Origin of the sequence: Paeniglutamicibacter sp. MACA_103, from assembly GCF_045798555.1 — a bacterium.
Taxonomy (GTDB): domain Bacteria; phylum Actinomycetota; class Actinomycetes; order Actinomycetales; family Micrococcaceae; genus Paeniglutamicibacter.
This window is the reverse complement of the sequence record NZ_JBIXLN010000033.1, coordinates 1-55,531: the sequence shown is the minus strand read 5'-3', so window position 1 is coordinate 55,531 and position 55,531 is coordinate 1. Positions and strand designations below refer to the sequence as shown.

Genomic DNA, 55,531 nt, shown 5'->3' with positions numbered 1-55,531 from the left:
AGTCCTGGCCCGAATCACTCTTCCCGCAGCCGCGCAACGACGCGCAGGAAGGCCTATTCCAGCACCTGATCCGGTCGCACACGCTGATCGAGGACGTGGGCGCGGTTGCCCAGGAGGCCGGAGTTGGAACTCTGGTGCTCTCGCACTTGGTTCCCGGAAATCGTCCGGACGAAGTCTGGGCGCGGTGCGGGGAAGGCTTTGACGGGCGCCTGGTGATTGGCCACGACCTTGACGTCATCGGGGTGGGCCAGCCGACATAACCTGCGGCCGGCGCCGCACAGCGGCGGGGCGGAACCGATGACCGGTTCCGTCCCGCTTCCGTGTTTCCGGATTCATGCAAGAAGAGGTGTGGGCTCCCTGCAGGAATTGAACGGTGTTCAATGTTTAGGGTAGGTTGGGATCCGCTATTGAACAGCGTTCAATTGATCGTTGCGCGATTCTCGAACCGCGTCGACATCGGAACCGCGCGCTGCGCCCCCACCGGAAGGCCCCGACATGACAGCCACCCGTACGATCTCCGATCCGCACCAAGCCGCCAACGAGGCCGGGTTCGCGGAACTCGCGGCCCGGGTGTCCGCCGGGCACCGGATCACCGCGGCCGAGGCCATGTCCATCCTGGACACGCCCGACGAAATGACCCTGGAGCTGGTCGCGGCCGCGGGGACCCTGCGCCGCAAGCATTTCGGCAACACCGTCAAGGTCAACTACCTGGTGAACCTCAAGTCCGGGTTGTGCCCCGAGGACTGCACCTACTGCTCCCAGCGGCTGGGTTCCAAGGCCGAGATCCTGAAGTACACCTGGCTCAAGCCCGATGAGGCCGTCCACCAGGCCGGGCTGGGCATCGCCGGCGGAGCCTCGCGCGTGTGCATGGTCGCCTCCGGGAAGGGTCCCACCGACCGGGACGTGGACCGGGTGGCCACCATGGTCGAACAGCTCAAGGGCGAACACCCGCACATCGAGGTCTGCGCCTGCCTGGGAATCCTGAAGGCCGGCCAGGCCGAACGGCTCGCCGCCGCCGGGGCGGATGCCTACAACCACAACCTGAACACCGCCGAATCCCTGTACCCGGAAATCTGTTCGACCCACACGTTCGCCGAACGCGTGGACACCGTGGGGCAGGCCAAGGACGCTGGCCTGTCCCCGTGCTCCGGACTGATCGTGGGCATGGGCGAAAGCCCCGGGCAGCTCGTCGAGGCGGTCTTCGCACTGCGCGACCTGGACGCCGACTCGATCCCGGTGAACTTCCTGATGCCCTTCGACGGAACCCCGCTGGCCGGGACCTGGCACTTGACCCCGCTGGCCTGCCTGCGCATCCTCGCCCTGGTGCGACTGGCCTGCCCGGCGACCGAGCTGCGCATGGCCGGCGGGCGTGAAATGCACCTGCGTTCACTGCAGTCGACCGCGCTGGCGGTGGCCAACTCGTTGTTCCTCGGCGACTACCTCACGTCCGAGGGGCAGGACGCACAAACGGACCTCGCCATGATCGCGGACGCCGGATACGTGGTGCTGGGCCAGGAGGACCTTGATCCCGCGGAACTGGCCGCGCGGCTGCGGCACCGGGCCGACGTCGCCCCCGTGAAGCCCGAGGCCCCCGGCTGCGGCACCACCTGCGGCAGCGGCTGCGGGAGCGCTTCGCAGGGCTGCGGCCCGATGGGCGGCGCGGAACCGGTGCTGCGCCGCCGCGGCGCCGGAACCCCCGAAACCCCCAACGCATGAGATCGGCAGCCCCAAGCCTGCTCGCCCGGGACTCCGGGCTGCTCTGGCACCCCTACGCAACCCTGGACGCCGGGGCGCACTACGCCGTGGCGGCGGCCCAGGGCGTTCGGCTCTCACTGGTCGATGAAGCCGGCAGCCACGAGGTCATCGATGGAATGTCCTCCTGGTGGTCGATGGTGCACGGGTACCGCCACCCGGTGCTGGATGCCGCCGCCCACGCCCAGATCGACAATTTCAGCCATGTCATGTTCGGCGGGCTGACCCATTCCCCGGCCGTGGAACTGGCCGAACGGCTCGTGGCCATGGCCCCCGGGCAGCTGCGCCACGTGTTCCTGGCCGATTCCGGATCCATCTCAGTGGAGGTCGCACTCAAGCTCGCCCTGCAATACCAGCACGCCCGCGGCCACGGAACGCGCCGGCGCTTCCTGGCCCTGCGCGGAGGCTACCACGGGGACACCTTCGCGGCGATGGGCGTCTGCGATCCGGTGGACGGCATGCACGCGGCATTTGCGCCGCTGGGCCGCGAACAGCTCTTCCTGCCGCGCCCGCCGGCGGCCCGGCTCACGGCCGAAGGGCTATGGGAATCCGACGCCGCGGAACTGGCCGCATGGGAATCGGCGGCACGCTCCATCGCCGCCGCCCACGCGCCGGAACTGGCGGGCATCATCTGCGAGCCGGTCCTGCAGGGTGCCGGCGGCATGTACGTCTATGCGCCGCGCGCGCTGCGGATCCTGCGCGAGATCGCCGACGAGCACGGCCTGCTGCTGATCGTTGACGAGATCGCCACCGGCTTCGGGCGCACCGGTGCGCTCTTCGCCAGTGAATGGGCGCAGGTCGACCCCGACGTGATGTGCGTGGGCAAGGCGCTGACCGGCGGCTACCTTTCCCTGGCGGCGATGCTGTGCACCCCCGAGGTGGCACAGGTACTGGGCGATGCCGGCGAGGCGCTGCTGCACGGGCCCACGTTCATGGGCAACCCGCTGGCCTGTGCCGTGGCCAACGCCTCGCTGGATCTGCTCACCGGGTCCGGCGACCCGCGCTCCGCAACCGCTCCCTGGCGCGTGCAGGTGGCGGCGCTGGAGGCCGGGCTGCGCCAGGCCCTGGCCCCGGCCCGGGACCTGGCATGCGTCAAGGAGGTCCGGGTGCTGGGCGGCGTCGGTGTCATCCAGCTGTCCGGGCCCGTCCGCGTGGCCGAGTTGACCGAAGCCGCGGTGCGCCACGGGGCCTGGGTACGGCCCTTCCGCGACCTGGTCTACGTCATGCCGCCCTACATCGCCGACGCCGGGGAGCTGTCGGTCCTGGGTGCCGCCCTGGTCGCTGCGGTGGGTCAAGTCCATGGAGACTAGCCTCGAACCCGCCGTGGAACGCGCACCCGCGGCACCCGCGGCACCCGCGGCACCCGCGGCACCGTGGGAACGGTGGCTGGAGGATCGGGCGCGGGTGCGCGCCACCCGCGGGCTGCACCGCGTGGAAAGCTCCCGCGAGCTGCTGATGGACCTGGCCTCCAACGACTACCTGGGCCTCAGCGGCCACCCGGAGGTCAGGGCCGCGGCCGCGGACGCCGTGCACCGCCACGGGGCCGGAGCAGCCGCCAGCCGCGTGGCCACCGGCACCCTGCCGGTCCACAACGAGCTGGAAGAGGCCCTGTGCCGGTACACCCACCGGTCCCAGGCCCTGGTCTATTCCAGCGGGTACACCGCGAACCTCGGCTTGCTGCAGGCGCTCGGCGGACCGGGAAGCCTGTTCATCCTCGATGCCCATGCCCACGCCAGCCTGATCGATGGCGCCCGCCTCTCCGGGGCCAGGGTCACCACCGCCGCGCACAACGACCTGGCGGAAGTCCAACGGTTGCTGGAAGTCAACCGCGATTGCGCCAACCCGGTCCCGCGCGTGGCAGTGGTCCTCGAATCGGTCTATTCGGTCCTGGGGGATGCGGCACCATTGGTCGCCGCGGCCGAGCTCTGCGCCCGGCACCGGGCCCTGTTGGTCATCGACGAGGCCCACTCGCTGGCCGCCACGCACCAGGGCTCGGCGGTGCGCGCGGCCGGCCTTGCCGACTGCTCCCACGTGCTGGCCACCGCCACGCTTTCCAAGGCCCTGGGTGCCCAGGGCGGTGCGGTGCTGTTGGGCGGCGGGCAGGCCGGTGCGCTGCGCGAGCACCTGGTCAACACCTCGCGCACCTTCCTCTACGACACCGCGCTGGCCCCCGCGGCGGCCGGGGCCGCGATTGCCGCGCTGGGTCTTGCCGACGCCGCTCGCCTGGACCGCCTGGGACGCAACGCGAGGCTTGTCCACGACACCCTGGCCGCCGATCCGCGGTTGGCCCACCGCATCGAAAAGGGCGCGGGCGCCGTGCACTCGGTGATGATGCGCGATGCCGCCAGCGCGGTGCGGGCCGCCGCCTCGCTGCGCGCCCGCGGCATCGCCGTGGCCTGCTTCCGGCCCCCGAGCGTCCCCGACGGGGTCTCTCGGCTGCGCATCACCGCGCACGCCGACCACGACCCCGACGCACTGCTCACCGCCCTGCACACCATCGCCCGGATCATCCTGGAGGAAGAATCATGAGCTGTCCCTTTGCCTCCCCGTCCGCCACGCTCGCCGAGCTTGCGCCGCTGGCCGGGCCGCTGCCCGATGCCTACCCGGAAGAGATCAACCGCCGCTACCGCTCCATCGAGGATCCCGCGTTGGTGCGCCGGATCCTGCTGCGGCCAGAGGACTTCACCCCGGCCAACGCCCTGGACACCGCGATAGACCTGGAACCGGCGGCCCTGCGCATCCTGGCCGCCCAGCGGTTCTCCCTGCCGCCGGTCCTGGCCAGCGCCGGCGGCAAGGAGCACCTGGCGGTGCGCCGGGTGGTGGCGCGGTTCTTCAGCCCCGCGAAGGTCGCGGCGCAGGCCGGTCCCATTGCCGAGCGCGTGGCGGGGATTTGTGCGGGGCTTGCCGAGGACTACCGGGGAGGCGCCCAAGTCGACCTGGCACAGCGCCTGGCCGACGTGATCCCGCCCGAAGTCATGGCCCGGCTCACCGGGGTCCCGATACCGCCCGCCGCGGAGCTGAAGCGCTGGAGCCAGGACTCGCTGGAGCTCTTCTGGGGCTGGCCCGACGCACGGCGCCAGGTGGAACTGGCGGCCAGCGCCGCGCAATTCCATGCATGGCTCGACACCTCCGTGGCCGAGGCCGTGGCCCGCGACGATGCAAACCTTTACGCGGCGCTGCACCACGCCGGGGTCGACCCGGCACGGATCCGCTCGCTGGGATACTTCCTGACCATTGCCGGGCAGGAAACCACCGCCATGCTCATCGCCACCGCGCTGCGCACCGCCCTGCACGAGGGCCGCTGGGAGCAGTGCGCCCAATCGGAGCAAGCCACGGCGGAGCTGGTGGGCCAGGTGCTGGCCCAGGCCTCCTCGGTGCCGACCTGGCGCAGACGCGTCGCGGCCGACGTGGAGCTGGACGGGGAACAATTTGCCGCCGGCGAACAGCTGGTGCTCAAGCTCTCCGGCGGGGTGCTGGGGGAGGAAGGGGACGACTCGCTGGCCTTCGGGTTCGGGATCCACCGCTGCCTGGGCGCGGGGCTGGCGCGGATGGAAACCGAAGTGGTGCTGGCGTCCGCGGCCCGCGCCTTGCCGGGCCTCAAGCCGGCCGGGGCGGAACCGGACTGGATGCACCTGCTGTCGTTCCAGGCACCCCAAACGGTATGGAGCACCCAACCGGCCGCGGAGATGGCAGCATGATCCTCGTGGTCACCGGGACCGACACCGACGTGGGCAAGACCGTCGTCACCGGTGCCCTGGCCGCCGGGGCCCTGGCAGCGCACCCACGGGTCGCGGTCTACAAGCCGACCCAAACCGGTGTGGAACACGGGCAGGGCGGGGACGTGCACTCGATCGGCGACTGGCTCGGGAACCCGCCGGGGCTGACCCTGGAAGAGGGCATCCGGCTGGCGGACCCCATGGCGCCGCTGGACGCTGCCCTGCACGCCGGCGGGATCGCCGCCGCCCGGGCGCTGCCCACCCTGGCGGACCATGTCCGGCGCGTCCGGGAGCTGGCGCTGGAACACGAGGTCGTCATCGTCGAGGGTGCCGGCGGGCTGCTGGTGTCCTTGACCCTGGCCGGGGAAACCATCGCCGAGATGGCCAGCACGCTTGACGCGCGGCTGGTGGTGGTCACCCGGCCGGACCTGGGCACGCTGAACCACACGGCGCTGACCCTTGAAGCCGCGGTTGCCCGCGGCCTTGCCGATGGCGTGCTGCTGCTCGGAAGCTTCCCTGCGGCCCCCACCGCCCTTCACGAGCGGAACCGGACGAATCTGAGGGCGCTGGCCGAATCCCACGGATGGACCTGGGTGCCCGGTCCTCCGGCGGCGGCCGTCGCGGCGGAGGATACGGAAACGACGAAGCGGATCCTGTCCGCGGCGGGCAGGAATATGGCCCCGGTTTTCGAGGCCCGGCAGCCGGCCCTGCCACAAATAGCGTCCGGCGTCTGCGCAGCGGGTTAGCGCAAGCACGCACGAGCGCGAAAGCGCGGCACAAGAAAAACAGGCGCCGTCCCGGCGCCCGGAGATCCGGGTGCGGGGACGGCGCCTGTCCGCGTTGTCTCTCGGCGCTGCGAACCTACACGGCCAAGGGCGGGGTCGAGGCCTGCGCCTGGGCCGTGCGCGGTTCGGCGGCACTGCCCATGGAATCCAGGATGGCCTGCAGCGTGGCCGGCCCGTGCTGGTGCAGGCAGGCGCCGGCGACGAAGCGGTCGGGGCGCAGGAAGATCATCGGCGTCGGACGCTCGTTGAACCACTTCTTGAGCGCACCGGTGTGATCTCCCAGCACCAGGACGTCCGCGTCCATGTGCTGCTGGGCCCATTCACGCTGGGTTTCGGGCACGAGCGCGACGAGCTTGGCGCCGATCGCCTCGAGCGCCTTGACGGAGTGGGCGGGGAGCACGTCCTTGGGGTCGTTGCCCCACACCAGCACGGTCCACCAGTTGCCGATGACGTCATCGAGCAGCAGGTTCTCGCCGAGTTGCGAGTTCACGCGCGGCTGCGGGAACTGCACCCCGACGGGGGAGACCTTGTTGTTGGCGGTGAGCACCGGGATCAACTTGCTGGTCAGCTTCGCGGCGGCGTTGCCGGAGGCCTGGGTGGTGGGATCAGCCAGCACGCCGGCGGTGTAGCGGGGCATGGGCTTGAAGCGCATGTCGGAGAAGTAGCTCTTGGCGGACGGGAAGAGGTTGAGCACCGAGGAGGCGGCGTCGCGGGCGGCGACCGCCAACGGGTTGGTGAGCTTGATGACCGAGCCCAGGGTCATGGACAGATCGACCATCGCCTTGGCGTGGTCCTTGCGCTCGGAGGTGTAGGTGTCCAGGATGCCCTCGCCGGCGGTGCCGGTGAGCACGCTGGTGAGCTTCCAGCCCAGGTTGGTGGCGTCTCGCATCCCCGAGTTCCAGCCCTGGCCCATCCAGACCGGCATCAGGTGCGCGGCGTCCCCGGCGATCAGCTGGCGACCCTTGCGGAAGGAACCGGCAACGCGGCCGTGGTGGGTGAAGACGCGGCGGCGGATGTAGGAAAGGTTGTGCGGGTCCGGGACGTGGTCCTTGAGCATCTCGGCCACCCACTCTTCGGAGGTGACCACCGATTCGTCCTCGTCATCGTGGAGCATGAACTCCCAGCGGCGCACCGCGTGGGGCAGGCCGATGGAGACGTAAGGGCGCTTGGGGTCCGCGCCCAGGAACACGTTCGGGGTGCCCAGCGGGTCGTTGTCGACATCGACGACCAGCCAGCGGGTGGAGGGGGAGTCGCCCTCGAAGCTCACGCCCATGCGCTTGCGGGTCGGGGACTTGCCGCCCTCGCAGCCCACCAGGTACTGCGCGGAAAAGCGGCGCTCGGTTTCGGTGCCGTCGGCTCCGGTGACGCGGGCGATGGCCGTGACGGAATCGGCGTCCTCGATAACGTCCTCGACCAGGTGGCCGAAGTGCACGTTGATGTTGGGGTACTGGGCCAGGCCCTCGTACAGGGCCTTGTCGACCTCGGGCTGGATGAAGGCGTGCTTGCGGTCCCAGCCGAATTCCTGGGTCTGCGGGTTGTTGATCATGATGGTCTTGCCGGAGCCGTTGACCAATCGCATGATGTGCTGCGGTGCGGTGTGCGGCAGCACGGTGTCCACCAGCCCAACGGTCTGGATGGTGCGCAGGGATTCGTCGTCGAGGCCCACGCCGCGCGGGTAGTCGATGAGTTCGTCGCGGGCTTCGAGTACCGTGACACTGCGACCGTACATCCCCAGGATGTTGGCGAGCATGAGGCCGGCGGGACCGGCTCCGATGATCAGGACTTCGCTGCTGGGGATGCTGTTCATGGCCACATCAAACTTTCCGTGTGTAAATAGTGCACAACTTATTCGGTATCTGCACAACTGCTGAGGTCTAGTTCACCAGTCCTTGTGATGCACGTCAAAGTCGGTGTGCCATCTGTTGGCACGCTCTGCACTCGATGGGCGCCCGGCGCCAAGTGCGCGAGGTGGGGCCTACGCCAGCGAGGCCTCAAGCGCGCGGGCGGCCTGCTGCAGCACCGCGATGGCTGAAGTCGCTTGCTCCTCGCGCACGGTGATCAGGTTCAGGCAGGCGGGGACGCCGCTGACGCTGCGCTCAAGCGGCACGGCCAGGCCGTGCATGCCGGGCTCCACCTCGCCGAAGGTCTGTGCGTATCCGGCGGCGCGGGCGGCGGTGACGCGGGGATCCTCCCCGGCGCGCGCCGCCTCGCTGGCCAGTATCGCGTGTCCTGCGGCGCCGAGGTCCAACGGATGCCGCGAGGCCTCGGCGAATGACACGTGGTAGGTGCCGGAGGTCGGCGCGGTGACGCGCAGGGCGATGGCCTCGTCGCCCTCGCGCACGATCAAGGCCAGGGTGGCTCCGAGCTCGTCGGCATAGCGGCGCAGCACGGGTTCGGCGGCCGCGAGCAGCGAGTGGTAGGCCGAGGCCGACAGGGAGAGCAACCCGGCGGCGCCGCGATAGCGGGCATCGGCCCCGCGGTGCAGCAGCTGGGCGTCGCACAGCGTGTTCAGCAGCCGGTAGGCACCGGTGCGGTGGATGCCGGCGTGTTCGGCGACCTCGTTGACGACCATTCCCGCTGGCGTGGCCGCCACCAGGCGCAGCACCTCGAGCCCGCGGGCCAGGGTCTGGGATCCGGCGGTGCGGGAGGCGGCGGGAGCGGGGGCGGTTGTTGGCTCGTTCACGTGACTGATCATGGCACAGTCATCGGCTCGGAGCGTTTCGGTGACGGGGCGCGCGGCCCATGGCGGTGTCAGGGAGCTCGGGTCGATCCGCCGAGGAACGCGCTGTCCGGTTTTGTTGGGCCACGATGGGGCGGTGGAGCGTGCGAAGTCTTCCCGCGGCTTAGAAGACGCTGAATTTCTCCCGTCCGAACGCCATCAGTTCGTCGATTTTTCGGGTGGGGCCTAGTCCCGCCGGGTAGGCCAGGCCGAAGGCGTTCTCCGGCACGGGCTCGACAATGTCCTTGAGCACCAGGGGAAGGCCTTCCTGGCTGAGCGGTCCGGGCCAAATGCTCAGCAGGACCGAGTAGGCCAAGCCCCGACCGACCATGGAGCGGATGGTTTCCGTGCTCGAGGAACGCCATCGCACATCCGGCTCGAAACCCATGGAGCGGATCATCGCCTCGACCAGCGTTCCGGCGGGCTTGACGTCGGAGAGCACGGCGGGCAACCCGGCGAGATCCTTGAAGGACACCTTCCGTTTGGATGCCAACGGATGATTAGCGGAGATCAGGACCTTGGGAACAACGGTGGCGATCGGTTCGAACGAACTGTGTGACAGGACGTGACCGCGGAGAATGAAGCAGGCGTCCAGGACGCCGTCCACCATCTTTGCCTGCAGTTCCGTGGAGGAACCCTCGTCGAAGGCCAGATCCACGTTTGGATGATTCTGTGCAAAATACTGGATCATCTCCGGAATGATGCGCGATGAGTAGGCGCGGTAGCAGCCCACGCGCAGGGTGCCGCTCAGCTCACCCTGGAGCTCGCCCACAACACTTCCGAGCTCGGAAGTCTCGCGCAAGATCCTGCGGGCCCGGGCCGCCACGGTCTGCCCGGCGGGTGTGAGAACCGAGCCCTTGGACTTGCGCCGGATCGCCAACGGGGCGCCGAGCGCCGCTTCGAGTTGGGTCAGTGCCAGCGATACTGCGGTCTGTGAAACGAACAGCTGTTCCGCCGCTGCCGCGAGCGATCCGGTTTCGGCTACTACGACCAGATACCGCAATTGCTTGAGGGTCACTTCAATCACAAGTTTTCCTTAGGTAGTTTGCACGAAACATGTGTTTTACAAAGGATATGGTCTGGAGCACAGTTGGGGGAAGCAAGTGAGCAGCATCACGAATGATTCTTTCCAAAGGACGACAAGACATGAGCAAGCATTCCGGCCCCTACGTGGTGGCTCTTGGCACGGCGGGTGGCCCCCGCTGGTGGACCGGTGAAGGTGCCGGCGAGCGCCAGGGCATTGCCACCGCCGTCGTGGTCAACGGTTCCGCCTACCTGGTCGATTGTGGCCACGGAGTGGGCCGCCAGCTAATGCTTGCCGGCATCGAGCTCAATTCCCTCAAGGGCATTTTCATCACCCATATGCACTCCGACCACACCGTCGACCTTGCATCAATGACAGTATTCGGGACGTTGGCCCTGGCTGCGCAGGGTGCGGAGCCGGTCAAGATCTTCGGCCCGGGCGACCGCGGCATGCTCCCACCGGTCTCCACCCACGTTTCGGGCCGAAACCCCGAAGCGGTGGGCGGGAGCGACCCAACGCCCGGGGTGGAGGGCATGTTCAAGCACCTGGTCAACGCGTACGCCACCGATTTGAACGACCGGATATTCGACACCCTGCGACCTGCACCTCACGAGAAGTACACGGTCCGGGACATCGAGCTGCCCACGGACGTCGGCTATCACCCGAACTCCAACCCGACCCCGGACATGGAACCCTTCCTCGTCCATGAAGACGAAAACGTGCGGGTGACTGCCATCCTGGTGGAACATCCTCCGGTGGCACCGGCCTTCGCGTTCCGCTTCGACACGGCCGAAGGCTCGGTGACGATCTCCGGTGACACCGCGCCGACCAAAAACCTGGTCCGCCTGGCCCGGTATACGGACCTGCTCATGCACGAGGCCATCGACTTCGACTGGGTGCGCCGAGGCTACGCCCACGAGTCGCCGCAGGCAGCCGAAGCCGGAATGGAACACCATCGCAAGTCCCACACCTCGGCCCGGCAGGCCGGCGAACTGGCCACACGTGCCGGGGCCGCCCGCCTGGCACTGCACCACCTGGTGCCGGGCACCGCGGATCCCGACGTCTGGCTACAGGCAAAGGAAACCTTCGCCGGGGAGTTGTTCGTTCCCCACGACCTGGACATCATCCCGTTCCAACGTCCGTCCCCCGGAGTTCCCCCGGCGACGGAATCACCCGCACTACAACCACTAAGCCGCTAGGCGTTCTCAACCCCTCCTCCTGAGAGAAGCAGCAATCATGACCAAGCATTCAACGGTCTCCCAGCCCGCGTCCCATGATCCGCGGCAAATGCGCCGCGTCCTGTTTTCCAGTTACCTCGGCAGCGTCGTCGAGTTCTACGACTTCCTGCTCTATGGCATTGCAGCATCGCTGGTCTTCGGCCAGGTGTTCTTTGCCAACCTTGACCCGATGGTGGGCACCATCGCATCCTTCGGAACCCTGGCCGCGGGCTACATCGCCCGGCCGCTGGGCGGCGTCATCTTCGGCCACTTCGGGGACCGGGTGGGCCGCAAGTCCATGCTGGTGATCACCATGACGCTGATGGGCGTGGCTTCCACGCTGATTGGCTTGATCCCGACCTACAACCAGATCGGTGTTGCAGCACCGATCATCCTCGTCTTCCTGCGCGTGATCCAGGGGATCGCGGTGGGCGGCGAATGGGGCGGTGCCGCGCTGATGAGCCTGGAGCACTCCACCAAGCGCCGCCGCGGATTCTCCGCCAGCGTCACCAACATGGGCGGCCCCTCGGGCGCACTGTTGGCCACGCTCATCATGACCGCCTGCTCGACCATGCCGGAGGAAAGCTTCCTGGCGTGGGGCTGGCGCATCCCGTTCCTGCTCAGCGCCGTCCTGGTGGGGCTGGGAATGTTCATCCGGTTGCGCATCCAGGAATCCCCGGTCTTTGCCGCTGCACAGGCAGCCGCGGCCGCTGAGCGGAAGTCGGCAACCGGCGCCAAGAAGCCTTCGGTGCCGCTCTTCGAGGTGCTGCGCCACTACCCCAAGAACGTCCTGCTGGCCGCCTTCGGCGGGGCCGGGGCCTTCGTCATCCAGGGCCTGCTGGCCACCTTCGCCATCACCCTGGCGGTGGGCGGCGGCGCCGACCGCACCTCGGTCCTCATGGTCCACGGCATCGGCTCGTTCCTGCACATCTTCACCATCCCGTTCTTCGCCGCGCTCTCGGACCGGGTGGGCCGCCGGCCCGTCATGATCAGCGGGGCACTGGCCGCCGCATTCATGGCCTACCCGCTCTTCCAGATGCTGGCCACCGGGGACATGGGATGGGTGCTTGCCGCCTTCCTGATCGGCAACCCGTTGATCCAGGCCTCGATGTACGGACCGCTGGCGGCCTTCATCTCCGAGATGTTCGGCACGACCTCCCGCTACACCGGCGCTTCCCTGGGTTACCAGCTGGCCTCGACGCTGGGTGCCGGGCTGGCCCCGCTGTTGGCCGCGACGCTGCTGACCGTGGGCAACGGCAACCCGGTGTGGGTCTCCGTCATGGTCGCCTCGATCTGCGTGATCAGCGCACTGGCCATTTTCATCACCAAGGAATCGCACAAGCTGGACTTGGACGGTGACCGACCGGAGCCCGCAATATCGGCGGCAGGGCCCAAAACGGCCCGTGTCTCGTAGCACCTAAGGCACCGCTTCGAGCAGGTGTCCGCTGCACACGCCATAAGGCGTCTGCGGTGGACATCTGCTTTTCGCGTTAAGGGTGATTCCCCGCCTCGACGTGGAGGATTTCATGAGCGGGGGAGCAGCCGGACGGACCGCCGGGACCCCGAAGAGATATTGGTGGCCATCCTGGATATTCGAAGGCGTGGGGAACAAAGATCGGCACCGTTGGAGGTCAAGGCTGCAGGGATGGGCGCCACTGGCTTCCTACGGGTCCTTCCAGGCCCAGAACGGCACCGAGCTTGCCGCGCAAGGTGGGCCGTCCGGTTCGATGGTGACGCGGCCATCCGGGCCTTGGTCGCGCCGCCATGAGATCCGGAGCCGGCCCGCCGACGCAGCGCCCCCTGCCCTGCAGGTGCCACCGGTGGCACTTGCGGAGAATGTCCCTGGTACGCCGGGAAGATTCCCATACGCAACATTGGTGGCTTCAGCAGGAGTAATTTCGAAGCCGCAAGGGTGCAATCCCCATCGGCGATTGTCGGAACCATCCCCGGAAGCCGCCTCCGTCCGCCCCGACGCGGCGCGCCGTGCTGGAGGAATATCGGGGGCCGCACCCTGTTTGTCGGGCGGGCCAGCAAGCGCACCACCTCGACGGACAGAATGCACTCGAGGACTTCTGCTGCCCGAAGGCCGTCCCCACGCGCCGACGCGACGGGCCATTGCCGGGCGTTGGTCCGGGACATCGCCTGGTGCCCGGACAGCAAAAAGGTCCGCCCCGCGGGAAGCCTCCAATGGTGGCATCCCGCGGGGCGGACCCCCGTGTGTCAGTTGCGTTTAGCGCGCGGCAGCCAGCTGCACCGCGACGTCCACGATCATGTCTTCCTGGCCGCCGACGTAGCCGGCCTTGCCGATTTCCTCGAGGATGCGGTAGGCCGGGACGCCGTAGCGTTCGGCCGCTCGCTCCGCGTGGATCAGGAAGGAGGAGTAGACCCCGGCGTAGCCCTGCATGATGGAGGCGCGGTCCATGATGGGCATGCGGGTGATGAACGGCTTGACGACGTCCTCGGCCGCGGCCATGACGCCCTGGATGTCGACGCCGGTCTTGATGTCCAGGCGATCGAACGCCGCGGCGAGGACCTCGGTGGGGGAGTTGCCCGCTCCGGCGCCCAGCGCCATCAGGGTGCCGTCGATCTGCTTGGCACCTGCACGCACGGCGAACACCGAGTTGGCGACGCCGAAGCTCATGTTCTGGTGGCCGTGGAAGCCGACCTGTGCGTCGTCGCCGAGCTCGGCGACCAGTGCCGAGACGCGGTCCGAGACGTCGTCGAGGATCAGGGCGCCGGCCGAGTCGACCACGTAGACGCACTGGCAGCCGGCGTCGGCCATGATGCGGGCCTGCTTGGCCAGCTCAGCCGGGGAGACACGGTGGCTGAGCATCAGGAAGCCAACGGTTTCCATGCCCAGCTTGCGGGCGTGCTGGAAGTGCTGGATGGAGACATCCGCCTCGGTGCAGTGGGTGGCGATGCGGGCCACCGATGCCCCGGCGTCATACGCCTGGTTCAGGTCATGGATGGTGCCCAAGCCCGGGAGCATCAGCACGGCGATCTTCGCGGCCTTGGCCTCGTCGACGGCCGCCTTGATCAGATCCAGCTCCGGGACCTTGGAGAAGCCGTAGTTGAAGGAGGAGCCACCCAGGCCGTCGCCGTGGGTGACCTCGATGACCTCGACGCGGGAATCGTCCAGCGCGCGGACCACGGAGCGGACGTGTTCCTCGGTGAACTGGTGGCTCATCGCGTGCGAGCCGTCGCGCAGCGTGGTGTCGGTGAGGCGGATGTCGAAAGTGGTGTTCATGGGTGCAGTCATGGTGTGCTTCCCCGTCCTTGCTAGTTTGCCGGCGCGGTGGCCCGCGCGGCGTCGATCTTGTCGGAGAGCAGGTCCGCGGTGCGGGTGGCTGCTGCGGTGATGATGTCCAGGTTCCCGGCGTATTCCGGCAGGTAGTCGGCGGCGCCGGCGACCTGCACCCAGATTCCGACGCGGCCGAAGCCGCCCCAGTCCTCGCGGGCTTCCTCGAACTGCGGTTCCAGGCGCAGCGCGTAGCCCGGGACGTAGTCGCGGATGGCGGCGGCCGCCTCGTCGATGGCGGCGCGGATGGCATCCTGGGTGGCGCCCGGGGCGGCGGCCTCGGCGGGGATCATGCAGTAGATGGTGTTGCGCATCATCATCGGGGGCTCGACCGGGTTGATGATGATGATGGCCTTGCCGCGCTTGGCGCCGCCGACGACCTCGAGGGCCTTGGCGGTGGTCTCGGTGAACTCGTCCACGTTGGCGCGGGTTCCCGGGCCGGCGGACTTCGAGGCGATGGAGGCGACGATCTCGGCGTACTCGACCGGGACGATGGAGGAGACGGCGGCGACGATCGGGGTGGTGGCCTGGCCGGCGCAGGTGATCATGTTGACGTTCATGGTGTCGGTCAGCGAATCCAGGTTCACCACCGGTGCCAGGTACGGACCCACGGCGGCGGGGGTCAGGTCGATGGCGTGGATGCCGGCGGCCTTGTACTTGGGGGCGTTGGCCTCGTGGGCCTTGGCGCTGGTGCATTCGAAGACGAAGTCCGGAAGCTCGTCCTGGGCCAGCAGCCAGTCCACGCCCTCGGCGGAGGTGGTCAGACCGAGGCGGGCCGCGCGGGCCAGGCCGTCGGAGGCGGGGTCGACGCCGATCATGTACTTGACTTCGACGTTGCTGGAACGTCGCATGATCTTGAACATCAGGTCGGTGCCGATGTTGCCGGAACCGACAATGGCGGCTGTTTTCTTGGCCATGGGAAAGTACTTCCTTAGTGACAGGTAACGAAGAAAAGGGAGGGGAGGGGGGTTATGCGAAGTTGATGGTCAGTGAGCCCAGGGGACCGAAGTCCGCGGTGGCCGACTGTCCGGCGATGACCGGAAGGGCGCCGGTGAAGGAGCCGGGGAGGATGAGCTGGCCGGCCTCGAGGGACACGCCCTGTTCGCCCAGTACGTTGGCCAGCCACGCGAGGGGAGCCACTGGATCGCCCATGACGTCGGTGCCAATGCCAGTGGATTGCTTTTCGCCATCAATGAGGAGCGAGCATTCAACCGAGCCGAGATCCTGAACATTCAAGTCCAGCGGTGTGGTTCCCACGGCGATGGCGCCGCAGGAGGCGTTGTCCGCCACAGTGTCTACCAGGCGGATGTCCCAGTTGGCGATGCGCGAGTCAATGATCTCGATCGCGGCGTATACCTCGCCGATGGCTGCCGCTGCCTGCTCGCGGGTCACACCCGGGCCGGTCAGGGTTTCCTTGAGGACAAAACCGAATTCGGGTTCGACCTTGGGGAAGATGAAGGAGGAGGCGGCGATCTGCGCGTCCTCGTGGTGCACCATGTCGGTGAAGAAGAAGCCGAAGTCCGGGGAATCCACGCCGAGCTGCTTCTGCATGGCCAGCGAGGTCAGTCCGACCTTGCGCCCGGCCAGCACGCGGCCGGCCTCGACGTGGGCGCGCAATTGCGTGTCCTGGATGCGGTAGGCGTCGTTGACGTCCATGCCTTCCACACGGTCGCGCAGCGGGGCGATCGGCACGAGCGATTCGGTGGCCGCGAGCAAATCGCTGGCCAGGGAATCAAGCAAATCGATGCGTTCGGTGCTCATGGTTGTTTCGCTCATTTCTTCAGTACCGCGGTGGTGACGCCGAAGCCGGCAATGTATTCCTTGATCGGCTTGTAGAACTCGTAGTTGACTTCGTATTCGCCGCAGGCGCGCAGGGCCGAGTAGGCGGCGACCCAGGTGCGGACCTCGTGCGAGGAGTGGCCCGCCACCGCATCCATCTCGTCCGCCGTGTAGGCGTCGAAGCCCTCGACGTTCCCGGACTTGCAAACCTCGAGGAATGCGCGGTCCCATTCGGGGTTCAGGTCCATGATGTCCGCCTCGCCGGCGGCGAACTTGATGGCCGTGTTGATGGTGTTGGCCTGGCGGGCCGCACGGGCTTCCGGGGTGGGGTTGCGGCCGTTGGTCAGTAAGGCGCGCTGTGCCTCGGTCGCGGTGGCGATCTGCGGGACCGGCGGGTCGTGGGACAGGCCGCCGGAACCGATGAAGAGGACCTTCTTGTCGGAGTCCTTGAAGTACTCGCCCACGGCCTGGCCGAACTTCCGCACGCGCGAGACCTTGGTGAAGGGGCGGGCCACGGAGTTGACGAAGATCGGGATCACCGGGACGGTGTCCAGTCCGCCGAAGATGATTTCCATGGGCTGCACGGCCCCGTGGTCGACCTCCATCTTGCGGGAGATCGCGGTGTCGATGTCCTGGTCGATGATGTACTGGGCCAGCTTCTCGGCCTCACTGGTCGGGACGTTGATCGGTCCGGACCAGGAGTCGTAGTCGCCGGTGCCATGGGCCTCGTAGCCCACGCAGAACGGGGGCATCAGGTCGTAGAAGAACCCGTTGTAGTGGTCGGGGCCGAAGTTGACGACCAGGTCCGGGTTGAATTCCTTGGCAAAGGAGCGAACCTGGTCGAAGGCTGCGTCGACGGCTGCCTTGACGTCCTCCGGCGGGTTGGTGTGCTCCAGCAGGGGAGAGTGCGACATGGCGATCAGTGCTTGTTGCATTCCTGGCGCTCCATTCGATTGGCGACTTGAAGATTTTGCTTGCCTTCATTCCATCCGATCCAGGACTCGAAGGCACGCTTGTGTTCCATTGCGCGGCACGAATAATCTCTTGGATTATCGATTTCCCCCGAAACTAGGCAATTGGATGGGTTGTCGCCCTGGGCCAAGACCTTGCACCAGTGCATAATTGGGGAATGGATGACAGAAATGTGGGCGCGCGCGAAGCCCGGCGAAGCCGCCAGTGGACCCAGATCCATGGGGCCGCGGTGACCTTGGTCATGGAAAAGGGGTTGTCGGCCACCACGATCGATGCCGTGGCCGAGGCCGCGGGGGTCTCGCGCCGCAGCTTCTTCAACTATTTCCCCACCAAGGAAGACGCGGTGCTGGGTACGCGCGATCCCTGGCTGCCGGAGGAGGACTGGGCTGAATTTGTTTCCTCCGCACTTCCGGTGCTGCCGCGAACCGCCACATTGTTGGCCGCAGTGCTGAACACCAGCACGAATGCCGGCGAGGGGTTTCGCCGGCGCCGCGACATGGTCCGCACTTTCCCTGAACTGCGCCGCCGCACGCACATTCACGTGCAGGCGGCCGAGCAGCTGGTGGCCACCGCCCTGATAGAGCGGCTCAAGCCGCACCAGGCGGCACTGCTTGCCCACGAGTTGCCGCCGGATCCCGGCGCACAACATGCGCTGGTGCTGCTGGCCGGGACCATCACGCGTTATGCGTTCACCGAGGACCCGGAGGAATTTGCCCGTGACTGGCAGTCGGCGGTGGCACGGGCCAGCGCGATGTTTGGCGCGCTGCTGGATCCGCCGTTGGGCTGAGCGGGAATTCCGGGGCTGCTTGTTCGCCGTTTCAAAGAGGGAGGTGGCGGAAAACCTGCCATTTTCTTGGGTCACTTAAGACCGCGGAACTGAGCCGGGGCGGCCGGCAGGGCCATGGTGTGCCTGCCACCGGAGGCGGTATACACGGGGAATGAGGGGACGCCGCAGATTGCCGCCTTAAACGACCGCGGCACCCGGTGGGAGGACCGGGTGCCGCGGGAGACCGATTGCGGCGGGACTACGCGCGCTTCCGGGTTTCCTTCGACAGGTACACGCAAACCGCGGCAATGAGGATCAGGAAAATGAAGTACCACGCGATGTTGTCGGTGCCGCCGCCGTTGTCCAGGGAGATCAGCCACTGGGCCATCAGGGGAGCCGTGCCCGCGCCGAGGACCGAGCCGACCTGGTAGGTCAGCGAGACGCCGGTGTAGCGGGCATTGGTGTCGAACTTCTCGGCCAGGAACGCGCCGACCGGGCCGTACATCGAGGCCTGGATGATCGGGTTGCCGACCATGAAGCCCAAGGCGATCAGCCAGAAGCTACCCGAGTTGAACAGGGCAAACATCGGGAAGACCAGCGCCACCGAGATCGCGGCCCCGGCCAGCATCACCGGGCGGCGGCCGAAGCGGTCCGAAAGCCAGGCGAAGAACGGGATGGCGAAGATATGCAGGAAGTTCGAGGCCGTCAGCATCATCAGGGCCTGCTGCTGGGTCATGGCGCCGGTGGCGACCACATGCGGAACCATGAACACGCCCATCAGTGCCTGCATGAACAGCGGCCCGGCGATGCCCAAGATGCCCAGCACGGTTTCCCGCGGATATTCGCGCAGCACGCGCAGAATCGGGGCGCCGGTGGGACCGGTGTTCTCGGCCTGGGCCTTGAGGAAGTCGGGGGACTCGGTTACCCGGTAGCGCATGTACAGGCCGATGATAACCAGCACCGCGGAGAACAGGAAGGGCAGCCGCCAGCCCCAGGCCAGGAACTCTTCGCGCGGCAACCCTGCAAAGAGTCCGAGAATCAGCGTGGCCAGCACCGCGCCGGCCGGTCCACCGGAGACGGCAACCGAGGCCGCGATCCCGCGGTTCTTCTCCCCGACGTGTTCGGCGGCCATCAGCGTGGCCCCGGCCCATTCCCCGCCCACTGCCAGGCCCTGGATGACGCGCAGCAGGACCAAGAGAATTGGCGCGGCCATCCCGATGGTGTGGAAGGTGGGCATCAGGCCGATGGCCACAGACACAAGCCCCATCATCATCAGCGTGATGAACAGGATGTTCTTGCGGCCGAAACGATCACCAAAGTGGCCGAAGAGCACGCCGCCCACGGGCCTGGCGACATAGCCGGCCAGCAGGATCACGAACGACAGGGCGGTGCCCACCGCCGGATCCATGGTTTCGGGGAAGAACAGGTACGGGAAGACCAGTCCGGCGGCCGAACCGTAGAGCAGGAAATCGTAGTACTCGACCGTGGAGCCCAGGAAGCTGGAGACCAGGGCGCGGCGGGAATCCTTGCGGGAGGTGCCGGCACCGGCCGGTGCATGAACGGGGTGAATGGTCTTGGTCAACGTGTCTCCGAAAAAGAATAATCACTGTGGGGGATGACACAACCATGGCCGATGTGATCGGACACACCAAAACGGTGTTCCGTCAGGTGGAACGTTATGCGGATTGCCTGCTCCGGCCCGGTCCCGGGCCCACGGAAGGGGCAGGGCGGGAGCGCGCGGATTCCTCCCCGGGTGCCGGTGCAGCGGGAAGGGGGCAGGCCCCGCCTAGGCCGATTGCGCCTGGCGCAGTTGCTGGCGCTGGCGGGCGCTGACGGCCGCGGCCGCACGCGAGGCGGCGTAGCAGACCTTGCGCAGGACCTCGGATTGCGAGTCGGGAATGAACTTGCCGGTGGGGCCGGAGATCGACAGGGCCGCCACCGGCTTGCCTGCCGGGCCCATCACGGGGGCCGCAATGCAGTTCAGGCCCATCAGGATTTCTTCCCGGTCGAAGCCCACGTGGGTCTGGTGGATGGTGGCAAGTTCCCGGCGCAGTACTTCGGGGTCGGTGATGGTGTGCGGGGTCCAGGCCGGCAATTCGCTGCGCAGCACCTCGTCGGCGCTCGTGGGATCGAATGCCAGCAGGACCTTGCCGACCGCGGTGCAGTAGGCCGGTGCCTTCCCGCCGATCCGGGAAGGGCTGCGCACTTGGAGGTGGCCGTAGAGCTTGTTGAGGTAGATGACGTCGGTGCCCTGCAGGACGGCCAGGTGCACGGTTTGTTTCGTCAATTCGTAGAGGTCGGCCAGGTAGGGGGTGAGTGCATCGCGCATCCGCCCGTGCGCTGCCGATTCCTGGGAGTCGCCGAGGCCCAGGATCATCTTGCCCAGGCGGTAGGCGTTGCCCGCACGCTCGACCGCGCCGTTGCGCTGCAACATCCCCAGGAGGCGGAACGCAGTTGACTTGGAAAGATCGGCCCGCCGCGCCAGCTCGCTCACGCCTACTCCGCCCACCGAATCCGACCCGAAGGCGTTGAGGAGGGCCATGGCCTTGTCGACGGCGGTGCGTTCGTCGCGTTGCGGTGCTGTGCTCAGTGACATGTTCGGGATCCTCCAACATTGCCGCCCGGATGAATTGCCGCGAGATTTGGGCGTGTTACAAGTGTCTCGGGGAATTCCCGGAGGGTCAAACACCGCGATGGCGCGGGCCGACTACCCCGTTCCACATGCGCCGAGGCGGCTCCTCATGGCCGGGAAGCGCGCAAAGCCCCGCCGGTCCTTCTCGGGACGGGCGGGGCTTGCACGGTGGTCGTGTGCCGGGGCTACTTGGACATGTGCAGCGCGAGGTACTGCTTGATGACCTGGTTGAACTCGTGGGCGCGCTCGACCTGCGACCAGTGGCCGCACTGGTTGAAGATGTGGGCGTCGGCGGTGGGGATGACGGCCTGCAGCTCGTGGGTGCGGGTCACCGGGATGACGACGTCCTGCATGCCGTGGATCAGCAGCACCGGGATCTCCAGCTTGCCCAGGACCTCGAAGTCCAGCGGCAGGGCGTCGCGGTCGCGGTCGCGGGCGGTGACGACCTCGACCAGGCGGTCCGACGCGGTGTCGTTCAGGGCCGAGGCGTAGCGCAGCGAGACGAGCTCGTCGGTGACCAGGGACTTGTCCACGACGAACTGCTCCAGGGTGCGGCGGATGCCGGCCTCGGAAAGCTCGGGCTTGGCGTGGCCGGAGAGCGCGGCGGTCTTCTTGGCGCCGCCGGTGCCCATGGAGATGATGCCCAGCAGGCGCTCGGGGAAGTCGATGGCGAACTGCATGGCGACCCAGCCGCCGATGGAGTTGCCGACGATCCAGGTCTTCTCGATGCCCAGGGCATCCAGCACGCGCACCGCGTGGCGGACCCATTCCTTGATGCCGTATTCGATGCCATCGGGCACGACGGTCTGGCCGTAGCCGACGGAGTCGATGGCGATGCACCGGCCGGACTCTGCCAGTTCGGGCAGGTTCAGCCACCAGTTGGCGGCGGCGGTGACGCCGGTGCCCGAGCCGTGCAGGAAGAGGATCGGGGTGCCCTCGCCGAGCTCGTGGTAGTGGGTGACTTCGCCTTCGGCCGTTTGCAGCCACTTGTCTTCGAGGCCAAAGAAGGCGTCGGTGGTGTATTCGGGGATCTGGGTGACGGTCATCGTGGAACTCCTACGTATTTCGGTGAGCCGGAAGGTGGTTTAGCTCCACCCTAGACGCGGGGCGGGGCGCCGGGGGATGGGTCGTGCCGAGGTGCGGCACGACTTCTATGGCCACGAACCCGTGGCGCCCGTGAAAACCTGCCGACGTGGGCCAATAGATTGCACTAGTGCATAAAATTACGCCCCCAGATCCCGGACACCGGGGCCACCCGCATGCACGGGACGTGGCGTAGATTTGGCTGCGACAGCACCGTCCCGAGGTGGAAGGAAGCGCAGCATGATCATCCCGTCATCCGGCATCCCGGTCGTGGACCCGGGGCAGCGCCCGGTCCCGCATCGATTCTTCCCGTCTTGCCCGCCGCGCACCAGCGCCCCGTACATCCGCGGCGGGCTGCGGCACGGCAGCCCCGAGAGCACGGAAGCGGGGATGCGGGCATGAGCAACGTCGGGTCGGACTCGCCTCCGCAGCGGGCGCCCTGGTGGTGGTACCCGGAACCGCGGCGCGCGGTCCACGACATGGCGGCACAGCCGTTCACCGCGCTGGCCCCGGGCCAACGCTGGTTCCGCGCCATCGACGTCGATGCGCCGGCCGAGACCGTGTTCGCGTGGGTCGCGCAACTGCGGGTGGCGCCCCACAGTTACGACCTGCTCGACAACTACGGGCGGCGCAGCCCGCAGACCCTTGACCGGTCACTGGTCGACGTCCATGTCGGCGACAGCGTCATGAGGATCTTCACCGTCACCGCGGTGGTGCCGGGAGCCTCGATGACCCTGGGCATGAACGACGGATCCCCGACGCGCCTCTTTGGACGGCTGAGCGTCCACTACAGCGTCGATCGGCTCGGCGACGGGTCTCGGCTTTCGGCGCAGCTAGTGGTTCCTCCCGCCGCGGGAGCGTTCAAGGGCCTTCGGCAATACGCGCTGGCTTGGGGGGACCTGGTGATGATGCGCAGGCAACTGAGGGAACTGAAGCGGCTGGCCGAGAAGACGGCGGCCGGATCCTGACCGCCCGCCTTCGCGGCCCGGCCCGCCACCGAGTTCCCCGGGGAGTGCAGTTCGCGGGATGATAGGGGGGAAGACATCGGGCGACAACATCGACAGATCGGCAACATCCATGAACATTGAATCCATCCTGATCGTTGGCGGCGGCCTGGCCGGATTCACCGTGGCGCAGAACCTGCGCTCCCGCGGGTACGCAGGCAGGCTGGACATCATCGACCCGGCGGGAACCCCCTATGACCGCCCGCCGCTGAGCAAGGGCTACCTGCTGGGGGACAAGGACGCCGCGGGCATCGAGCTGGCCCCCGCCTCCTGGTTCGCCGAACACCAGGTGGGCCTGGTCGCCGCCACGGTGGACGCCCTGGACCTCGAGCCGCTGGGCGTGGAACTCTCCGACGGACGGAAGCTGCGCGCCGACCGCCTGGTCCTGGCCACCGGCGGCTCCGCCCGCCCGCTCCCGATCCCGGGCGGGGACCTGGACTCGGTGCTGGTGCTGCGCAACCGGGAGGACGCCGACAGGCTGCGATCCAAGATCGTCCCCGGGATGCGGCTGGCCATCGTCGGGGCCGGGCTCATCGGCGCCGAGGTCGCCTCCTCGGCCCGCCAGCTGGGCGCCGAGGTCACGCTCGTGGACCCCGTCGACCCGCCCCTGGTCCCGGCCGTGGGCCCGGAGCTGGCGCGGCGCCTGCACGCCATGCACGCCGACGCCGGGATCACCGTCATCCACGGAAGCCCCGTGGGCATCGCGCGCACGCAGGCCGGACACCGGCTCGAGCTGGCCGACGGCCAGGTCGTTGAGAGCGACGAGGTGCTGGTGGGCATCGGCATCATCCCCAACACCGAGCTGGCCCAAGCCGCGGGCCTGGAAACAGACAACGGGGTGCTGGTCGATGCGAACCAGCGCACCTCGCATCCCGGCGTCTATGCGGTGGGGGACATGGCCCGCACCCGAAGGCCCAACGGCACGCTGCTGCGCCGCGGCGAGCACTGGGAATACGCCATGAACACCGGGGCCACCGCCGCCGCGGCGATCCTGGAGCAGGAACTTCCGGTGCACGGTGCCTCCTGGTTCTGGTCGGACCGGCACGGCACCCACGTCGAGGGCGTGGGGGCCATGAACGGCGAAGGCACCACGATCCTGCGGATCAGCGCCGGCGAACCGGTCGCCGCCTTCCGCATCGCGGGCGACGGGCGGATGCTGGGGGCCGCGGCGATCGACGGGGGACTGACCATCAAGGCCGCGCGGCGCATCATCGACAGGGGCATCGTCGTGAAGGCATCCGCGCTCGCCGACCCGGACATGCCGCTGAAGAAGCTCGCCCGCTAGGTTCCGCGCCCTTGCCCGTGGCCTTGCCGACGGACCTGCGCCGGGGACAGACTGGAAGCGGCGCACCGGGCACCCGGCGCGCCGCCGGCGTTCGGGAAGGCAGGATGACGATGGAGAGTGGAACCCCCGGCCCCGGCCAGGGACCGCCCGCGGTCGACCTGGGCGAGGACGACATGCTGGAGCCCGGCACCGCCCTGCTCGTCCCGGGGGAGCTGAGCGGGTACCCCGATGACATCGCCCTCTTCCGCACCGAGTCGGGGGACTACTACGCCCTGGACGACGAGTGCCCGCACGAGGTCGCATCCCTCTCCGAGGGGTGGATCGAGGGAGAAGAGATCGAGTGCCCTCTGCATTCCTCGCGCTTCGCCCTGCGCGACGGCAGGGTGCTCTGCCTGCCGGCCCTCAACGACGCCCGCACCCACAAGACAGAGGTCAGGGACGGGCGCGTGCTGCTGTACCCGGGGACGGCTGCGTCCGGGGCCTAGCTAGGGCAGGCGCGCGAACGTTGCCACGCGCGCCAACGCCTCGTCGGTTCCCAGCTCGGCCCGGTCGGCGGCATGGGACCAATAGTGTTCCAGGGCGCGCAGCAGCTGGTCGGGGTTGGCCGTGAGCTCGTGGACCAGGATCACCACCCGGCCCGCCTTCGCCCTCCCATGCGTCGAGGGCCTCGTCGCCCGGGGGTGCACCACGATCCAGGCGGGGCCGCGCTTGCCCAGGGGCCTGTGCCGTGCCGGATCGGTCGCCTCGATGCCGGCGACGTCGTTCCAGTAGATCTCCCGGACACCGCGCGATCCGTGGAGCACGATGCGGCTGCGGGTGAGGTAGACACCGGGTTCCTGGGCGGCCGCGGCAATGCGCGCCAGCCGGATCCCGCGGTTCAGCACGTAGACGCCCACGCCCAGCAGGAAGATCGCCAACAGCACGATGAGAACCATCGGGTCGTAGTTGTGCAGGACCAGCAGCCTGGCGCTCAGCGCCACCGTGGCCACCAGGATCACAACCGCCAGGCCCATCACCACCGCTGCCCACTGCGCCGAGGTCCGGAACATCGGGAACCACGTGGCGGCGCGCTGCCCCGTGGTGGTCAGGACCGCTTCGGTTCCCGCGGCGCGATCCTGCGGGGGCCGGCGGAAGGCCGCGGCCACGCCCAGCAACACCGCCACGGCGCTGGCGAGAAGTGCGGTGGCGAGCACGGGGCTCGCATGCAGCGCGGCGTAGATCCCGGTCCCGGACAGAAACGCAAACAACACGAAGGAAGGCAGGAGGTGGTGAGCCAGCTTCCAGCCGCTGTGGCGCGGTGCCCACAGCGCTTCCTCGGAACCGGTTTTGCTCATGTCCCCAGCCTAATCCGCCCGGCGAGTGAAAGCCGCTACACACCACGGCATGGCGCCTTCTCGAAGGGGACACCGGCGGCGGATTTCGCCTACGATAAACGCATCATGGAATCGATTCGCAAACGTGTAAAAGTGATCACCTGGCTGCTCATTGCCTCTTTGGTTGTCGGCACCGGTGCCGGCATGCTTTCGGGCGTGCTCTAGATGCCTGCCAACACCGATGATCCCACGGCACTTGCCGGAGGCGGCGAGGCGGGGCTTCCCGAGGCCCTGCGCATGCCGACCAAGGACGTCAAACGCGGCTGGATCGCCTCGGTCGTCGCCATCAACATCGGCATCAACGTTGTCTTCTTTGCCCCCATCAACGTGTTGCTGGGGCTGCAGGCCACGGCCATCGACGCCGGGTCCAAGGAAGCCATCCTGTCGCTGGTCACCGCCTGCGGCGCGTCGGTGGCGCTGGTGGCCAACCCGCTTTTCGGCGCGCTGTCCGACCGCACCGTCTCGAGGATGGGCCGCCGTTCGCCCTGGATCCTCGCCGGGGCCATCCTGGGTGCCGCCTCGCTGCTGATGCTCTCCGGGGCCACCACCGTCGGGCTGATGCTGCTGGGCTGGTGCGGCCTGCAGGCCGGCGCCAACGCCGCCTATTCGGCCGTCACTGCCACGATCCCCGACCGCGTGCCGGAGCGCCGGCGCGGCGGAATCGGCGGGCTCGCGGCCATGGGGCAAACCGTCGGCATCCTGCTGGGAGCCGTGGTGGGCTTCGCGATCACCGGAAACATCGCCGTGGGCTACGTCATCTGCGCCGCCGCCCTGCTCGTTTCCGTCGTTCCCTACCTGCTGCGTTCCAACGACCCCGCGCTGCCGCGGGAGTTCCGCCCCGACTTCAACCTGGTGGACTTCGCCAAGGGCTTTTGGATCAACCCGCTGACGCATCGCGACTTCGGGTGGGCCTGGCTGACCCGGTTCATGATGAACACCGGCAACCAGATGACGATCGTGTACCTGCTCTTCTTCCTCACCGACGTCGTCAAGCACCCCGACCCCGCCGGCGGGGTGCTGGTCCTGACCGGCATCTACGCGGTCATGGTCATCATCAGCGCCGTGGTCCTGGGTCCGATCAGCGACCGGTCCGGGAAGCGGAAGATCTTCGTGATCGTCTCCTCGATCGTGGTGGCCTGCTCCGCGCTGATCATTGCGGTGTCGCAAAACTTCACCGGTGCCATCATCGGTGCGGCCGTCCTGGGCCTTGGCTTCGGCGCGTACCTGGCCGTGGACTTTGCGCTGCTGACCCAGGTGCTGCCCTCGGCCAAGTCCCGCGGCAAGGACATGGGCGTGATCAACGTGGCCAACTCCCTGCCCCAGGTCATCGCCCCGGCACTGGCCTTATTCGCGGTGAAGGTGCTGGGCGGTTACACGGCCCTGTTCATCGTTGCCGCGATCATCGGCATCTTCGGTGCGATGCTCGTGCGCAACATCCGCTCCGTCCCGTAACCGCTTGTCCGGACGGGGCCCGGCACCCCCGGGCCCTGTTCGGTCGATCACCATAACCGTCCGGCGGGTGCGCGCGCCGCTAGGCTGGGATCCATGGACTGGTTACGCGAGGCACCCTTTGGCTGGGCCTTTGCGTTCCTCTTCCTGCTGGCCATGGCGCGCGCCAACGTCACCTACTGGATTGGCCGCGGCATTGCCGCCGGGGTGGAGCACACCCGTTTCCAGCACGTGCTGTCCGGCCCGATCTACCGGCGCGCGGAACGCTTCATCCAGCGGTGGGGCGTGTTCGCCATCCCGCTCTCCTTCATGACCGTGGGGATCCAGACCGCCGTCAATGCCAGCGCGGGTGTCGCCCGGATGCCGGTGCTGCGCTACCTGCCGGCGGTCGTGGCGGGGTGCCTGATCTGGGCAACCATCTATTCCACCGTGGGCTTGGCAGTGATCCATGCCTGGCTGGCCCTGGGCTGGCAATGGATCGTTGCCGCGGCGCTGGTCCTCGTCATCGGGACCCTGGCGTGGATCCGCCACCGCCGCCGCGACTCCTGAACACCGGCCTCGGATAGGCCCTTTCTGCGGCGCGTGGGGGACCGTGGCATGTTTTCATCGGTAGGATTCAGGAAACCAATGAATTATTGCGAAAGCTGGGTATCGACGTGGCCATCACGACAAGGGCTCCCCGCCAGGCCGGCCCCGTGGAGCTGGATGACATCGACCGCGGGTTGCTGCGCATGCTCACGGAGAATGCCCGGCGCACCAACAACTCGCTGGCCGAGGAACTGGGCATCGCCCCCTCGACCTGCCTGGCCCGGCTCAACGCCCTGCGCTCGGCCGGGGTCATCCGCCGCTTCACCCTGGAAATCGACCCCGAGGTCCTGGGCCATGCGCTCGAGGCGCTGATCTTCGTGAAGATCCGCCCCGGCGCCCGCCACCTCATGTCGAGCTTTGCCGAGGAAATGCGCGCCAAGCCCGGGGTCACCCAGCTCTTCTTCCTGGGCGGGGCCGACGACTTCCTGATCCACGTCGCGGTGCGCGACTCCAAGGACGTGCGCCAGTTCGTGCTCGACAACCTCTCGGCCAACCCCGCGGTGGCCACCACGCAGACCTCGCTGGTCTTCGAGCACAGCCAGGGCGCGGTGCCCTGGCTGTAGCCCGGCTTTACCAGGACACCTCGCGCGGACGGCCCTCCTCGTAGCCGGCGGCCGACTGCACCCCGACGATGGCGCGTTCGCGGAACTCGGCGATCGACGCGGCGCCGGCGTAGCTGAAGGCCGAGCGAACCCCGGAGACGATCGAATCGATCAGGTCCTCCACGCCCGGCCGGTGCGGATCCAGGTACATGCGGGATTGCGAGATCCCTTCCTCGAAGAGCGCGGCGCGGGCCCGCTCGAAGGCGGACTGGTGCTTGGTGCGCTGCTGCACCGCGCGGGCCGAGGCCATGCCGAAGCTTTCCTTGTACAGGCGGCCCTCGCCGTCGGATGCCAGGTCCGCGGCCGATTCGTAGGTTCCGGCAAACCAGGATCCGACCATCACGCTGGCGGCGCCGGCGGCCAGCGCCAGGGCGACGTCGCGCGGGTACTTGACCCCGCCGTCGGCCCACACCTCGACGCCGGCCTCGCGCGCCGCGGTCGCGCATTCCAGGACCGCGGAGAACTGCGGGCGCCCAACCCCGGTCATCATCCGGGTGGTGCACATGGCCCCGGGCCCCACCCCGACCTTCAGGATGTCGGCCCCGGCGGCGGCCAGGTCGCGGGTGCCGGCGGCGGAGACCACGTTTCCCGCCGCGATCTGGATCCGGCGCCCGGTGCGTTGGGCAAAGTCGTCGCGGGCCGCGACCGCCAGGGGCAGCGCCTCGATCATCCGCTCCTGGTGGCCATGGGCGGTGTCCAGGACGAGGACGTCCACTCCGGCCTCGAGCAGTTCTCGGGTCTTGGTGCCCACGTCGCCGTTGATGCCCAGGGCGGCCCCGACCATCAGCTTGCCCGCGGGATCAAGCGCCGGGGTGTAGAGCCCCGAACGGAGCACTCCCTTGCGGGTCAACACCCCGGCAAGGTGCTCGCCGTCGAGCACCGGGACCATGCCCAGGTGCCGGGTGCTGAGCGTCTCAAACACCGAGTCCAAATGCGTGTCCTTGTCCACCGTGACGATTTCGGAGGTCATGACCTGGTGGATCGGGGTGAAGCGGTCGACTTCCAGGCAGTCCTTTTCCGCGACGATGCCCACCGGGCGGTGGCCCTCGAGCACCACCGCCGCGCCGTGGGAACGCTTGCCCAGCAGGGCCAGGGCGGTCGAGACCGAGTCGTTGACGTCCACGGTAATGGGGGTCTCGAAGACCGGGTGGGCGCGTTTGACCTTCTCGACCATGTCCTGCAGGGCGGCCAGGGAGATGTCCTGGGGCAGGATCGTGATCCCGCCGCGGCGGGCCACCGTTTCGGCCATGCGCTTGCCGGCCACCGCTGTCATGTTGGAGATGACCAGCGGGATGGAGGTGCCCACCGAATCCGGCGTGGCGAGGTCCACCTCGGACCGGGACACCACCGCCGAGCGCGAGGGAACCATGAAGATGTCGTTGTAGGTCAGGTCATGTGCGGGCTGCAAATCATTGAGAAACTTCACCCTTTCAGGCTACCGCCGCGCGGACGACCGGAGCGTGAGGCACGTCACCGGCCGCCGGGTTGCGTTCCTGGAATTTGGGCACGTTCCGTGCGCGGAATCGAGTCCCCGCGCTTGCGTACCCGTGGGTAGCAAGGGTGCCGATTAGGGCCCATAAACGGCACTAATTTCTAGCGCACGTTTGGGTTTATCTTGGTACCCAGAGCGGTTCGAATTCCGCGTGACCGCCGGTTCGAGGAGTGCATCATGACAGTCACCGTGCCAGTTACCGAATGTTCCGTATCCAATTGCTCGTTCAACGACCATACCCATTGCGGGGCTTCCGGCATCACCATTGGCGGAAATGCCGACCATGCACAATGCGCGACATTCATCGACACCGGCGTGCACGGCGGCCTGCCCAAGATCCTGGCCTCGGTGGGCGCCTGCCAGAGGATGGAATGCACCCACAACGACCACCTGATGTGTGCCGCGGACTCGGTGCGGGTGGGACCGGGTGCCGACAATGCCGACTGTCTCACGTACGAACACGGCGCCTGAGCCACGACAGTTCTGGCCCTCCCCGACGGTGAAGCACGGATGCCTTCAACGGGGAGGGCCTTGTCATGCCCGGATCCAGTCGGTGCCCGAATCGTGCTCGCGGCATCGGGGCGGAGGCGTGCCGAATAAATTGTTGAACAACCTCTTGTCAAGATTGTTCAACAACCTGTAGTGTACTTCTCATCGCTCCCACTTGTGACAACAGTCACCCGCAACCCGATGGATGGAATCATGGCCACTCCTAGCACGAAACCGAAGCTCAGCACTTCAGCCAGGCGCACCGCAATGCTTGGCGCCATGTTCCTCATGGCAACCAGCGCCATCGGGCCCGGCTTCATCACCCAGACCACCGAATTCACGGTCCAGATCGGTGCCTCGTTCGCCTTCGCGATCGTTGTCTCCATCTTGGTGGACATCGCCGTCCAGCTGAACGTGTGGCGCATCATCGGGGTCTCGGGCCTGCGTGCCCAGGAACTCGGAAACAAGGTCCTCCCCGGTGTCGGCTGGGTGCTGGCGGGACTGGTCTTCATCGGCGGCATGGTCTTCAACATCGGCAACATCGCCGGCACCGGCCTGGGATTCAACGCCATGATGGGCCTCGATCCCAAGACCGGCGGCATCATTTCAGCCGTGGTGGCGATCCTGATCTTCCTTTCCAAGCGCGCCGGCATGGCCCTGGACAAGATCGTGGTGCTGCTCGGTGCGATCATGATCCTGTTGATGCTCTATGTGGCCATCGTCGCCGCACCCCCGGTGGGCGAGGCCCTGAAGAACGCGGTAGTGCCGGAGAACATCAACTTCCTGATCATCACCACGCTGATCGGCGGCACCGTCGGCGGCTACATCACCTACGCCGGCGCGCACCGCATGCTCGACTCCGGCGCCGCCGGAATCGAGAACGTCGGCGACATCACCAAGACCTCCATCCTGAGCATCATCGTCACCGGGATCATGCGCGTGCTGCTCTTCCTGGCCATCCTTGGCGTCGTTGCCGGGGGAGCCGTGCTGACCACCAGCAACAAGGCGGCAGAGGCCTTCGGCATCGCCGCCGGCGACATCGGCATGCGCTCCTTCGGCGTGATCCTCTGGGCCGCCGCCCTCACGTCCGTGATCGGCGCCGCATACACCTCGGTTTCCTTCATCACGAAGTCCACCACCCCCGAACGCACACGCAACCTGATCACCGTCGCGTTCATCGCGGTCTGCGCGGTCATCTACATGTTCCTGGGCCAGGCGCCGCAGACGCTGCTGATCTTCGCCGGAGCCTTCAACGGCCTGATCCTGCCGGTCGGATTCGCGGTCCTGCTCTGGGCCGCCTGGCGCCGCCGCGACCTGCTGCAGGGCTACGTCTACCCCAAGTGGCTGCTGCTTATCGGCTTCGCCACCTGGCTGCTGACGCTCTTCCTCGGCTGGAACTCCCTGGCCGGCCTGGCAAAGCTCTGGGCCTAGCCCACGCGCCCGACACCCCCGCCTTCCTCGGCTGGAACTCCCTGGCCGGCCTGGCAAAGCTCTGGGCCTAGCCCACGCGCCCGACACCCCCGCCTTCCTCGGCCGCCCCTTCGAAAGGACGCCAGCAGTCATGACATCCGCCAATTCGCAAGCACCCGCAACCGGGGAGCGCGCAACATTGTCCCCGGCCCGGGCACGCGAGCTGTTCCGCGACGGATTGGCCGTGCCGACCGCCGGCTTCTGTCTCGGCTACGCCCAGGCAAACCTGATCATCGTGCCCCGGGACCAAGCCTTCGATGTGTTGCTCTTCGCCCAGCGCAACCCCAAGTCCTGCCCGATCCTGGGCGTGCTGGACGCGGGGGAGACCAGCGGGGACCTGCTGAAGGGCGGGGACATCCGCACCGACGTGCCCAAGTACGTGGTCTACGAAAACGGCGTGAAGGTCGCCGAACCCACGGACCTGTCCGGGTACTGGCGCGATGACCTGGTGACGTTCATCGTGGGCTGCTCGTTCACCTTCGAGACCGCGCTGATGGAGGGCGGCATCAAGGTCGCCCACATCGAGCAGGGAGTGAACGTGCCGATGTTCAAGACGAACATCCGCTCCGCCTCCGCCGGTTCCATGTCCGGGCCCATGGTGGTGTCCATGCGGCCGATCCCCGCCTCGCAGGTTTCCGACGCCGTGCGCATCACCTCCCGCTACCCGGCGGTCCACGGGGCGCCGGTGCACATCGGCAACCCGGAGGAGCTGGGCATCACCGACCTGTCCGCACCCGACTTCGGCGATGCCGTGGAAATCCCGGCCGGGCACATCCCGGTGTTCTGGGCCTGCGGGGTCACCCCGCAGGCCGCGGTGATGGAATCGAGGCCGGCACTGGCCATCGGCCACGCACCGGGGCACATGCTCATCACCGACGCCCGCGACAGCAACTACCTGGTTCCCTAGCGGCCCACCCCCCTCCACGACCTGGTCCCGCGGGACCCGGCCGTGGCCCCCGATCCGCCAAGCAAGTTCCTGATCCCCCATGCAGGTTCTTCCTTGGCGCCCCAAAAAACGGCCGTCGCCGGGGCACCTGCCCATCGCCGACGGCCGTGAGAATCGCGACCTGGTTCCCTTGGAGCCCCGCCGCGGTCCTCGGCCAGGGAAGTGCCCGTTACCCCCAAAACGGGCGCTTCCCTGGCGCCTTTAACCGCTGATTACGAGTCGCGTCCCGCGGCGTGGAGCCAAGCGTCCACCTCGGCCGTCAGTCGTTTTTTCGCCGGCTCCTCCAGGAAAGAGGACTCGATCGAGTTCCGCGCCAGTGTCGCCCGCTCGCCCGGCGTCAGTCCCAGCTCCCGGTCCACCGCCTCGAAGTTGGCGTCAATGTAGCCGCCGAAGTAGGCCGGGTCGTCCGAGTGGATGGACACCTTCAGCCCCTTTTCCAGCATCCTCTTCAGCGGGTGGTCGGCCAGGGTGTCGACGGTGCGCAGCCGCACGTTGGACAGCGGGCAAACGGTCAGCGGCATCTGCTCCGTGACCAGCCGCCGGACCAGGGCCTCGTCCTCGAGGCAGCGGATGCCGTGGTCGATGCGTTCCACCTTGAGCAGGTCCAGGGCCTGGACGATGTACTCCGGCGGCCCTTCCTCCCCGGCGTGGGCCACCACGTGCAATCCGTTTTCGCGCGCAAAGGCAAAGACGTCCTGGAACAGCACGGGAGGGTAGCCGAGCTCCGAGGAGTCCAACCCGATGCCGTCGATGTCATGGCCCTCTGCCACCAGCGTGCGCAGGATTTCCAGGGCCGATGTGGCGGGCGCATGCCGCCAGAAACAGGCGATGAGCTTGTGGGTGATGCCGAAGCGTTCCTCCCCTTCCTTCAGCCCCGCGCGGATGCCCCCGATAACCTCGCCCAACTCGATCCCGCGTTCCAGGTGGGCCTGCGGGTCGAAGAACAGCTCAACATGCCTCACGCCGGAGGCATCGGCACGGCGCAGGTAGGCGAGCGTGATCTCGTGGAAATCGTCCCGGGTCCGCAGCACCGCGAGGTTGGTGTAGAACAGGTCCAGGAACGACTGGAGATTGCTGAAATCGTATTGTTCCCTCAGGTGTTCCAGGGACGGCCAGGGCAGCGTGATCTCGTTCTGCTCTGCCAGGCGCAGGATGGTTTCGGGTTCCAGCGTCCCTTCGAGGTGGATGTGCAGTTCTGCAACGGGCAACTTCATTTTTGCGGCTCCTGTCGGTGGTCGACCAAGAATAGTCTCTCGCGCCCGGCCGGGCGGGCGCACGTACCGGGTCAGGGCCGTGTTGCGAGGCAAGTCACGGATCGGGCAACCGCTTCGGCACCGTGGCAGACTATGGCTTGAAGCGCCAGCGGCCGACCGCCGCGGAGGACCTCGGGCGCCGTAGGCCCGCATTGAACCGAAGGCAGGATAGTGACAGCCAAACCCGTCCACGGGAAGCCCTGGTTCCCCGCTGCCCTGAGCCTGATGATGGTCGGCTGGGGAGCCAACCAATTCGTTTCCCTGCTGGTGTTCTACCGGCAGGAGCACGGCTTCTCCGAAGTCATGGTCACCTCGATGCTGGGCATCTACGTCGTGGGCCTGGTGCCGGCGCTGCTGTGGGGAGGCCGCTACTCGGACAAGGCCGGCCGCAAGCCCGTCACGCTCTTTGCCGTCTCCCTGTCCATGGCAGCCAACGTGGCCATGATGGGCTCGCTCATCGGAACCATGCCGCTCTTCGCGGGCCGCTTCATGTCCGGCATCGCCACGGGCCTGGCCATGGCCGCGGCCACCAGCTGGGTCAAGGAACTCTCGCAGGCGCCGTGGGACCTTGCATCCGTGCCCGGTTCCGGGGCCCGGCGCGCCTCGCTGCTGACCAGCGCAGGCTTCTGGCTTGGCCCCGTCGCGGGCGGGTTGCTGGCCAACTACGCCCCGGCCCCGGCGGTCCTGCCGTACTCGCTGCATATTCTCCTGTGCATCCCGTTGCTCTTTGTGGTGGCCCGGTTGCCCGAGACCCGCTCCGGCGGTACAGCCCCGGGTTCGCCCGTCGCGCACTTGGCCCCGCATCCCGGGGCGCGCAGGCGGTTCAGGCTGGTGGTTGCGCCGGCGGCCCTGTGGGTGTTCGCGGCGGGCACCACGGGCTTTGCCGTCGTGCCGGCGGTCATCCCGGGGCTGGGTGAGGGCCGGCTCGCATACGCCACCGCAGCCGTGGCCATCACCTTGGGCTGCAGCGTGTTGATCCAGCCGCTGGCCCGCCGGCTGGACACCGTCCGCAATGCCCGCTCGCTGCTGACCGGGACGGGCACGGCCTTCCTTGGCCTCGCGTTCCTGCTGGCCGCGATCCTTCTCGCCAGCCCCGCATTGGGACTCATCGCCTCCGCGATCCTCGGATCGGCCAACGGGTTGCTCATGGTCGGCGGGCTCCTGGAGATCCAGCGCTTGGCGGCCGCCCACGAATTGGGCAAGCTCACGGGCTTCTTCTACACGCTGGCCTACGTCGGATTCCTGGCCCCCACCGTGGTTGCCTTCACGGCCCAGTGGGTCCAGACCGCCTGGATCGTCGCCGGAATGCTGGTGCCGTGCCTGGTGTCGCTGGCCTTCATCGGGGTGAACTCCCGCAAGCACCTGCCGCAGGCGCTCGAGCGGGTCGATTCCGTTCGGGCGGAGGCGGGCCGAGTGCCCAGGGCGCGCTAGCCCGGGCGGAGGGAGTGGTCGCTGCCCCGGTTACCCGGCAACCCGGAACTCCACGTAGGGCACCGCGCAGGCGGTGCGCACCACGCGCAACCCGGTGTCCCCGAAGCCGGGATTTTCCAACCGGTTGTTGCGACCGGTGTCGTCGCACCAGTCCACGCCATCGGGGGCGGCCGAGATGCCGTAGGTGCCGGGTTTCAAGGTGGCCGGGATTTCCAGTGCGTGGGTGAAGGCCCCGGCATCCGACATGGCGGCCAGCTCGGTGAGCAGGACCTCCCGGCGCGTGTTGACCAGGTCGATGCGTACCCGTGCATCCTCGCCGTAGCGCGGCTTGCACGTGGCAGCCGGCGCCGAAATCCGCAGCGTTCCGCCCGGGGCGACGACCGCGGTAGCCAGGATGTAGGCCGGCGGCATACAGGGGCCGGATGTACGGAGAAGGGTCGAGCACCCGGACAGGCCAACCATGGCACCCGCGGCAAGAATGATCAGCAGCAGAGCGCGGGCACAACCAGCCGGCCCGCGAACCGACGCCACATTCAAGGTCATGGACCCCGGTCTTCACTGCCGTGAGGGGGCTGGACAGGGGATGCGGAACAACGTTGCGCCATCGTTGCGGGACACCCCGCCCCAAGCCTCGTCGGCACCATGAGCGGCCCAGCAGATTTATGCCGTGGTGCCCGCCGCCACACGCAGTTGCACCCACAAGGCCAGCTGCTCGTCGCCGGTTGAAAAGTCCAGTCCGAACAACTCGGTGGCGCGCTTGATCCGGTAGCGCAGGGTGTTGGGGTGCACGTTCAATGCGCGGGCGGCCGCCGCCACGTCGCCCGTGGCGGCAAAATAGGCACACAGGCTCGACCTGTACTCGGTTCCGGAAGCGGCGTCGTTTTCCAGCAGCTCCCGCACGCCCGGATGCACCAGTCGCGGCCGTGACCGCAGCACGCTCTCCAATTGGTCCAGGAGCAACGCCGCGTTCACATCCTTGGTTCCCACCACGCGGCCGGCGCCTGGGCGGGGGCCGCGGCCTTCGAGCACCCGCACCACGTCCTCGAGTTCCCTGCGCAGTTCGGCCAGGCCCAAGGGGCTGCCCTCCACGGAGCTCACGGCAACATCCACCAGGCATCCCAGGCGTGCGGCAAGGGCGGCGGCGGCGCCGCCGGCCAGGCGCATGGCCGCTTGTTCGGAACCAATCGCCGGGACCAGGACGTAGACCATGCTCCCGGATTCAAGCGCGGAGACATTGGGGTGGAAGATCGAGCAGTATTGCTCGGCGGCCAATGCCAGCTGGCGGGTCAACGGCAATGCATTGCCGGGCACTTGGCCAGCGGGCAGTGGGGCAAACATGAAGCCCAGCAGAACCGGGGACATGCCCTCCATGAGCCCGAAGCGTGCCGAGGTCGCCGGGTCGGAACCGTGCCCTTCCAGCGCCGATCGCAGCCATTCGGTGCGCACCTGGCGTTCCAGGTCCACGGCGTTTTGCGATCGCAGGATGTGGATGGCCGCCAGGCGTGCGACTTCCAGGATGGCGGCCTCCCCGTCGGGGCCCAGCGGGGATTTGTCCTCGATCACCCAAATCGAGCCGAGCATTTGCCGCCCGGCGCGCACCGGCGCCGCGCAGCGGGGCAATTCCCCGTCGCTTGGATCATAGGGAAAATGGACCACGGAATCGGTGAGCATCACGGCCCGGTACTGGGCGGTGTTCTTTTCCATTTCCGGCACCTGCCGGGCCAGGATCCCGCTGCGGCGCAGCGGGTCGACGGCATGCCGCTCGAGGTTCGAATAGGCGAGGATGTTCTGGTCCAGGTCCTCGATGGCCACCGCGCCATCGGTGGCCGTGGCCAACGCGTTGGCGAGCACAAACAGGTCCTCGCCGTGGGAACTGGCGGCGTTGCTGCCCGTAGGCCGGCCGCTGGTCACCGCGGTGATGAGGTTGTCCAGGTGCAGCCACGGGACCTGGTCGTCCACGACCAGCACGGGCAGGGCCGCCGTGGCCAGCTGCGGCGCATCGGGTGCCGTCCCGCGGCCCTTGAGCACCACAGCGCCGAACCCGTGTTCGGCCGCCCGTGCAATCAGGACGTCCAGGTCCTCGTGGGTCGGTGCCATGCCGACCAGCAGCAGGATCCCGCCGGGGGTATCCGGCAGCGGATCCAGGTGGTCGTGGATCACCGGGACGGAAATCGAGGCATCCAGGCCCCGTGTTCCGGTCAGCGGGGTCAACAGCGGGGCGCCCAGGCTTTCCAGGAGCCCGGCCAGCGTCAGCGGTCGTCCGGTGCTGTTCAATGAAGTCCGTTCTTTCCGTGCCGCCCACGTCTTTAGCCGACCTGACAATAAACCGGCAGGAAGCTTGGTTGGTTCTACGAATAATTTTGGTGAGGCCAATCCTACAGTTGACGCAGGTCACATTCACACCCGGTTGTTGCTTCTGATACCAACCGACAGGCACAAAGGAAAACGGCACCTCACCATGACAGTCACCCAGCAAATGCACCACCCGGACCTCAACTTGTTGATGGACATCCTCCCGGAGGAATCCGCCGTTTCCGACACCGGAGAATTGTCCATCGGCGGGGTGCCGGTGGGCGAGCTGGCCCGCCAATACGGGACACCTGCCTACATCATGGACGAGACCGGGCTGCGCCGGCAGATCCGCCGCTTCGTGAAGGGCCTGAAGTCCAGGCGTCCCAATTCCGAGGTGCTCTTCGCCTCCAAGTCGCTGCCGTGCGTTGCCATGTATGCGATAGCGCAGGCCGAGGGGCTCAGCGTTGACGTTGCAGGGGGCGGGGAACTCATGATGGCGCTGACCGCCGGGGTCAGCCCCGGGAACATCTACCTGCACGGCAACGCCAAGTCCGACCAGGAAATACAGATGGCGCTGGCGGCCGGCATCCGGGCCGTCATCGTGGACAACTTCAACGACCTGGACCGGCTTGAGGCCATGGCAAGCAAGGAACAAAACGTCCTGCTGCGCATGATCCCCGGGATCACCCCGGCCACCCACGCCTCGCAGGTCACCGGCGGCAACGACTCCAAATTCGGGCTTCCCCCCGCCGACATCACCCGCGCGATCGAGCGCATCGCCAAACACCCGCTGCTGCACTTCGAAGGCATCCACGTCCACATCGGCTCCCAGGTGCTGGAAACCGAGCCCTTTGCGCGGGCGGTGCAATCCGTTGCCGAATTCGGAACCTTCGACACCTACGACGTCGGAGGGGGACTGGGCGTGAAATACACCTACGACGAAATCGCCCCGAGCGTCGAGGACTACCTGGACACCCTGACCGAGGCCGCCGCCCGGCTGCTGCCCGCCGAGGCAAAGCTCATCATCGAGCCGGGGCGCTCGCTCGTGGCCCGCGCCGGCATCACGCTGTATTCGGTCAACACCGTCAAGACCACGGGCAAGACCTTCGTCGCGATCAACGGGGGCATGGCCGACAACATCGACATCGCCCTCACCGGACAGCGCTACGAGGCCGTGATGGCCACCAAGATCGGGGCCGAACCCACCCTGGTCGCCGATGTCGTGGGGCGCCAATGCGAATCGGGCGACCTCATGTGCGCGGACGTCCCGTTGGCGGACCCGCAGGTCGGGGACCTGGTGGCCATGGCGGCGACCGGGGCCTACGCCTACACCCTGGCCAACAACTACAACGGCGCCTGCAAGCCGCCGGTCATCTTCTGCGCCAACGGGTCCTCCACGCTCGCTGTCGCCCGGGAAACCTATGAAGACCTGTTGCGCACCCAACAACCCGCCCTGCAGCGCCGCTGGTAAGCCTGCCGCATCCAACCGTCCATTCCTTCCCTCTCGCATCCCACTCCCAAAGGAAACCGAATCGCCATGAACATCACCGCGCACAACCGCCGTCCCGGGTTGGCCTTGCTTTCCACCGCCGCATTGGCCATGGGCCTGGCCCTGACTGGCTGTGCCACGGACGAACCCGTCGCCGCCGGAACCCCGGCACCCGAGGTCAGCGTCGAAGTCGACTCCGCAGCCGCGGCCGCCCTGCCGGCGAAGTACAAGGACGCCGGGGCCATCAACGTGGCCGCGGACATGCCCAACCCGCCCATGGAGATGCTGGACGAGAACAACAACCCCACCGGCCTCGACTACGACCTGTCCCAGGCCATGGGCGGGAAGCTGGGCGTGAAGTTCAATTTCCAGCAGCAGGCCTTCGACACCGCGATCCCTTCCCTGCAGGCGGGCAAGCACGACATCATCTTCGCGGGAATGAACGACACCGCCGAACGCCAGAAGGTGCTGAACTTCGTGGACTACTTCCACGCCGGGTTCAAGATCCTGGTCAATGCCTCAAACCCCGAGGGCATCGGATCCATCATCGACCTGTGCGGCAAGCCGGTAGCCGTCCAGAAGGCCACCGTGCAGGTCGAATACCTGGTTTCCTACGCGGGCAAGTGCAAAGACGCGGGGAAGGCACCGATCGAGCTGGTGCAGCTGCCCACCGAACTTGATGCCCAAACCGCCGTGCGCTCGGGCAAGGCCGTCGCGGATGTCGTCGATGCCTCGGTCGCCGCTTACGCCGCCGCCACCGCGGGGGACGGCAAGCTCTTCGAACTGGTCAAGGACCCCGAATTCCCCAACGGCTACAACCCCGTCTACACCGGCATCGGGCTGCTGAAGGAAAACCAGGACCTCACCGAGGCGCTGCACCTGGCGCTGCAGTCGCTGATCGAGGACGGCACCTACACCAGGCTCATGGAAAAGTACGACCTGGCCGACTTCGCCGTGACCGAGGCCGGTGTCAACAATGGCGGGAAATAGCACCGCGCTGCGGCAGCCCGCACCTGTACACCCAGAGGCGGGGGGACCCGGCGCACACGACATCGTGGCCGTCCCGCTGCGCCACCCCGGCCGCTGGGTCCTGGCCTCCCTCATCCTGCTGGCCCTTCTCGGCGTGGCGGCCTCGCTGTGGCGCAACCCCAACATCGACCACCCCACGATTGCCAAGTACCTCTTCAGCGACCGGATCGTGGCCGGCGCGGTGCTCACGGTGGCCCTGACGATCCTGACCATGGTCCTGTCCACCATCCTGGGCATCGTGCTGGCACTCATGCGGCTCTCGGCCAACCCGGTGCTCAACTCCGTCGCCTGGCTGTATGTCTGGATCTTCCGGGGCACGCCGCTGCTGGTGCAAATCGTGTTCTGGGGCTACCTCGGGTTGCTCTACAAGCAGCTGTCCCTGGGCGTTCCCTTCACCGACTTCACGGTCTTCACCGTGGACACCAACGCGTTGATCCCGGCATTCGTGGCCGGCGTGATCGCCCTGACCACCAACCAGGCCGCCTACACCGCGGAGATCGTCCGCGCCGGCATGCTCTCGGTCGACCAGGGGCAGAAGGAGGCCTGCTACTCCCTGGGCATGACGCCGCTTTTCACCTTGTTCAAGGTGGAACTGCCGCAGGCCATGCGGGTCATCATCCCGCCCATGGGCAACGAGACGATTTCCATGCTCAAGGACACGGCGCTGCTTTCGCTGATCGCCGTGGCCGAGCTCTACACCGTGGCGGCCCGCATCTCCTCGCAGAACCTGCACCAGGTGGAACTCCTGATCGTCGTCAGCATCTGGTACCTGGCGCTGACCTCCATCCTGTCGGTGCCGCAGTACTACCTCGAGCGCCACTATGGCCGGGGGAGCCGGACCCTGGGGCCCACACCCATCGGCAGGGCCGTCGCCCTGGCCAACCGCGTACGCCGCAGCAAATAAGGAAGCAGAAAAATGAACCCCGTCCTTGAATCCCCGTCCCCGGTACGCACCGACGAAACCCGCAGGCCGCTCGTCCAGGCGCAGGGGGTGCGCAAGAGTTACGGCCCGATCCAGGTGCTCAAGGGCATCGACCTGCACGTCGAGACCGGGCAGGTCATGTGCCTGCTCGGGCCCTCGGGCTCCGGCAAGTCGACCTTCCTGCGCTGCATCAACCACCTTGAGCGCATCGATGGCGGGCGGATCAACTTCGACGGCGAACTCATCGGCTACGCCCAGCGCAACGGCAAGCTCCACGAGATGAAGCCGCGCGAGGTCGCGCGGCAACGCCGCGGCATCGGCATGGTCTTCCAGCGCTTCAACCTCTTTCCGCACCTGACCGCGCTGGAAAACATCATCGCCGCACCCATTGGCATCAGGAAGGTCCCCAAGGCGCAGGCCGTCGCCCAGGCCCATGCGCTGCTGGAACAAGTCGGGCTGGGAGACAAGGCCGGGCTGCACCCGGCCAAGCTCTCCGGAGGACAGCAGCAGCGCGTGGCCATTGCGCGGGCACTGGCCATGGAACCCAAGCTGATGCTCTTTGACGAGCCGACCAGCGCCCTGGACCCGGAACTGGTGGGCGATGTGCTGGACGTGATGCAGAAGCTGGCGGCCAGCGGCATGACCATGATCGTGGTGACCCACGAAATCGGATTCGCCCGCAACGTCGCCGACGAGGTGGTGTTCATGGACGGAGGCGTCGTGGTCGAATCCGGTGCCCCCGCAGTGGTGTTGGGCAACCCCAGCCACGAGCGCACGCGAGCCTTCCTGGAGAACGTGATCTAGCCGAACCGGCCCCCGGCAGCACGGCCGGGCGTCCGGAAGGGCATCCAGCGGCCGCCCTGTTTCGCCTGTTAGTGTTCCAAGGGTTGTCCAAAACGCTGGGAGTTTATGTTGCAGAAGAAGTGGATTCTTTCCATGTCCCTGATCGCCTCGCTGGCGTTCATGACCGGGTGCAGTGCCGCTGACAAACCGGCACCCGCCGCCGAGGCCAGTGCCCCTGCCCCGGAAGCCGCACCGTCGGATGCCGCGGGCCCGAAAGCAGATGTTTCCGGCATCCCCGAGATCGTTGCCGAGGTCAACGGCGAGAAGATCACCCAGGCCGACTTCGTCCGGATCTACGAGGGCCAGTTCCCCCAGATGGTGCAGCAGGCGCAAGCCTCGGGGCAGGAGCTTGACCAAGGGCAATTGCGCAAGCAGACCGCGGAGGGCCTGGTCAACACAGAGCTGCTGATCCAGCAGGCGAAGAAGAAAAAGATCTTCGCGACGTCCAAGGACCTGGACCAGGCCCTAGGCGACGTGGCCAAGAGCAACGACATGGACGCCAGGGCATTCCTGGCGACCATGGAGAAGCAGGGGCTGGACGAGACCGCGGTTCGCAGCCAATTGAAGACCCAGCTTGAGGTCGGGCGGCTGGTCTCCAAGGAGGTCGGGGACTTCACGCCGAGCGAGAAGGAACTCAAGGACGCCTACCAGGTCGTGCTCGAGCAGTACAAGGGACAGGCCACCGCCGATGCGGCGGCACCGGAGGCGCCGACCTTCAAGAAGATCAAGCCCGAGCTCGAGCAGCAGCTCAAGCTCCAAAAGGAAGGTGCCGCGGTGAAGGACTACGTCGCGGTGCTGCGCAAGGACGCCAAGGTCACCATGCACATGTAGGACCGCCCGGCCGGCCGGGCGGGCTCAGTTCCCTGCGTCGTCGTCCAGGTGCGCCAGCAGTTCGGCCTCGGCGCGGTCCAGGTAGCCGCGCAACGAATCGGCCGCCTCCTCGCGCTTTCCCTCGGTCAGCAATGCCACCAGCCCGGCGTTGAGTTCCACGTAGTGCGAGTGGAAGTCGGGGGCATCGCCCATGGCATGGAAGACCAGGCGCATCTGCGCCAGGACCTTGGTCATAAGCTCCTGCAGGTGCTGGCTGCCGGTGGCGCGGACCAGTTCCTCGTGGAAGCACTGGTTGGCATCCGCCATGCTGGGAATGTCCCCGGCCGCCAGGGCCTTGCGCGCGTCCACGATGACCGCGGCCAGCGCCTCGACGTCCAGGTTGGGTCCCCACAGGGCGGCCGCCGGCTCGATCATGCGCCGCACCCCGTAGATCTCCCGCACGCCCTCGGGGCCCGGGGAGGAAACAAACACGCCGCGGTTGGGGATCCGGGTGATGACCAGCTCGTGGTCAAGGACCGCGAAGGCCTCGCGCAGGGTGTTGCGCGAAACCCCCAGCGCATCGGAGAGGGCCTGCTCGGACAGCTTGGCTCCGGGAAGCAGCTGCCCCTCGGCGATCCGTGAGCGCAGCACCGCGGCAACCCACGCGCCCGTGTGTGCGTGGGTCGACCCCTCGGCCAGGGGCAGTGCTGAAATTATGGCGTTCACTGGCATCCTTCCAATCTAATCCAAGCCCGGCCCGGCAACCCCAAGCGTTAAGCGATGGCCCCGAGCGCCTCGCCGCGGCCGATGGCGGTTCCCGGTTCCTGGGCGCCGCGGGTGAAGGTCCCGGCGCGGTGGGCGGTGATGTTCGATTCCATCTTCATGGCCTCCAGCACCGCCACGGTGTCGCCCTCGGCCACGGTGGCGCCGTCCTCGAGCACCCACTTGACCAGGTTCCCGTTCATGGGTGCCGCCAGCGTTGCGGCATCCGCGGCGGCCGCCACGTTCCCGGCCGCCACCTCCATGGCGGCGCCGTTTCCGCCGTGGCGGATGGCCTCGACCAGGGAGGCCGGCAGGCCCAGGTCGATGGCCTTGCCGTCGACCTCGATGGTCAGGGTCTCGCGGGCCGCATCGGGTTCGGCGGCGGCGATCTCCGGGCTGGCCGCGAGCTCTTGCGCGAACTCGGACTCGATCCAGGTGGTGTAGACGCCGTAGCGCTCGTCGTTGGTGAAGTCGGCGTTGCGCACCACCGCGCGGTGGAAGGGCAGCACGGAGGGCACCCCGGCGATGACCATCTCGTCCAGCGCCACCTTGGCGCGGCGCAGGGCCTGGGCGCGCGTGGCCCCGGTGACGATGAGCTTGGCCATGAGCGAGTCGTAGTGCGAGGGGACCACGGAATTGGTGCGCACCCCGGAGTCCACGCGCACGCCCGAACCGGTCGGGGCCTCGAAGGCGGTGATGCGGCCGGGGCCGGGCAGGAAGCCGCGGGCCGGGTCCTCGGCGTTGAGGCGGAACTCGAAGGAGTGCCCGGTCGGGGTCGGGTCTTGCGTGAGGCTGAGGGGATCCCCGGCGGCGATGCGGAACTGCTCGGCGACCAGGTCCACGCCGGTGGTTTCCTCGGTGATGGGGTGCTCGACCTGCAGGCGGGTGTTGACCTCCAGGAAGGAGATCAGCCCGTCGGGGGCCACCAGGTACTCGACCGTGCCGGCGCCGTGGTAGCCGGCCTCGCGGCAGATGGACTTCGCCGAGGCGTGGATGGAGGCGCGCTGCTCATCGCTCAGGAACGGGGCGGGGGCCTCCTCGACGAGCTTCTGGTTGCGGCGCTGCAGCGAGCAGTCGCGGGTGCCGACCACCACGACGTTGCCGTGCATGTCGGCCAGGACCTGGGCCTCGACGTGGCGGGGCTTGTCCAGGAAGCGCTCGACGAAGCATTCGCCGCGGCCGAAGGCCACGGTGGCTTCGCGGACGGCGGATTCGAAGGCGTCGTCGATCTCCTCGAAGGTGCGCACGACCTTGATGCCGCGCCCGCCGCCGCCGAAGGCCGCCTTGATGGCCACCGGAAGGCCGAACTCCTGCGCGAAGGCGCGGACCTCGGCCCCGGATGCCACCGGTCCGTCGGTGCCCGGCACCAGCGGGGCCCCGGCGCGCACCGCGATCTCGCGGGCGGTGACCTTGTTGCCCAGCGCGCGGATGGATTCGGGGGAGGGGCCGATCCAGGTCAGCCCGGCGTCCATGACCGCCTGGGCGAAGTCGGCGTTCTCGGAGAGGAAGCCGTAGCCCGGGTGCACCGCGTCGGCGCCGGAGCGGGCGGCGACGTCCAGGATCTTGGCGATGTCCAGGTAGGTCTCGGCCCCGCTGGAGCCGTGCAGGGCCCAGGCCTCGTCGGCGCGGCGCACGTGCAGCGCGTCGGCGTCCGGGTCGGAGTACACGGCCACGGACACCAGCGAGGCGTCCGCGCAGGCCCGGGCGATGCGGACGGCGATTTCCCCGCGGTTGGCGATCAGGACTTTCTTCATGGGGTGGTTCCTTCGTGGCTGGCGGCGCGGGCGGCCCGGGGCGCATGCGGGTTGTGGGTGAGCGGGTCGACGAGTTCGAAGCGCAGCTGAGCGCCCGGGGGCAGCTGGGCCGCCGCGGGCAGGTCCTCGGCGATGACCCCGGCAATGACCGGGTAGCCGCCGGTGACCGGGTGGTCGGCGAGGAAGAGCACGGGCAGGCCCGAGGGCGGGACCTGCAGGGCGCCGACGGCAACACCCTCGGAGGCCAGTTCCCCGGTGCGGATCCGTTCCAGGGGGAAAGAGCCGGCCGGTGCGGCCAGGCGGACGCCGACGCGGTTGGACTCGGCCGAGACGCTCCAGTCCTGCCCGACCAGGCGCTGGAGCCCGGCTTCGCCGAACCAGTCCTCGCGCGGGCCCGCGCTGATGCGCAGCGTGTAGACGCCGTGTTCATCGGGCACCGGCAGCGTGGAGGGCTCCGGGTTTCCGACCACGTGGGATCCGGTGACGGTGCCCACCGGCAGCCGCGTGCCGGGGGACACCGGCGCGGGGCCGATGCCCGACATCGAGTCGGTGGAGCGCGAGCCGAGCACCGGGGCGACGTCGATCCCGCCGCGCACGCCCAGGTAGCTGCGCAGCCCGAAGCCGGCCGGGAGCAGGGTGAGGGTTTCCCCGTCGAGCAGGGCGAAGGGCGCGTTCATCTCCGCGGTGCGCTCCTCCTCGTGGAAGTCGTCCCCCTCCACGGGGGTGATCAGCAGCCGGGCGTTGGCCCCGGTGACGGCCAGGACCGTGTCTCCCTGGGCACGCAGGACCAGGGAGCCCAGGAGGTTCTCGAGGACCGCGGCCCCGGCGGTGTTGCCCACCAGGCGGTTGGCGGCCCGGGCGGAGGAGGTGTCCGCGGCCCCGGCGGCGGAGACCCCGAGGTTTCCCAGGCCCGGGCGGCCCAGGTCCTGGATGAGGGACTGCAGCCCGGGGTCCAGGATTTCCAGGTGCGCCGCGGCCGCGTGCGGTGCCGGCTGGGCGTGGGCGGTGTGGGCGCTGAGTTTCAGCGAGGTGCGCGAGGCGGTGAACCGCACGCGGTCCTGCGGGCGGATCAGCGCGGGGTTCTCGCGGTCCAGGTCCCAGAGCACCGCGTCGGTGTGCCCGATCAGCTGCCAGCCGCCGGGGGACTGGCGCGGGTAGACGGCCGAGTAGTCCCCGGCCAGGGCCACCGCTCCGGCGGGCACGACCTTGCGCGGGGTGTCGCGGCGCGGCACGTTCAGCTCGCGGTTCTCGCCCAGCAGGTAGGCGAAGCCCGGGGCGAAGCCGCCGAAGGCCGCGCGCCAGCTCTGGCCGGTGTGGGAGTTGACGACGGCCTCGACGCTCAGCCCGGTGAGCCTGGCGACCTCGGCCAGGTCCTCCCCGTCGTAGTGCACATCGACGGTGACCAGGGATCCGGCGTTCTCCGGAGCCGCGCCCAGTTCGAGGGCGGGGACGGCCGCGGCGATCCTCCGGGCGCTGGCCCAGGAGTCGGCCTTGATGAAGATGGTGGAGGCAGCCGCCAGCACGTCAAGCTGCCCGGGCAGCGGCGAGGCCTCCAGCAGGGCGCCGAGGGCCAGCACGGAGTCGAGGTCGGAGAGCTCGACGAGCACCGAGCGCGTGCCGGCAAAGCGCGTCGCTGTCACGCTCATGCGAAGCTCTTGATGGACACGCCGGCGTTTTCCAGTCCGGCGCGCACCGCCGCGGCCATGGCGACGGCGCCGGCAGTGTCCCCGTGCACGCAGATGCTCTCGGCGTTCATCGGGATGACGGAGCCGTCCACGGCAACGATGGTGGACTCGGTGGCCAGACGGATCATGTTGGCGGTGACCTGTGCGGGGTCGTGCAACACCGCGTTGGCCTCGCGGCGCGAGACCAGGGTGCCGTCGGGGTTGTAGTTCCGGTCGGCGAAGGCCTCGGCGACCGGGCGCAGGCCCGCGGCCTCCGCCTTGGCCAGGGCGACGGAGCCGGGCAGCAGCAGCACCGGCAACTCCGAGCCGAAGGCGCGGATGGCGTCGACGACGGCCTGGGCGTGGGCCTCGTGGTGCACGATGGTGTTGTAGAGGGCGCCGTGCGGCTTGACGTACTTGATGGAGGAGCCGGCCGCGCGGGCCAGGGCCTCCAGGGCGCCGAGCTGGTAAAGCACGTCGTCGGCCAGTTCGGTGGGGGAGCAGTCCAGGAAGCGTCGGCCAAAGCCGGCCAGGTCCCGGTAGCCCACGTGCGCGCCGATGGTGACACCGGCGGCGACGGCCTCGCGGCAGGTCTGGGCGATGACGCTGGGGTCCCCCGCGTGGAATCCGCAGGCAACGTTTGCCGAGGATACGGAGGTGAAGATTGCGGCGTCGTCGCCCATCACCCAGTTGCCGAAGGATTCCCCGACGTCGGAATTCAGGTCGATGTAAGGCATTTGTGACCCCCGTCTCGTGTTGTGGTCCCTTAAGAATGCACTAAGAACGAAGATTGTTCAACAATCTTTCGCCACCAGTTTCCCCGGGCGCTCTTTCCCGGCCGCGCGATTCGCCATGGCACATCGGATCGCGGCCAGCCTAGGATGGGAAAACTACAGGGCGTGACGCCGCAAAGCGGTGTCGCACTGAGCAAGGGACGCGGGACATGAGATTCATTTTTGAAGTCGACATGAACACCGAGGCGATGAAGCTGGACCCCGAGGCCGAGCTCGGCCGGGCGCTGCGCTACTGGGCCGGAAACCTCAAGAACTACCCCATGGAACCCGGTGCCGGGGAAGACGTCTTCGACAGCGAATACAAGCCCGCCGGCAGCTGGGCCATTGTCGACGACTGAGTCCGTCTCGGACGCATGATCGGCGCGCCCCGCCCCGCGGGGCCAAGCGGCTGACAGAATTGCACTCGTGGATATCCAAATCATCACCACCGTTGTTGCCGGGTTGCTGTTGGCCGTCGCCGTCGTGGGAACCATCGTCCCCGTGCTTCCGGGCAGCCTGTTGGCCGTCGGCACGCTGTTGGCCTGGGGCTGGATCGTGGGCGGCCCGGCCGCCTGGTGGTGCGCCGGGATCGGCATGGCCCTTGCGCTCGCCGGCTGGAGCGCTTCGACGGTGCTGACCGGCAGGAACCTGAAGCAGCAGAAGATCCCGCGCGGTTCCATTGCCCTGGCCATCGCGCTGGCGGTCGTGGGCATGTTCCTGATCCCCGTGCTCGGCCTGTTCATCGGGTTTGCCGTGGGGTTGGTGCTGGGGGAGTATGGGCGCCGCAAGGATTTCCCGGCGGCGCTGCGCGCCTCCGGCTCCGCGCTCAAGGCCATGGGGGTCGGCGTCCTGGTCGAATTCGGCTGTGCGGCCCTGGCATCCTCGGTCTGGATGATCGGCGTGATCGCGCACTTCACCACGCGCTGAGGCGCGGATGTGCGCGGGGCCACGGGAATGTGGCGGTCCAGGCCACAGACCCCTGTGAGCTTGCCAACCGAAAGTGCTTATTAGCGCTTTCGCCAAAAAATCGGACGTAATCTCAATATTGTAACGATTGAGAGATTTGCGGGTGTCGGCTTCCCCGCCAGGTGATTTTAAAGGGGTAGGCAATGCGGTTGGCGCGTCGAACAATGCCACTAGGCGAAGATATCTTGTTGGCCCGACACGGGTCCAACATTGCCGAAATGACCCAGGATCGCAAGAACAACCTGACCCGTGCCCGACTGATCGACGGCAGCATCGACACGGCCTCGAACTTCCTGGTGAGCCTCAACGCCATGGCCGCGGTCACCCCCGCCGAGCGCCTCAGCAAGGTCGCCGGCGACTACTCGGCCGACCGTCTGTCCGTCAGCCGCTCGGAAATCCGTTTCATGGCCAAGCTCTCGGCTGCCTGGGGCGTCGCCTCGCTGGCCTTCATCGGCGGAATGAGCTGGGTCATCTACAACTACGGCGATCCCGCAATGCTCATGCAGGTCATGGGTACCCCGCTCTAGGCGCCACCACACTTTTCCCCTGCCGCCCCGCCGGGCCGCACCCCTTTAGGGTGCGAGTTCCGGCGGGGCGGTTTTGCGTTCCGTGGAACCTGACGGCTCAGCGCCTGCGGAACGAAAAACGTCCCACGAGCCAGCCAATGAGCAACACCGCGCCCAGCGAAATCCACAGCGGCGCGTTCAGGTCCATGAAGAGCAGTTCGATGCGGACCCGCTGGCGGTTTTGCAGGATGAAAACCAATGCGGCGATGGCGCCCGCGATCGCCACCCAGTTTTTGGCGGTCAGCCGCGAGAGGAAGCGAAGGGCCGGGTTCTTACTGGTGGAGGGGGTTTCGTTCATGTCGCCAGACTATCCCCGAAGCTCCCCGGGGCCCGAAATCCTCGCCGTCAGGGCTTCCCTGCATGCGCGAGAAGCCCGGCGATGATGGCGCGCAGCCCGGCATGGAACGCCGCGTCCGCGCTGTGTTGGCCGGTGGCGCGTTGCGCCTCCAGGGCGCCTTCGAAACTTGGCATCTTTCCGGCGTTTTCGCCCGGGTCGAAGATGTCCAATGGCGCGGTGGCATCCAATGCTGATCCGAAGATGAACGATTCGAGGGCCACGATGGCCGGGACTATCTCGGCCTGCTTCCAGCCGGCGCGGGTGAAGCCCGCGGCCACTTTTTCGTACATTTCCAGCGTGCGCGGCGAGCCTGAGACCGGCAGGACTGCGATCAACGGAATCAGCGGGGCGTGTCCGGCGAAAATGTCCCGGTAGGTCACCGCCCATTCCGCCAGCGCCTCATCCAGCGGCAGTGTTTCAAAGACAGCGGAATTGACGCCGTCCATCACTATTTCCTGGATCCACTGCATGAGTTCCTGCTTGGACTTCACGTGGTTGTACAGCGCCGAGGGGGAGACAGCCAGGGACTTTGCCACCGCCGACATGGTCAGCGTCGAGTAGCCCCCGGTGACGACCAGTTTCAGCGCCGCCCGGGCAATGAGGTTCCGGTCAAGGACCACCGACCTCGGCCGGCCGGCGCGGCGACGTGGCGCCCCCGCGGGGGCTCCTGCTTCTTGGTTCAAAGTCCGCTCCTGACGTGGCCTACTTCACAATACTGCACAACATGGTCTAGCATGGAACCAGTCTAGTAAATGAACGTCATTCATTTAAAAACCGAAAGAAGTGGAAGCCATGACAACCCTGGATCGCGACGTCGTCATCATCGGAGCGGGCCCCTCCGGCCTGACCGCAGCCTATGAGCTGCGCAAGGCCGGCAAGACCGTGGCAGTGCTCGAGGCACGCGACCGCGTGGGCGGACGCACCTGGAGCCAGGACATGGACGGGGCCACCATCGAGATCGGCGGCCAGTGGATCTCCCCGGACCAGACCGGCCTCTACTCGCTGATCGAGGAACTGGGCATCGAGACCTTCGAGCGCCACAAGGAAGGCGCCTCCGTCTACCTGGCCGAAGACGGCACCCGCACCGTGTACACCGGGGAGGACTTCCCGGTGGCCGCATCCACCGTGGCCGAGATGAACAGGCTCATCGCCGAAATGGACCGCCTCACCACCGAGGTCGACCCCGACGCCCCGTGGGAACACCCGCAGGCGGAAGAGCTCGACAAGATCTCCTTCCACCACTGGCTGCGCAGCATCTCCGGCGACGAGGTCGCCTGCAACAACGTCGGGCTGTTCATCGCCGGCGGCATGCTCACCAAGCCCGCACACACCTTCTCCGCGCTGCAGGCATTGCTGATGTCCTCCTCCGCCGGATCCTTTTCCAACCTCGTCGACGAGGACTTCATCCTCGACCGCCGCATCGTCGGCACCATGCAGGGGGTCTCGATCGCCGTGGCCGAGCGCCTGGGCGAGGACGTTTTCCTGAACAACCCGGTGCTGAGGCTCGACTGGTCCGAGTCGGGCGTGACCGCCCATGGTACGGATGTGAGCGTCAATGCCAAGAAGGTCATCATTGCCGTTCCGCCGAACCTGTACTCGCGCATCTCCTACAACCCGCCGCTGCCGCGCCGCCAGCACGTGACCCACCAGCACCAGTCCATGGGCCTGGTCATCAAGGTCCACGCCGTGTACGCGACACCGTTCTGGCGCGAAGAGGGGCTCTCGGGCACCTGCTTCGGCCCGTCCGCGATCGTGCAGGAGGTCTACGACAACACCTACCACGGGGAATCCACCGGCACCCTGGTCGGGTTCATCTCCGACAACCAGGCCGACGCAATGTTCGAGCTTTCCGAGGCCGCACGCAAGGAAGCCATCCTCGCGGACATCGCCAGGTACCTGGGCCCCCAGGCCCTGGACCCGTCCGTCTTCTACCTCTCGGACTTCGCGGCCGAGGAATGGACCCGCGGCGCGTACGCCACCAGCTACGACCTGGGCGGCCTGTTCCGCTTCGGTCCCGACCAAAACAAGAACGTCGGCCCGATCTACTTCTCCTCCTCGGATTTGGCAGGCGAGGGCTACCAGCACGTCGACGGCGCGGTGCGCATGGGACGGCGCACCGCCGCCCGCATCGTTGCCGCGGTCGACGGTACGGAATACGACGGTGACTACGACGGCGTCGTCTCCAAGTTCGGCGCACTCGCGGCATTGGACGCCTAGGCATCATGCGCTATCTCGTTGGATACACCGCGGACGCCCGCGGCGCCGAGGCAATTGCCCTGGCCGCCGCGCTGGGCGGCCCCACCGCGCACCTTGACCTGGCCATCGTCCTGCCCGAGGCCACACCGTTCTCCGCGGTGTACCCGGGCGGCGACCACGGGTATAGCTCCATCCTGGCCGACAAGGTCGACCTGTGGGCGAAGGAAGCGCTTGCGCTGGTGCCCGAGGGTGTCAGCGCCCGCGTGATCGCCCGCGCGGTTCCGTCGCCGGCCCAGGGCCTGATGGCCGTGGCGACGGAGACCGGTGCCCGGGCCATCGTGCTGGGCGGCCGCAAGCGCCACGTGGCCGGCTTCTTTGCCCCGGGATCGGTGGCCAGCGCACTGCTGCACGCCTCGCCGATTCCCGTGGCCATGGGTTCCCCCGAGGCTGTTGCCTCGTTGGAGAAAGCCGACGGCCAGCTTGGCCGGGTCACCGCCTTTGTGGGCACCCGGCCCGGGGCCAAGGCAGTGGTGGAGGCGGCCGCGGCCGCCGCGCACCACCAGGGGCTGCCGCTTCGGGTGGTGTCCCTCGTGGCCCAGGACGATGCCGACGCAAGTGCCGAGGACCTGGACTCCGCCATCGCCCGGGCCCGGGCGAGCGTCGCGGAGGTCGTGGCGGAACTGGGCGTCACCGCCGAGATTTCCATTGCCTCGGGCACCGGCATCGACGACGCCATTGCCGAGTTGGGCTGGCAGGACGGGGAAATCGCCGTCGTCGGCTCGAGCCGCCTGGCGCGCAAGCGCCGGCTCTTCCTGGGCTCCACGGCCCAGCGCATGTTGCGGACCCTGCCGGTTCCGCTGGTGGTGGTTCCGAAGAACTTCAAAACGGGGCCGGCATCGTCCTAGCACCAATCACCGCATGACGGTGCGGCACTGCCCCCCATGTCCTTGGGGGACTGTGCCGCGCCGCCTGGCTGAAGGAAACCAATTATGAGCCGTGAAACAACGATCGATACCCGTGCCGCGCAAACGGACACGTCGGGCCTGGGCAACAAGGGCCTGTCCAAGGGGACCGTCGGAGTGCTGGGCGCCGTCGTCATCGGCATTTCGTCCATCGCCCCCGCCTACACGCTGACCGCGGCCCTGGGGCCCACGGTCGCCGAGGTCGGCACCCAGCTCCCTGCCATCTTCATCGCGGGGTTCCTCCCGATGCTCCTGGTCGCCCTGGGCTACCGCGAGCTCAACAGCGCCATGCCCGACTCCGGCACCTCGTTCACCTGGGCCACCCGGGCGTTCGGGCCCTGGATCGGCTGGATGGGCGGGTGGGGCCTGGTCGCCGCCACCATCATCGTGCTCTCCAACCTGGCGGCGGTCGCCGTGGACTTCTTCTACATCCTGCTCGCCCAGCTCACCGGCAACGACGCCATCGCCGAGCTGACGACCAACCTGTGGGTCAACATCCCCACCACCCTGGTGTTCATCGCCGCCGCCTGCTGGATCTCCTATCGCGGCATGCAGACCACCAAGGCCTTCCAATATTGGCTGGTCGCCTTCCAGCTCATCGTGCTGACCTGGTTCGCGGTCGCCGCCTTCGGCCACGTCAAGAACGGCACGGCCTTCGACGCAACGCCCATCTCGCTGGACTGGTTCAACCCCATGGCGGTTCACTCCTTCGGCGCCTTCGCCGCCGGAGTCTCACTGTCGATCTTCATCTTCTGGGGCTGGGACGTCACCCTGACCATGAACGAGGAAACCAAGAACCCGGACAAGGTCCCGGGCCGGGCGGCAACGCTCACGGTGCTGATCATCATGGGCATCTACATGGTCATCTCACTGGCCGTCATCGCCTACGCCGGGGTCGGCGACACCGGGCTCGGCGCCGGCAACCCGGAGAACCAGGAATCGATCTTCGCCGTGCTGGCCGGACCGGTCATGGGCCCGTTTGCGATCCTGATGTCCCTGGCCATCCTCTCATCCTCGGCAGCCTCGCTGCAGTCGACCCTGGTGTCCCCGGCCCGCACGCTGCTGGCCATGGGTTACTACAAGGCGTTGCCCCAGGCCTTCGGAAGGATCTCCCCGCGCTTCATGTCCCCGTCGGTGGCAACCATCACCGCGGGTGCCGCGGCGGCCGGCTTCTATGTCATCACCCGACTGCTCAGCGAAAACGCGTTGTGGGACACCATCACGGCCCTGGGCCTGATGATCTGCTTCTACTACGGCGTCACCGCGCTTGCCTGCGTCTGGTACTTCCGCCGCGAGGCCTTCGACTCGCTGCGCAATGTCTTCTTCAGGTTCCTGGCCCCGCTGCTGGGAGGGGTGATCCTGCTGGTGATGTTCGTGAGCACCGCCCGCGATTCGATGGACCCCGACTACGGTTCGGGCTCCAACATCGGCGGCCTGGGCATGGTGTTCATCCTGGGCGTCGGGGTGCTGCTGCTGGGAGTGGCCCTCATGTTCTGGATGCGCGTGCGCAGCCCCGGGTTCTTCAAGGGCGAAACGCTCAAGCGCCTGAAATAGCCAGGACCCACGCCGCAGCTGCCCGTCGGATCGCGACCCCGTGTCGCCGGCGGGCAGCTGCTTTTCCATGCCCCTCCGGCAACCCTGCGGCGTCCCCGTGGCGGCATGGGAGAATTGAGGCGGCGGCACGGAATCGTCCGGCCCCGAATACACCCTTGATGAAAGAGAGTCATGAGCGAGGAACTTGTGGTGCTGTTGGCGGCCGACGGCACCCGCATCGGCACCGAGTCCAAGGCGAGCGTGCACACCGAGAACACCCCGCTGCACCTGGCGTTCTCCTGCTACCTTTATGACGAAGAAGGCCGGATCCTGATGACCCGGCGCGCCCTGGGCAAGAAGACCTGGCCGGGGGTGTGGACCAACTCGTTCTGCGGGCACCCGGGGGCGGACGAGTCGTTCGAGGATGCGATGATCCGGCGTGCCCAGCAGGAACTTGGCACGCTCATCACCGATATCCGCCCACTGCTTCCGGACTTCGCGTACCGGGCCGTGGATGCCTCGGGCATCGTGGAAAACGAGATCTGCCCGGTCTTCGCCGCCCGGATTGACGGGGACCTGGATCCCAACCCCGACGAGGTTGCCGAATACGCATGGATTGCCCCGGCTGACCTGCTGGCGGCGTCCGCGGCGGCCCCCTTCGCCTTCTCCCCATGGTTGCTGGAGCAAATCACCCAGGGCTCGCTGTTGGAGGGCCGGACATAGCGGACACTGAAGCTAGGGGTAGTGTCAGCGGCCATGTCAGTCCGCAGCCGTTCTGAAGCCGCAGTTGCTGCTGGATGAGTCGGGGGTGTTGGAGCTTCTGGCAGCGACGCGGTAGCGGTTGCAGTAGGAGTCGTGGCAGAGATAGGAGCCCCCGCGCATAACGCGGCCTTTGCCGATGGTGGGTCCTTGAGGGTTGGCGGTGGGGGAGTTGTAGTAGTACTTGGGCAGGAACCAGTCGGCGCACCATTCCCATACGTTGCCGCTGACTTCGTACAGTCCGTATCCGTTGGACGGAAAACTGCGTACGGGTGCTGTGGCGAGGTAGCCGTCCTCCCGGGTGTTTACTTCCGGGAAGGTCCCTTGCCAGATGTTGCAGTTATGGGCGCCGTCAGCCGTGAGTAGTTCGTCGCCCCAGGGGTACCGCTGTTGTTCGAGGCCTCCACGGGCGGCGTATTCCCATTCGGCCTCGGTCGGCAGGCGCCGTCCGGCCCACCGGCAGTAGGCGAGGGCATCATAGTGGGAGACCTGGACAACGGGGTGATCCGGGATCTCGGACCAGTGCCGTCCGGGACCGGTTGGGTGGGCCCAGTCAGCTCCTTTGACGTTGAGCCACCACGGGGAACCAGCCGCGGTGCCTAGGATATCTTTCTTCTCCGCCTGAAGTACTAGTACTTTGTCTTAGCTAATATTCTGTGGAAATGGTGTCATTCTTGGGTGTGCGGGTTTTCGTCTACCACCCGCAAGGAATTGGGACAGGCCATGGGAAGAGCAAAATCACGTCCGGT

The 55,531-nt window shown here is 67.5% G+C and carries 53 protein-coding genes and 1 pseudogene (1 of these 54 cut by a window edge); 32 read left to right on the top strand and 22 right to left on the bottom strand.

Translation table 11 applies throughout. The features are described 5' to 3' along the window. The 6 genes from ACIPVK_RS15515 to bioD form a co-directional block, all read left to right on the top strand. Positions 1-260 carry the 3' portion of an MBL fold metallo-hydrolase gene (locus ACIPVK_RS15515; RefSeq protein WP_407612880.1) on the top strand. 943 nt of this gene lie to the left of the window's left edge, so the window shows 260 of its 1,203 coding nt (coding positions 944-1,203); its start codon lies off the left edge, out of view; it ends in the stop codon at positions 258-260. 235 nt (positions 261-495) lie between these two features. Then, positions 496-1,716, top strand: coding sequence for a biotin synthase BioB (bioB, locus tag ACIPVK_RS15510; RefSeq protein WP_407612879.1), 1,221 nt, complete (start codon positions 496-498; stop codon positions 1,714-1,716). Then, positions 1,713-3,062, top strand: a complete 1,350-nt coding sequence (bioA, locus tag ACIPVK_RS15505; RefSeq protein ID WP_407612878.1) for an adenosylmethionine--8-amino-7-oxononanoate transaminase — start codon at positions 1,713-1,715, stop codon at positions 3,060-3,062. The genes bioB and bioA overlap by 4 nt, the downstream gene beginning before the upstream one ends. After that, positions 3,052-4,281 carry an aminotransferase class I/II-fold pyridoxal phosphate-dependent enzyme gene (locus ACIPVK_RS15500; protein ID WP_407612877.1) on the top strand — a complete coding sequence of 410 codons (1,230 nt, stop codon included), beginning with the start codon at positions 3,052-3,054 and terminating at the stop codon, positions 4,279-4,281. Before bioA ends, ACIPVK_RS15500 begins: the two co-directional genes overlap by 11 nt. Further along, positions 4,278-5,450, top strand: a complete 1,173-nt coding sequence (locus tag ACIPVK_RS15495) for a cytochrome P450 (protein ID WP_407612876.1) — start codon at positions 4,278-4,280, stop codon at positions 5,448-5,450. Before ACIPVK_RS15500 ends, ACIPVK_RS15495 begins: the two co-directional genes overlap by 4 nt. Continuing rightward, positions 5,414-6,214, top strand: a complete 801-nt coding sequence (gene bioD, locus ACIPVK_RS15490; RefSeq protein WP_407612875.1) for a dethiobiotin synthase — start codon at positions 5,414-5,416, stop codon at positions 6,212-6,214. Before ACIPVK_RS15495 ends, bioD begins: the two co-directional genes overlap by 37 nt. A gap of 115 nt (positions 6,215-6,329) precedes the next feature. Here the strand turns inward: bioD and ACIPVK_RS15485 are convergent, their stop codons facing one another. The 3 genes from ACIPVK_RS15485 to ACIPVK_RS15475 all read right to left on the bottom strand — a co-directional run bounded on the left by ACIPVK_RS15485 (position 6,330) and on the right by ACIPVK_RS15475 (position 9,999). Beyond that, a complete protein-coding gene (locus tag ACIPVK_RS15485) occupies positions 6,330-8,060 on the bottom strand; it encodes a bifunctional 3-(3-hydroxy-phenyl)propionate/3-hydroxycinnamic acid hydroxylase (RefSeq protein ID WP_407612874.1) in 1,731 nt (576 codons plus the stop codon). Between the two features lie 168 nt (positions 8,061-8,228). Continuing rightward, on the bottom strand, positions 8,229-8,936 hold the full coding sequence (locus tag ACIPVK_RS15480) for an IclR family transcriptional regulator (protein ID WP_407612873.1): 708 nt from the start codon (positions 8,934-8,936) through the stop codon (positions 8,229-8,231). Between the two features lie 160 nt (positions 8,937-9,096). Continuing rightward, the gene (locus ACIPVK_RS15475; protein WP_407612872.1) at positions 9,097-9,999 is read right to left on the bottom strand and encodes a LysR family transcriptional regulator; all 903 of its coding nucleotides are present in this window, start codon (positions 9,997-9,999) and stop codon (positions 9,097-9,099) included. Positions 10,000-10,118: 119 nt separating this feature from the next. On the opposite strand from ACIPVK_RS15475, the gene ACIPVK_RS15470 reads away from it, so the two are divergent. Together ACIPVK_RS15470 and ACIPVK_RS15465 are read left to right on the top strand one after the other, a co-directional pair. Next, complete coding sequence (locus tag ACIPVK_RS15470; RefSeq protein ID WP_407612871.1) at positions 10,119-11,195, top strand: MBL fold metallo-hydrolase; 1,077 nt, start codon at positions 10,119-10,121, stop codon at positions 11,193-11,195. A gap of 37 nt (positions 11,196-11,232) precedes the next feature. Continuing rightward, positions 11,233-12,627: an MFS transporter gene (locus ACIPVK_RS15465; protein ID WP_407612870.1), complete on the top strand. Its 1,395-nt coding sequence runs from the start codon at positions 11,233-11,235 to the stop codon at positions 12,625-12,627. Between the two features lie 816 nt (positions 12,628-13,443). Here ACIPVK_RS15465 and dmpG read toward each other — a convergent pair. From dmpG to ACIPVK_RS15445, 4 genes are read right to left on the bottom strand one after another with little or no spacing between them, the layout of a single operon-like run. Continuing rightward, entirely contained in the window at positions 13,444-14,472 is a 1,029-nt protein-coding gene (gene dmpG / locus ACIPVK_RS15460; protein WP_407612869.1) for a 4-hydroxy-2-oxovalerate aldolase, read from the bottom strand. 20 nt (positions 14,473-14,492) lie between these two features. Then, positions 14,493-15,428: an acetaldehyde dehydrogenase (acetylating) gene (locus ACIPVK_RS15455; RefSeq protein WP_407612868.1), complete on the bottom strand. Its 936-nt coding sequence runs from the start codon at positions 15,426-15,428 to the stop codon at positions 14,493-14,495. A 52-nt stretch (positions 15,429-15,480) separates the two neighbouring features. Continuing rightward, on the bottom strand, positions 15,481-16,272 hold the full coding sequence (locus ACIPVK_RS15450) for a 2-keto-4-pentenoate hydratase (protein ID WP_407612867.1): 792 nt from the start codon (positions 16,270-16,272) through the stop codon (positions 15,481-15,483). Positions 16,273-16,283: 11 nt separating this feature from the next. Further along, on the bottom strand, positions 16,284-17,225 hold the full coding sequence (locus ACIPVK_RS15445; RefSeq protein WP_407612866.1) for a 3-carboxyethylcatechol 2,3-dioxygenase: 942 nt from the start codon (positions 17,223-17,225) through the stop codon (positions 16,284-16,286). Between the two features lie 194 nt (positions 17,226-17,419). Between ACIPVK_RS15445 and ACIPVK_RS15440 the strand changes: the two genes are divergently transcribed. Then, positions 17,420-18,049: a TetR/AcrR family transcriptional regulator gene (locus tag ACIPVK_RS15440; protein WP_407612865.1), complete on the top strand. Its 630-nt coding sequence runs from the start codon at positions 17,420-17,422 to the stop codon at positions 18,047-18,049. A gap of 238 nt (positions 18,050-18,287) precedes the next feature. Here ACIPVK_RS15440 and ACIPVK_RS15435 read toward each other — a convergent pair whose 3' ends face one another. The 3 genes from ACIPVK_RS15435 to ACIPVK_RS15425 all read right to left on the bottom strand — a co-directional run bounded on the left by ACIPVK_RS15435 (position 18,288) and on the right by ACIPVK_RS15425 (position 21,706). Continuing rightward, a complete protein-coding gene (locus tag ACIPVK_RS15435) occupies positions 18,288-19,610 on the bottom strand; it encodes an MFS transporter (protein WP_407612864.1) in 1,323 nt (440 codons plus the stop codon). 204 nt (positions 19,611-19,814) lie between these two features. After that, positions 19,815-20,624: an IclR family transcriptional regulator gene (locus ACIPVK_RS15430; RefSeq protein ID WP_407612863.1), complete on the bottom strand. Its 810-nt coding sequence runs from the start codon at positions 20,622-20,624 to the stop codon at positions 19,815-19,817. Positions 20,625-20,845: 221 nt separating this feature from the next. Beyond that, the gene (locus ACIPVK_RS15425; RefSeq protein WP_407612862.1) at positions 20,846-21,706 is read right to left on the bottom strand and encodes an alpha/beta fold hydrolase; all 861 of its coding nucleotides are present in this window, start codon (positions 21,704-21,706) and stop codon (positions 20,846-20,848) included. Between the two features lie 277 nt (positions 21,707-21,983). Here ACIPVK_RS15425 and ACIPVK_RS15420 point away from each other — a divergent pair, with 277 nt between their 5' ends. The 4 genes from ACIPVK_RS15420 to ACIPVK_RS15405 all read left to right on the top strand — a co-directional run bounded on the left by ACIPVK_RS15420 (position 21,984) and on the right by ACIPVK_RS15405 (position 24,517). Further along, positions 21,984-22,145, top strand: coding sequence for a hypothetical protein (locus ACIPVK_RS15420; RefSeq protein ID WP_407612861.1), 162 nt, complete (start codon positions 21,984-21,986; stop codon positions 22,143-22,145). Beyond that, on the top strand, positions 22,142-22,711 hold the full coding sequence (locus tag ACIPVK_RS15415; protein WP_407612860.1) for an SRPBCC family protein: 570 nt from the start codon (positions 22,142-22,144) through the stop codon (positions 22,709-22,711). Before ACIPVK_RS15420 ends, ACIPVK_RS15415 begins: the two co-directional genes overlap by 4 nt. 109 nt (positions 22,712-22,820) lie before the next feature. Beyond that, positions 22,821-24,032 (top strand): NAD(P)/FAD-dependent oxidoreductase, encoded by a 1,212-nt coding sequence (locus ACIPVK_RS15410; RefSeq protein ID WP_407612859.1) that lies wholly within the window; start codon positions 22,821-22,823, stop codon positions 24,030-24,032. A 110-nt stretch (positions 24,033-24,142) separates the two neighbouring features. Then, a complete protein-coding gene (locus ACIPVK_RS15405) occupies positions 24,143-24,517 on the top strand; it encodes a Rieske 2Fe-2S domain-containing protein (RefSeq protein WP_407612858.1) in 375 nt (124 codons plus the stop codon). On the opposite strand, the gene ACIPVK_RS15400 is transcribed toward ACIPVK_RS15405, so the two are convergent. After that, positions 24,518-25,366 (bottom strand): hypothetical protein, encoded by an 849-nt coding sequence (locus ACIPVK_RS15400; protein WP_407612857.1) that lies wholly within the window; start codon positions 25,364-25,366, stop codon positions 24,518-24,520. A gap of 204 nt (positions 25,367-25,570) precedes the next feature. On the opposite strand from ACIPVK_RS15400, the gene ACIPVK_RS15395 reads away from it, so the two are divergent. The 3 genes from ACIPVK_RS15395 to ACIPVK_RS15385 all read left to right on the top strand — a co-directional run bounded on the left by ACIPVK_RS15395 (position 25,571) and on the right by ACIPVK_RS15385 (position 28,005). Then, positions 25,571-26,857 carry an MFS transporter gene (locus ACIPVK_RS15395; RefSeq protein ID WP_407612856.1) on the top strand — a complete coding sequence of 429 codons (1,287 nt, stop codon included), beginning with the start codon at positions 25,571-25,573 and terminating at the stop codon, positions 26,855-26,857. A 93-nt stretch (positions 26,858-26,950) separates the two neighbouring features. Continuing rightward, positions 26,951-27,403, top strand: a complete 453-nt coding sequence (locus ACIPVK_RS15390; RefSeq protein WP_407612855.1) for a DedA family protein — start codon at positions 26,951-26,953, stop codon at positions 27,401-27,403. Between the two features lie 107 nt (positions 27,404-27,510). Next, complete coding sequence (locus ACIPVK_RS15385) at positions 27,511-28,005, top strand: Lrp/AsnC family transcriptional regulator (RefSeq protein ID WP_407612854.1); 495 nt, start codon at positions 27,511-27,513, stop codon at positions 28,003-28,005. A 7-nt stretch (positions 28,006-28,012) separates the two neighbouring features. Here the strand turns inward: ACIPVK_RS15385 and ACIPVK_RS15380 are convergent, their stop codons facing one another. Next, positions 28,013-29,470 carry a GuaB1 family IMP dehydrogenase-related protein gene (locus ACIPVK_RS15380; RefSeq protein ID WP_407612853.1) on the bottom strand — a complete coding sequence of 486 codons (1,458 nt, stop codon included), beginning with the start codon at positions 29,468-29,470 and terminating at the stop codon, positions 28,013-28,015. A gap of 243 nt (positions 29,471-29,713) precedes the next feature. Between ACIPVK_RS15380 and ACIPVK_RS15375 the strand changes: the two genes are divergently transcribed. From ACIPVK_RS15375 to ACIPVK_RS15365, 3 genes are all read left to right on the top strand, one after another. After that, positions 29,714-30,007 carry a DUF1540 domain-containing protein gene (locus tag ACIPVK_RS15375; protein WP_217387504.1) on the top strand — a complete coding sequence of 98 codons (294 nt, stop codon included), beginning with the start codon at positions 29,714-29,716 and terminating at the stop codon, positions 30,005-30,007. A 231-nt stretch (positions 30,008-30,238) separates the two neighbouring features. Then, positions 30,239-31,456, top strand: coding sequence for an NRAMP family divalent metal transporter (locus tag ACIPVK_RS15370; RefSeq protein WP_407612852.1), 1,218 nt, complete (start codon positions 30,239-30,241; stop codon positions 31,454-31,456). A gap of 130 nt (positions 31,457-31,586) precedes the next feature. Then, positions 31,587-32,402 (top strand): putative hydro-lyase, encoded by an 816-nt coding sequence (locus ACIPVK_RS15365; protein ID WP_407612851.1) that lies wholly within the window; start codon positions 31,587-31,589, stop codon positions 32,400-32,402. A gap of 251 nt (positions 32,403-32,653) precedes the next feature. Here the strand turns inward: ACIPVK_RS15365 and ACIPVK_RS15360 are convergent, their stop codons facing one another. After that, entirely contained in the window at positions 32,654-33,655 is a 1,002-nt protein-coding gene (locus ACIPVK_RS15360; RefSeq protein WP_407612850.1) for an adenosine deaminase, read from the bottom strand. A 210-nt stretch (positions 33,656-33,865) separates the two neighbouring features. Here ACIPVK_RS15360 and ACIPVK_RS15355 point away from each other — a divergent pair, with 210 nt between their 5' ends. Next, positions 33,866-35,125, top strand: coding sequence for an MFS transporter (locus ACIPVK_RS15355; protein ID WP_407612849.1), 1,260 nt, complete (start codon positions 33,866-33,868; stop codon positions 35,123-35,125). Between the two features lie 30 nt (positions 35,126-35,155). Here ACIPVK_RS15355 and ACIPVK_RS15350 read toward each other — a convergent pair whose 3' ends face one another. Together ACIPVK_RS15350 and ACIPVK_RS15345 are read right to left on the bottom strand one after the other, a co-directional pair. Next, positions 35,156-35,668: a hypothetical protein gene (locus ACIPVK_RS15350; protein WP_407612848.1), complete on the bottom strand. Its 513-nt coding sequence runs from the start codon at positions 35,666-35,668 to the stop codon at positions 35,156-35,158. 117 nt (positions 35,669-35,785) lie between these two features. After that, on the bottom strand, positions 35,786-37,399 hold the full coding sequence (locus ACIPVK_RS15345; protein WP_407612847.1) for a PucR family transcriptional regulator: 1,614 nt from the start codon (positions 37,397-37,399) through the stop codon (positions 35,786-35,788). A 184-nt stretch (positions 37,400-37,583) separates the two neighbouring features. Between ACIPVK_RS15345 and lysA the strand changes: the two genes are divergently transcribed. The 5 genes from lysA (at position 37,584) to ACIPVK_RS15320 (ending at position 42,531) form a co-directional block, all read left to right on the top strand. Then, entirely contained in the window at positions 37,584-38,888 is a 1,305-nt protein-coding gene (lysA, locus tag ACIPVK_RS15340) for a diaminopimelate decarboxylase (protein WP_407612846.1), read from the top strand. Between the two features lie 66 nt (positions 38,889-38,954). Continuing rightward, entirely contained in the window at positions 38,955-39,896 is a 942-nt protein-coding gene (locus ACIPVK_RS15335) for an ABC transporter substrate-binding protein (RefSeq protein ID WP_407612845.1), read from the top strand. Beyond that, entirely contained in the window at positions 39,883-40,839 is a 957-nt protein-coding gene (locus ACIPVK_RS15330; RefSeq protein ID WP_407612844.1) for an amino acid ABC transporter permease, read from the top strand. Before ACIPVK_RS15335 ends, ACIPVK_RS15330 begins: the two co-directional genes overlap by 14 nt. Before the next feature lie 12 nt (positions 40,840-40,851). Continuing rightward, entirely contained in the window at positions 40,852-41,661 is an 810-nt protein-coding gene (locus ACIPVK_RS15325) for an amino acid ABC transporter ATP-binding protein (protein ID WP_407612843.1), read from the top strand. A 105-nt stretch (positions 41,662-41,766) separates the two neighbouring features. Then, entirely contained in the window at positions 41,767-42,531 is a 765-nt protein-coding gene (locus ACIPVK_RS15320; protein ID WP_407612842.1) for a SurA N-terminal domain-containing protein, read from the top strand. Positions 42,532-42,555: 24 nt separating this feature from the next. Here ACIPVK_RS15320 and ACIPVK_RS15315 read toward each other — a convergent pair whose 3' ends face one another. Genes ACIPVK_RS15315 through ACIPVK_RS15300 form a run of 4 tightly spaced genes read right to left on the bottom strand, consistent with a single transcriptional unit; the run spans position 42,556 to position 47,427 of the window. Further along, entirely contained in the window at positions 42,556-43,242 is a 687-nt protein-coding gene (locus tag ACIPVK_RS15315) for a GntR family transcriptional regulator (protein ID WP_407612841.1), read from the bottom strand. 41 nt (positions 43,243-43,283) lie between these two features. Then, complete coding sequence (locus ACIPVK_RS15310; RefSeq protein ID WP_407612840.1) at positions 43,284-45,026, bottom strand: acetyl/propionyl/methylcrotonyl-CoA carboxylase subunit alpha; 1,743 nt, start codon at positions 45,024-45,026, stop codon at positions 43,284-43,286. Further along, positions 45,023-46,672, bottom strand: coding sequence for a carboxyltransferase domain-containing protein (locus ACIPVK_RS15305; protein WP_407612839.1), 1,650 nt, complete (start codon positions 46,670-46,672; stop codon positions 45,023-45,025). Before ACIPVK_RS15305 ends, ACIPVK_RS15310 begins: the two co-directional genes overlap by 4 nt. Next, complete coding sequence (locus ACIPVK_RS15300) at positions 46,669-47,427, bottom strand: LamB/YcsF family protein (RefSeq protein WP_407612838.1); 759 nt, start codon at positions 47,425-47,427, stop codon at positions 46,669-46,671. Before ACIPVK_RS15300 ends, ACIPVK_RS15305 begins: the two co-directional genes overlap by 4 nt. Before the next feature lie 206 nt (positions 47,428-47,633). Here ACIPVK_RS15300 and ACIPVK_RS15295 point away from each other — a divergent pair, with 206 nt between their 5' ends. The 3 genes from ACIPVK_RS15295 to ACIPVK_RS15285 all read left to right on the top strand — a co-directional run bounded on the left by ACIPVK_RS15295 (position 47,634) and on the right by ACIPVK_RS15285 (position 48,956). Continuing rightward, entirely contained in the window at positions 47,634-47,822 is a 189-nt protein-coding gene (locus ACIPVK_RS15295; protein ID WP_407612837.1) for a hypothetical protein, read from the top strand. A 67-nt stretch (positions 47,823-47,889) separates the two neighbouring features. Next, positions 47,890-48,390: a DUF456 domain-containing protein gene (locus ACIPVK_RS15290; protein ID WP_407612836.1), complete on the top strand. Its 501-nt coding sequence runs from the start codon at positions 47,890-47,892 to the stop codon at positions 48,388-48,390. Between the two features lie 257 nt (positions 48,391-48,647). Continuing rightward, positions 48,648-48,956: a hypothetical protein gene (locus ACIPVK_RS15285; protein ID WP_407612835.1), complete on the top strand. Its 309-nt coding sequence runs from the start codon at positions 48,648-48,650 to the stop codon at positions 48,954-48,956. A gap of 97 nt (positions 48,957-49,053) precedes the next feature. Here the strand turns inward: ACIPVK_RS15285 and ACIPVK_RS15280 are convergent, their stop codons facing one another. Continuing rightward, on the bottom strand, positions 49,054-49,293 hold the full coding sequence (locus tag ACIPVK_RS15280) for a hypothetical protein (protein WP_407612834.1): 240 nt from the start codon (positions 49,291-49,293) through the stop codon (positions 49,054-49,056). 47 nt (positions 49,294-49,340) lie between these two features. Further along, positions 49,341-50,015, bottom strand: coding sequence for a TetR/AcrR family transcriptional regulator (locus ACIPVK_RS15275; RefSeq protein WP_407612833.1), 675 nt, complete (start codon positions 50,013-50,015; stop codon positions 49,341-49,343). A 109-nt stretch (positions 50,016-50,124) separates the two neighbouring features. Here ACIPVK_RS15275 and ACIPVK_RS15270 point away from each other — a divergent pair, with 109 nt between their 5' ends. From ACIPVK_RS15270 to idi, 4 genes are all read left to right on the top strand, one after another. After that, the gene (locus ACIPVK_RS15270; RefSeq protein WP_407612832.1) at positions 50,125-51,549 is read left to right on the top strand and encodes a flavin monoamine oxidase family protein; all 1,425 of its coding nucleotides are present in this window, start codon (positions 50,125-50,127) and stop codon (positions 51,547-51,549) included. 5 nt (positions 51,550-51,554) lie between these two features. Beyond that, positions 51,555-52,433: a universal stress protein gene (locus tag ACIPVK_RS15265; protein WP_407612831.1), complete on the top strand. Its 879-nt coding sequence runs from the start codon at positions 51,555-51,557 to the stop codon at positions 52,431-52,433. Positions 52,434-52,517: 84 nt separating this feature from the next. Continuing rightward, positions 52,518-54,044, top strand: a complete 1,527-nt coding sequence (locus ACIPVK_RS15260; RefSeq protein ID WP_407612830.1) for an APC family permease — start codon at positions 52,518-52,520, stop codon at positions 54,042-54,044. Between the two features lie 171 nt (positions 54,045-54,215). Beyond that, entirely contained in the window at positions 54,216-54,746 is a 531-nt protein-coding gene (gene idi, locus ACIPVK_RS15255) for an isopentenyl-diphosphate Delta-isomerase (protein ID WP_407612829.1), read from the top strand. 36 nt (positions 54,747-54,782) lie between these two features. Here idi and ACIPVK_RS15250 read toward each other — a convergent pair. Then, a pseudogene (locus ACIPVK_RS15250) lies at positions 54,783-55,406 on the bottom strand (formylglycine-generating enzyme family protein); the annotation flags it as partial. Positions 55,407-55,531 lie beyond the last annotated feature (125 nt).

Excerpts from the sequence above, each read along its gene's own strand:
- ACIPVK_RS15395 (WP_407612856.1), top strand. The coding sequence starts at position 25,571 with ATGCCTGCCAACACCGATGATCCCACGGCACTTGCCGGAGGCGGCGAG.
- ACIPVK_RS15500 (WP_407612877.1), top strand. The coding sequence starts at position 3,052 with ATGGAGACTAGCCTCGAACCCGCCGTGGAACGCGCACCCGCGGCACCC.
- ACIPVK_RS15465 (WP_407612870.1), top strand. The coding sequence starts at position 11,233 with ATGACCAAGCATTCAACGGTCTCCCAGCCCGCGTCCCATGATCCGCGG.
- ACIPVK_RS15280 (WP_407612834.1), bottom strand. The coding sequence starts at position 49,293 with ATGAACGAAACCCCCTCCACCAGTAAGAACCCGGCCCTTCGCTTCCTC.
- ACIPVK_RS15350 (WP_407612848.1), bottom strand. The coding sequence starts at position 35,668 with ATGACCTTGAATGTGGCGTCGGTTCGCGGGCCGGCTGGTTGTGCCCGC.
- ACIPVK_RS15315 (WP_407612841.1), bottom strand. The coding sequence starts at position 43,242 with ATGCCAGTGAACGCCATAATTTCAGCACTGCCCCTGGCCGAGGGGTCG.
- ACIPVK_RS15450 (WP_407612867.1), bottom strand. The coding sequence starts at position 16,272 with ATGAGCACCGAACGCATCGATTTGCTTGATTCCCTGGCCAGCGATTTG.
- ACIPVK_RS15365 (WP_407612851.1), top strand. The coding sequence starts at position 31,587 with ATGACATCCGCCAATTCGCAAGCACCCGCAACCGGGGAGCGCGCAACA.
- ACIPVK_RS15495 (WP_407612876.1), top strand. The coding sequence starts at position 4,278 with ATGAGCTGTCCCTTTGCCTCCCCGTCCGCCACGCTCGCCGAGCTTGCG.
- ACIPVK_RS15265 (WP_407612831.1), top strand. The coding sequence starts at position 51,555 with ATGCGCTATCTCGTTGGATACACCGCGGACGCCCGCGGCGCCGAGGCA.
- ACIPVK_RS15335 (WP_407612845.1), top strand. The coding sequence starts at position 38,955 with ATGAACATCACCGCGCACAACCGCCGTCCCGGGTTGGCCTTGCTTTCC.
- ACIPVK_RS15310 (WP_407612840.1), bottom strand. The coding sequence starts at position 45,026 with ATGAAGAAAGTCCTGATCGCCAACCGCGGGGAAATCGCCGTCCGCATC.
- ACIPVK_RS15300 (WP_407612838.1), bottom strand. The coding sequence starts at position 47,427 with ATGCCTTACATCGACCTGAATTCCGACGTCGGGGAATCCTTCGGCAAC.
- ACIPVK_RS15260 (WP_407612830.1), top strand. The coding sequence starts at position 52,518 with ATGAGCCGTGAAACAACGATCGATACCCGTGCCGCGCAAACGGACACG.
- ACIPVK_RS15375 (WP_217387504.1), top strand. The coding sequence starts at position 29,714 with ATGACAGTCACCGTGCCAGTTACCGAATGTTCCGTATCCAATTGCTCG.
- ACIPVK_RS15285 (WP_407612835.1), top strand. The coding sequence starts at position 48,648 with ATGACCCAGGATCGCAAGAACAACCTGACCCGTGCCCGACTGATCGAC.
- ACIPVK_RS15455 (WP_407612868.1), bottom strand. The coding sequence starts at position 15,428 with ATGGCCAAGAAAACAGCCGCCATTGTCGGTTCCGGCAACATCGGCACC.
- ACIPVK_RS15360 (WP_407612850.1), bottom strand. The coding sequence starts at position 33,655 with ATGAAGTTGCCCGTTGCAGAACTGCACATCCACCTCGAAGGGACGCTG.
- lysA (WP_407612846.1), top strand. The coding sequence starts at position 37,584 with ATGACAGTCACCCAGCAAATGCACCACCCGGACCTCAACTTGTTGATG.
- ACIPVK_RS15320 (WP_407612842.1), top strand. The coding sequence starts at position 41,767 with ATGTTGCAGAAGAAGTGGATTCTTTCCATGTCCCTGATCGCCTCGCTG.
- ACIPVK_RS15415 (WP_407612860.1), top strand. The coding sequence starts at position 22,142 with ATGAGCAACGTCGGGTCGGACTCGCCTCCGCAGCGGGCGCCCTGGTGG.
- ACIPVK_RS15325 (WP_407612843.1), top strand. The coding sequence starts at position 40,852 with ATGAACCCCGTCCTTGAATCCCCGTCCCCGGTACGCACCGACGAAACC.
- idi (WP_407612829.1), top strand. The coding sequence starts at position 54,216 with ATGAGCGAGGAACTTGTGGTGCTGTTGGCGGCCGACGGCACCCGCATC.
- ACIPVK_RS15470 (WP_407612871.1), top strand. The coding sequence starts at position 10,119 with ATGAGCAAGCATTCCGGCCCCTACGTGGTGGCTCTTGGCACGGCGGGT.
- ACIPVK_RS15445 (WP_407612866.1), bottom strand. The coding sequence starts at position 17,225 with ATGCAACAAGCACTGATCGCCATGTCGCACTCTCCCCTGCTGGAGCAC.
- dmpG (WP_407612869.1), bottom strand. The coding sequence starts at position 14,472 with ATGACTGCACCCATGAACACCACTTTCGACATCCGCCTCACCGACACC.
- ACIPVK_RS15295 (WP_407612837.1), top strand. The coding sequence starts at position 47,634 with ATGAGATTCATTTTTGAAGTCGACATGAACACCGAGGCGATGAAGCTG.
- bioB (WP_407612879.1), top strand. The coding sequence starts at position 496 with ATGACAGCCACCCGTACGATCTCCGATCCGCACCAAGCCGCCAACGAG.
- ACIPVK_RS15370 (WP_407612852.1), top strand. The coding sequence starts at position 30,239 with ATGGCCACTCCTAGCACGAAACCGAAGCTCAGCACTTCAGCCAGGCGC.
- ACIPVK_RS15485 (WP_407612874.1), bottom strand. The coding sequence starts at position 8,060 with ATGAACAGCATCCCCAGCAGCGAAGTCCTGATCATCGGAGCCGGTCCC.
- ACIPVK_RS15420 (WP_407612861.1), top strand. The coding sequence starts at position 21,984 with ATGATCATCCCGTCATCCGGCATCCCGGTCGTGGACCCGGGGCAGCGC.
- ACIPVK_RS15425 (WP_407612862.1), bottom strand. The coding sequence starts at position 21,706 with ATGACCGTCACCCAGATCCCCGAATACACCACCGACGCCTTCTTTGGC.
- ACIPVK_RS15390 (WP_407612855.1), top strand. The coding sequence starts at position 26,951 with ATGGACTGGTTACGCGAGGCACCCTTTGGCTGGGCCTTTGCGTTCCTC.
- ACIPVK_RS15305 (WP_407612839.1), bottom strand. The coding sequence starts at position 46,672 with ATGAGCGTGACAGCGACGCGCTTTGCCGGCACGCGCTCGGTGCTCGTC.
- ACIPVK_RS15405 (WP_407612858.1), top strand. The coding sequence starts at position 24,143 with ATGGAGAGTGGAACCCCCGGCCCCGGCCAGGGACCGCCCGCGGTCGAC.
- ACIPVK_RS15430 (WP_407612863.1), bottom strand. The coding sequence starts at position 20,624 with ATGTCACTGAGCACAGCACCGCAACGCGACGAACGCACCGCCGTCGAC.
- bioD (WP_407612875.1), top strand. The coding sequence starts at position 5,414 with ATGGAGCACCCAACCGGCCGCGGAGATGGCAGCATGATCCTCGTGGTC.
- ACIPVK_RS15400 (WP_407612857.1), bottom strand. The coding sequence starts at position 25,366 with ATGAGCAAAACCGGTTCCGAGGAAGCGCTGTGGGCACCGCGCCACAGC.
- ACIPVK_RS15270 (WP_407612832.1), top strand. The coding sequence starts at position 50,125 with ATGACAACCCTGGATCGCGACGTCGTCATCATCGGAGCGGGCCCCTCC.
- bioA (WP_407612878.1), top strand. The coding sequence starts at position 1,713 with ATGAGATCGGCAGCCCCAAGCCTGCTCGCCCGGGACTCCGGGCTGCTC.
- ACIPVK_RS15410 (WP_407612859.1), top strand. The coding sequence starts at position 22,821 with ATGAACATTGAATCCATCCTGATCGTTGGCGGCGGCCTGGCCGGATTC.
- ACIPVK_RS15330 (WP_407612844.1), top strand. The coding sequence starts at position 39,883 with ATGGCGGGAAATAGCACCGCGCTGCGGCAGCCCGCACCTGTACACCCA.
- ACIPVK_RS15440 (WP_407612865.1), top strand. The coding sequence starts at position 17,420 with ATGGATGACAGAAATGTGGGCGCGCGCGAAGCCCGGCGAAGCCGCCAG.